The organism is Akkermansia sp. (assembly GCF_020860705.1).
GTDB lineage: Bacteria > Verrucomicrobiota > Verrucomicrobiia > Verrucomicrobiales > Akkermansiaceae > Akkermansia.
This window is the reverse complement of record NZ_JAJBTT010000002.1, coordinates 1-55,107: the sequence shown is the minus strand read 5'-3', so window position 1 is coordinate 55,107 and position 55,107 is coordinate 1. Positions and strand designations below refer to the sequence as shown.

General features: G+C 58.2%; 55 protein-coding genes and 1 tRNA gene (1 of these 56 only partly in view). 32 read left to right on the top strand and 24 right to left on the bottom strand.

Annotation, left to right across the window (positions count from 1 at the left end):
* The 12 genes in view from LIO64_RS01150 to LIO64_RS01095 are tightly spaced (at most 17 nt apart) and all read left to right on the top strand, a layout consistent with a single transcriptional unit that may run on beyond the window.
* Positions 1-138, top strand: partial view of a glycosyltransferase gene (locus LIO64_RS01150; protein ID WP_290547621.1) — the 3' portion only. Its footprint begins 1,011 nt before the window's first position; only the last 138 of its 1,149 coding nucleotides appear in the window; its start codon lies beyond the left edge, outside the window; it ends in the stop codon at positions 136-138.
* Positions 139-144: 6 nt separating this feature from the next.
* On the top strand, positions 145-1,152 hold the full coding sequence (locus LIO64_RS01145) for a glycosyltransferase family 2 protein (protein ID WP_290547620.1): 1,008 nt from the start codon (positions 145-147) through the stop codon (positions 1,150-1,152).
* An 11-nt stretch (positions 1,153-1,163) separates the two neighbouring features.
* Positions 1,164-2,333 carry a polysaccharide pyruvyl transferase family protein gene (locus LIO64_RS01140; RefSeq protein ID WP_290547619.1) on the top strand — a complete coding sequence of 390 codons (1,170 nt, stop codon included), beginning with the start codon at positions 1,164-1,166 and terminating at the stop codon, positions 2,331-2,333.
* Entirely contained in the window at positions 2,330-3,520 is a 1,191-nt protein-coding gene (locus LIO64_RS01135) for a glycoside hydrolase family 88 protein (RefSeq protein WP_290547618.1), read from the top strand. Before LIO64_RS01140 ends, LIO64_RS01135 begins: the two co-directional genes overlap by 4 nt.
* Positions 3,517-5,031: a hypothetical protein gene (locus tag LIO64_RS01130; RefSeq protein ID WP_290547617.1), complete on the top strand. Its 1,515-nt coding sequence runs from the start codon at positions 3,517-3,519 to the stop codon at positions 5,029-5,031. Before LIO64_RS01135 ends, LIO64_RS01130 begins: the two co-directional genes overlap by 4 nt.
* Entirely contained in the window at positions 5,028-6,215 is a 1,188-nt protein-coding gene (locus LIO64_RS01125; protein ID WP_290547616.1) for a glycosyltransferase, read from the top strand. The genes LIO64_RS01130 and LIO64_RS01125 overlap by 4 nt, the downstream gene beginning before the upstream one ends.
* 1 nt (position 6,216) lies before the next feature.
* On the top strand, positions 6,217-7,332 hold the full coding sequence (locus LIO64_RS01120) for a glycosyltransferase family 4 protein (protein ID WP_290547615.1): 1,116 nt from the start codon (positions 6,217-6,219) through the stop codon (positions 7,330-7,332).
* Positions 7,329-8,369 carry a glycosyltransferase family 2 protein gene (locus LIO64_RS01115; RefSeq protein WP_290547614.1) on the top strand — a complete coding sequence of 347 codons (1,041 nt, stop codon included), beginning with the start codon at positions 7,329-7,331 and terminating at the stop codon, positions 8,367-8,369. Before LIO64_RS01120 ends, LIO64_RS01115 begins: the two co-directional genes overlap by 4 nt.
* Entirely contained in the window at positions 8,366-9,484 is a 1,119-nt protein-coding gene (locus LIO64_RS01110) for a glycosyltransferase (RefSeq protein WP_290547613.1), read from the top strand. The genes LIO64_RS01115 and LIO64_RS01110 overlap by 4 nt, the downstream gene beginning before the upstream one ends.
* On the top strand, positions 9,481-10,371 hold the full coding sequence (locus tag LIO64_RS01105; protein WP_290547612.1) for a glycosyltransferase family A protein: 891 nt from the start codon (positions 9,481-9,483) through the stop codon (positions 10,369-10,371). The genes LIO64_RS01110 and LIO64_RS01105 overlap by 4 nt, the downstream gene beginning before the upstream one ends.
* Positions 10,372-10,378: 7 nt before the next feature.
* Positions 10,379-11,539 (top strand): glycosyltransferase family 4 protein, encoded by a 1,161-nt coding sequence (locus LIO64_RS01100; protein WP_290547611.1) that lies wholly within the window; start codon positions 10,379-10,381, stop codon positions 11,537-11,539.
* A 17-nt stretch (positions 11,540-11,556) separates the two neighbouring features.
* Complete coding sequence (locus LIO64_RS01095; RefSeq protein ID WP_290547610.1) at positions 11,557-12,624, top strand: glycosyltransferase; 1,068 nt, start codon at positions 11,557-11,559, stop codon at positions 12,622-12,624.
* Between the two features lie 16 nt (positions 12,625-12,640).
* On the opposite strand, the gene LIO64_RS01090 is transcribed toward LIO64_RS01095, so the two are convergent.
* The 3 genes from LIO64_RS01090 to LIO64_RS01080 all read right to left on the bottom strand — a co-directional run bounded on the left by LIO64_RS01090 (position 12,641) and on the right by LIO64_RS01080 (position 15,257).
* The gene (locus tag LIO64_RS01090; protein WP_290547609.1) at positions 12,641-13,603 is read right to left on the bottom strand and encodes a retropepsin-like aspartic protease; all 963 of its coding nucleotides are present in this window, start codon (positions 13,601-13,603) and stop codon (positions 12,641-12,643) included.
* 468 nt (positions 13,604-14,071) lie between these two features.
* Complete coding sequence (locus tag LIO64_RS01085) at positions 14,072-14,827, bottom strand: tail fiber protein (RefSeq protein WP_290547608.1); 756 nt, start codon at positions 14,825-14,827, stop codon at positions 14,072-14,074.
* Between the two features lie 353 nt (positions 14,828-15,180).
* Positions 15,181-15,257, bottom strand: a tRNA-Pro gene (locus LIO64_RS01080).
* Between the two features lie 102 nt (positions 15,258-15,359).
* On the opposite strand from LIO64_RS01080, the gene argC reads away from it, so the two are divergent.
* The 3 genes from argC to LIO64_RS01065 are packed head-to-tail and all read left to right on the top strand — an operon-like array spanning position 15,360 to position 18,205.
* Entirely contained in the window at positions 15,360-16,403 is a 1,044-nt protein-coding gene (argC, locus tag LIO64_RS01075) for an N-acetyl-gamma-glutamyl-phosphate reductase (protein WP_290547607.1), read from the top strand.
* A 32-nt stretch (positions 16,404-16,435) separates the two neighbouring features.
* Positions 16,436-17,689, top strand: a complete 1,254-nt coding sequence (argJ, locus tag LIO64_RS01070) for a bifunctional glutamate N-acetyltransferase/amino-acid acetyltransferase ArgJ (protein ID WP_290547606.1) — start codon at positions 16,436-16,438, stop codon at positions 17,687-17,689.
* Positions 17,690-17,701: 12 nt separating this feature from the next.
* The gene (locus LIO64_RS01065; protein WP_290547605.1) at positions 17,702-18,205 is read left to right on the top strand and encodes a YkgJ family cysteine cluster protein; all 504 of its coding nucleotides are present in this window, start codon (positions 17,702-17,704) and stop codon (positions 18,203-18,205) included.
* A 588-nt stretch (positions 18,206-18,793) separates the two neighbouring features.
* On the opposite strand, the gene LIO64_RS01060 is transcribed toward LIO64_RS01065, so the two are convergent.
* From LIO64_RS01060 to LIO64_RS01040, 5 genes are all read right to left on the bottom strand, one after another.
* Complete coding sequence (locus LIO64_RS01060) at positions 18,794-19,936, bottom strand: SEL1-like repeat protein (protein WP_290547604.1); 1,143 nt, start codon at positions 19,934-19,936, stop codon at positions 18,794-18,796.
* Between the two features lie 131 nt (positions 19,937-20,067).
* A complete protein-coding gene (locus LIO64_RS01055; RefSeq protein WP_290547603.1) occupies positions 20,068-20,391 on the bottom strand; it encodes a hypothetical protein in 324 nt (107 codons plus the stop codon).
* A 325-nt stretch (positions 20,392-20,716) separates the two neighbouring features.
* A complete protein-coding gene (locus tag LIO64_RS01050; protein ID WP_290547602.1) occupies positions 20,717-23,218 on the bottom strand; it encodes an excinuclease ABC subunit UvrA in 2,502 nt (833 codons plus the stop codon).
* Between the two features lies 1 nt (position 23,219).
* Complete coding sequence (locus LIO64_RS01045) at positions 23,220-23,858, bottom strand: polymer-forming cytoskeletal protein (protein ID WP_290547601.1); 639 nt, start codon at positions 23,856-23,858, stop codon at positions 23,220-23,222.
* A gap of 71 nt (positions 23,859-23,929) precedes the next feature.
* Positions 23,930-24,526: a polymer-forming cytoskeletal protein gene (locus tag LIO64_RS01040; RefSeq protein WP_290547600.1), complete on the bottom strand. Its 597-nt coding sequence runs from the start codon at positions 24,524-24,526 to the stop codon at positions 23,930-23,932.
* Positions 24,527-24,734: 208 nt separating this feature from the next.
* On the opposite strand from LIO64_RS01040, the gene LIO64_RS01035 reads away from it, so the two are divergent.
* Positions 24,735-25,751 (top strand): hypothetical protein, encoded by a 1,017-nt coding sequence (locus LIO64_RS01035; RefSeq protein ID WP_290547599.1) that lies wholly within the window; start codon positions 24,735-24,737, stop codon positions 25,749-25,751.
* A gap of 222 nt (positions 25,752-25,973) precedes the next feature.
* Here LIO64_RS01035 and LIO64_RS01030 read toward each other — a convergent pair whose 3' ends face one another.
* Positions 25,974-26,360, bottom strand: coding sequence for a hypothetical protein (locus LIO64_RS01030; RefSeq protein ID WP_290547598.1), 387 nt, complete (start codon positions 26,358-26,360; stop codon positions 25,974-25,976).
* A gap of 162 nt (positions 26,361-26,522) precedes the next feature.
* The gene (locus LIO64_RS01025; protein ID WP_290547597.1) at positions 26,523-26,972 is read right to left on the bottom strand and encodes a hypothetical protein; all 450 of its coding nucleotides are present in this window, start codon (positions 26,970-26,972) and stop codon (positions 26,523-26,525) included.
* A gap of 144 nt (positions 26,973-27,116) precedes the next feature.
* Between LIO64_RS01025 and hisA the strand changes: the two genes are divergently transcribed.
* The 6 genes from hisA (at position 27,117) to LIO64_RS00995 (ending at position 31,837) form a co-directional block, all read left to right on the top strand.
* On the top strand, positions 27,117-27,902 hold the full coding sequence (gene hisA / locus LIO64_RS01020) for a phosphoribosylformimino-5-aminoimidazole carboxamide ribotide isomerase (protein ID WP_290547596.1): 786 nt from the start codon (positions 27,117-27,119) through the stop codon (positions 27,900-27,902).
* Positions 27,899-28,189 (top strand): DUF167 domain-containing protein, encoded by a 291-nt coding sequence (locus LIO64_RS01015; RefSeq protein WP_290547595.1) that lies wholly within the window; start codon positions 27,899-27,901, stop codon positions 28,187-28,189. Before hisA ends, LIO64_RS01015 begins: the two co-directional genes overlap by 4 nt.
* Before the next feature lie 84 nt (positions 28,190-28,273).
* The gene (locus LIO64_RS01010; RefSeq protein ID WP_290547594.1) at positions 28,274-28,879 is read left to right on the top strand and encodes a nucleotide exchange factor GrpE; all 606 of its coding nucleotides are present in this window, start codon (positions 28,274-28,276) and stop codon (positions 28,877-28,879) included.
* Positions 28,880-28,903: 24 nt separating this feature from the next.
* Positions 28,904-30,061: a molecular chaperone DnaJ gene (gene dnaJ / locus LIO64_RS01005; protein ID WP_290547593.1), complete on the top strand. Its 1,158-nt coding sequence runs from the start codon at positions 28,904-28,906 to the stop codon at positions 30,059-30,061.
* A gap of 23 nt (positions 30,062-30,084) precedes the next feature.
* Positions 30,085-30,822 carry a 16S rRNA (uracil(1498)-N(3))-methyltransferase gene (locus LIO64_RS01000; RefSeq protein ID WP_290547592.1) on the top strand — a complete coding sequence of 246 codons (738 nt, stop codon included), beginning with the start codon at positions 30,085-30,087 and terminating at the stop codon, positions 30,820-30,822.
* Between the two features lie 22 nt (positions 30,823-30,844).
* Positions 30,845-31,837, top strand: a complete 993-nt coding sequence (locus LIO64_RS00995) for an HAD hydrolase-like protein (protein WP_290547591.1) — start codon at positions 30,845-30,847, stop codon at positions 31,835-31,837.
* Between the two features lie 14 nt (positions 31,838-31,851).
* Here LIO64_RS00995 and LIO64_RS00990 read toward each other — a convergent pair whose 3' ends face one another.
* The 5 genes from LIO64_RS00990 to LIO64_RS00970 all read right to left on the bottom strand — a co-directional run bounded on the left by LIO64_RS00990 (position 31,852) and on the right by LIO64_RS00970 (position 38,003).
* Positions 31,852-33,642, bottom strand: coding sequence for a right-handed parallel beta-helix repeat-containing protein (locus LIO64_RS00990; RefSeq protein ID WP_290547590.1), 1,791 nt, complete (start codon positions 33,640-33,642; stop codon positions 31,852-31,854).
* A gap of 97 nt (positions 33,643-33,739) precedes the next feature.
* Entirely contained in the window at positions 33,740-34,660 is a 921-nt protein-coding gene (locus tag LIO64_RS00985) for a phytoene/squalene synthase family protein (protein WP_290547589.1), read from the bottom strand.
* A gap of 39 nt (positions 34,661-34,699) precedes the next feature.
* On the bottom strand, positions 34,700-36,022 hold the full coding sequence (gene lepB, locus LIO64_RS00980) for a signal peptidase I (RefSeq protein WP_290547588.1): 1,323 nt from the start codon (positions 36,020-36,022) through the stop codon (positions 34,700-34,702).
* Between the two features lie 16 nt (positions 36,023-36,038).
* A complete protein-coding gene (locus LIO64_RS00975) occupies positions 36,039-37,415 on the bottom strand; it encodes an FAD-linked oxidase C-terminal domain-containing protein (protein WP_290547587.1) in 1,377 nt (458 codons plus the stop codon).
* 3 nt (positions 37,416-37,418) lie between these two features.
* Complete coding sequence (locus LIO64_RS00970; protein WP_290547586.1) at positions 37,419-38,003, bottom strand: DOMON-like domain-containing protein; 585 nt, start codon at positions 38,001-38,003, stop codon at positions 37,419-37,421.
* Positions 38,004-38,095: 92 nt separating this feature from the next.
* Here LIO64_RS00970 and LIO64_RS00965 point away from each other — a divergent pair, with 92 nt between their 5' ends.
* The gene (locus tag LIO64_RS00965) at positions 38,096-38,749 is read left to right on the top strand and encodes an alpha/beta hydrolase (protein ID WP_290547585.1); all 654 of its coding nucleotides are present in this window, start codon (positions 38,096-38,098) and stop codon (positions 38,747-38,749) included.
* Between the two features lie 21 nt (positions 38,750-38,770).
* Here LIO64_RS00965 and LIO64_RS00960 read toward each other — a convergent pair whose 3' ends face one another.
* Entirely contained in the window at positions 38,771-39,493 is a 723-nt protein-coding gene (locus LIO64_RS00960; protein WP_290547584.1) for an EpsI family protein, read from the bottom strand.
* Between the two features lie 15 nt (positions 39,494-39,508).
* Positions 39,509-40,456 carry an exosortase/archaeosortase family protein gene (locus LIO64_RS00955; RefSeq protein WP_290547583.1) on the bottom strand — a complete coding sequence of 316 codons (948 nt, stop codon included), beginning with the start codon at positions 40,454-40,456 and terminating at the stop codon, positions 39,509-39,511.
* An 85-nt stretch (positions 40,457-40,541) separates the two neighbouring features.
* Here LIO64_RS00955 and LIO64_RS00950 point away from each other — a divergent pair, with 85 nt between their 5' ends.
* The 5 genes from LIO64_RS00950 (at position 40,542) to hisH (ending at position 44,931) form a co-directional block, all read left to right on the top strand.
* A complete protein-coding gene (locus LIO64_RS00950; protein ID WP_290547582.1) occupies positions 40,542-41,471 on the top strand; it encodes a ribose-phosphate pyrophosphokinase in 930 nt (309 codons plus the stop codon).
* A 133-nt stretch (positions 41,472-41,604) separates the two neighbouring features.
* A complete protein-coding gene (locus tag LIO64_RS00945) occupies positions 41,605-42,210 on the top strand; it encodes a 50S ribosomal protein L25 (protein ID WP_290547581.1) in 606 nt (201 codons plus the stop codon).
* A gap of 141 nt (positions 42,211-42,351) precedes the next feature.
* On the top strand, positions 42,352-43,575 hold the full coding sequence (locus tag LIO64_RS00940; protein ID WP_290547580.1) for a hypothetical protein: 1,224 nt from the start codon (positions 42,352-42,354) through the stop codon (positions 43,573-43,575).
* 152 nt (positions 43,576-43,727) lie between these two features.
* Positions 43,728-44,318 carry an imidazoleglycerol-phosphate dehydratase HisB gene (hisB, locus tag LIO64_RS00935; protein WP_290547579.1) on the top strand — a complete coding sequence of 197 codons (591 nt, stop codon included), beginning with the start codon at positions 43,728-43,730 and terminating at the stop codon, positions 44,316-44,318.
* A gap of 4 nt (positions 44,319-44,322) precedes the next feature.
* Positions 44,323-44,931, top strand: a complete 609-nt coding sequence (gene hisH, locus LIO64_RS00930) for an imidazole glycerol phosphate synthase subunit HisH (RefSeq protein WP_290547578.1) — start codon at positions 44,323-44,325, stop codon at positions 44,929-44,931.
* Positions 44,932-45,290: 359 nt separating this feature from the next.
* Here the strand turns inward: hisH and rpsF are convergent, their stop codons facing one another.
* Complete coding sequence (gene rpsF / locus LIO64_RS00925) at positions 45,291-45,575, bottom strand: 30S ribosomal protein S6 (RefSeq protein ID WP_290547577.1); 285 nt, start codon at positions 45,573-45,575, stop codon at positions 45,291-45,293.
* 214 nt (positions 45,576-45,789) lie between these two features.
* Between rpsF and LIO64_RS00920 the strand changes: the two genes are divergently transcribed.
* Both LIO64_RS00920 and LIO64_RS00915 read left to right on the top strand, forming a co-directional pair.
* On the top strand, positions 45,790-46,752 hold the full coding sequence (locus tag LIO64_RS00920; RefSeq protein WP_290547576.1) for a hypothetical protein: 963 nt from the start codon (positions 45,790-45,792) through the stop codon (positions 46,750-46,752).
* A gap of 31 nt (positions 46,753-46,783) precedes the next feature.
* Positions 46,784-47,743 carry a hypothetical protein gene (locus tag LIO64_RS00915; protein ID WP_290547575.1) on the top strand — a complete coding sequence of 320 codons (960 nt, stop codon included), beginning with the start codon at positions 46,784-46,786 and terminating at the stop codon, positions 47,741-47,743.
* Here the strand turns inward: LIO64_RS00915 and LIO64_RS00910 are convergent.
* The 3 genes from LIO64_RS00910 to LIO64_RS00900 form a co-directional block, all read right to left on the bottom strand.
* Entirely contained in the window at positions 47,740-48,609 is an 870-nt protein-coding gene (locus LIO64_RS00910; protein ID WP_290547574.1) for a 4-hydroxythreonine-4-phosphate dehydrogenase PdxA, read from the bottom strand. The genes LIO64_RS00915 and LIO64_RS00910 overlap by 4 nt on opposite strands.
* On the bottom strand, positions 48,606-48,890 hold the full coding sequence (locus LIO64_RS00905; protein WP_290547573.1) for a hypothetical protein: 285 nt from the start codon (positions 48,888-48,890) through the stop codon (positions 48,606-48,608). Before LIO64_RS00905 ends, LIO64_RS00910 begins: the two co-directional genes overlap by 4 nt.
* A 182-nt stretch (positions 48,891-49,072) precedes the next feature.
* Positions 49,073-49,483: a thioredoxin family protein gene (locus LIO64_RS00900; RefSeq protein WP_290547572.1), complete on the bottom strand. Its 411-nt coding sequence runs from the start codon at positions 49,481-49,483 to the stop codon at positions 49,073-49,075.
* Between the two features lie 177 nt (positions 49,484-49,660).
* Between LIO64_RS00900 and LIO64_RS00895 the strand changes: the two genes are divergently transcribed.
* Together LIO64_RS00895 and LIO64_RS00890 are read left to right on the top strand one after the other, a co-directional pair.
* Positions 49,661-50,632, top strand: a complete 972-nt coding sequence (locus tag LIO64_RS00895; RefSeq protein ID WP_290547571.1) for a serine hydrolase — start codon at positions 49,661-49,663, stop codon at positions 50,630-50,632.
* A 44-nt stretch (positions 50,633-50,676) separates the two neighbouring features.
* A complete protein-coding gene (locus LIO64_RS00890) occupies positions 50,677-51,756 on the top strand; it encodes an ATP-dependent 6-phosphofructokinase (protein WP_290547570.1) in 1,080 nt (359 codons plus the stop codon).
* Between the two features lie 69 nt (positions 51,757-51,825).
* Here LIO64_RS00890 and LIO64_RS00885 read toward each other — a convergent pair whose 3' ends face one another.
* The 3 genes from LIO64_RS00885 to LIO64_RS00875 form a co-directional block, all read right to left on the bottom strand.
* Entirely contained in the window at positions 51,826-52,944 is a 1,119-nt protein-coding gene (locus LIO64_RS00885; protein WP_290547569.1) for a DUF805 domain-containing protein, read from the bottom strand.
* Positions 52,945-53,042: 98 nt separating this feature from the next.
* Entirely contained in the window at positions 53,043-53,855 is an 813-nt protein-coding gene (zupT, locus tag LIO64_RS00880; protein ID WP_290547568.1) for a zinc transporter ZupT, read from the bottom strand.
* Positions 53,856-53,899: 44 nt separating this feature from the next.
* Positions 53,900-54,922 (bottom strand): thioredoxin fold domain-containing protein, encoded by a 1,023-nt coding sequence (locus LIO64_RS00875; protein ID WP_290547567.1) that lies wholly within the window; start codon positions 54,920-54,922, stop codon positions 53,900-53,902.
* Positions 54,923-55,107: the final 185 nt, after the last annotated feature.

Here is a 55,107-nt window from a genome sequence, read left to right as displayed (position 1 = left end):
TACCGTGCCCTTGAGGATATTCTGACGGGAAAGGCTGATTATCGGGATTACTGCGGGCGGGCGCTCCGCGGGGGAAGCCGGTTTGACCTGGAGGAGCAGATGAATGCCGTGGAACGGCTTTTTGAAGAAACGTTTTAAATCGCCATGCCCTTTGTCTCCGTCATCATTCCCGTGTTCAACGCCGTGCATTTTCTTGAAAAATGCGTGGCGTCCGTGCTGGAGCAGACCTTTACGGATTTTGACGTGTGCCTGGTGGATGACGGCTCCACGGACGGAAGCGGACAGTTGTGCGACAGGTTGTCTTCCCGGGATGGGCGTGTCCGGGTCATTCATCTGGACAGGAACGGGGGCGTATCCGCCGCGCGGAATCTCGGCATGAGGGAGACGGAGGGGAAATGGCTGTGTTTCATTGACGGGGATGACTGGGTGACACCCACCTACCTTCAGGAGCTGGCCGCCGCCGTGGAGGATGGCGCGTGCGACCTGGTGGTGGGAGGACTGCGTTCCATCCGCGCCGGGAAAAAGGATGAAGTGACGGTGCCACAGCCCGTTGACCTGATGGCCAGGCCCGGAGAGGAAGAGGACTGGATACGGCTTTTCCGCTCCTTCCTGCTTTTTGGCCCCGTGGTGAAGCTGTACCGCCGGACCCTGCTTTCCAGGCATTCCATCCGTTTTCCGGAAGATATTTCCTATGGAGAGGACCTGATGTTCAACATGGCGTATCTGAAGTACATCCGGCGTTTGAGAACGGTGGACGCAGCGGGTTATTTCTACCGCAGGGCGGAGAAAGGAACCTTGTCCACGCGTTTTGTCCCGGAAAAATTCATCTGGATTCTCAGGCAGTTCCGCCTGGAGCGGAAATATTTCCACGCCCGGGGACTGGAAGGGGGGAAGGTGGAGGAGTACCTGGCTTTCCGCTGGTGGGGGCTGGTGTACAACGCCCTCTTTGAAATATACCGTTTCAGGGAACGGTACGGCGCCGCGGGGCGCCTGCGGGCGGTACGGACCATTGTGGAAACGCCGGAAAACAATTTGCTGCGCGCTTATCCCGATGTGTTCCGCTGTCCCAAATGGATGAGTGTCTGTTTGTTCAACCGGCTCCCTTTCTGTCTGTTCCTGCTGATGGAAGGAGCCTGCGCCAGGAAAAAATAAATGGGATAGGCATGCATAAGATTCTTTTATATCCCCATGGGGGCAGCGGCAATCACGGCTGCGAGGCAATCGTCATATCCACGGTGCTGCTGCTCCGTCCTGAACAAGGCGTCCTGTTCTCCTCCGCGTGTGAGGAAGACAGGCGCTATGGCCTGGACGGAGTGGTGCGCGTCCTGCCGGAGCAGAGGGCCATCCGGAGATGTTCCGCGGGGTATGCGGGGGCGTGGCTGCGGCGGCATGTGCTGGGCGTGCAGGACGCCTTTGACCGGCTTGCCTTCGGCTGCATTGCGGAGGAAGGAGGACCTGCCACGGTGGCCCTGTGCAGCGGGGGTGACAATTACTGTTACGGGGAACCCGTGCATATTTATTTGCAGAATGCCCTGCTGCGCCGTGCCGGCGTGCCCACCGTCCTGTGGGGGTGTTCCCTGGAACGGGAGGATATGAAGGGGAGAATGCTGGAAGATCTCCGGGCCTTTGACCTGATTGTGGCGCGCGAATCCCTGACTTGTGACGCCCTGCGGGAATGCGGGTGCTCCCGCACGGTACTGTATCCGGACCCGGCGTTCGCCCTCCCGGTGAAGGAGGCCGCCCTCCCGGAGGGCTGGAAAGAGGGGAATATGGTTGGCGTCAATGTCAGCCCCTTGATTATCGGACATGAGGGGAGGGCCGGAGCCGTGATGGAAAATTATGCCAGGCTGGTGGAATACCTGCTGGAGGCTACGGACATGAACGTAGCCCTCATTCCCCATGTGGTGTGGCCCGGCAATGATGACCGGAAGCCGCTGGGCGAATTGCAGGAGAGGTTTGGGCATACGGGCCGCGTCGTCATGATCGGCGACGCTCCCTGTGAGGAATTGAAAGGGTATATTGCCCGGTGCCGTTTTCTGGTGGCCGCCCGGACGCACGCCTCCATTGCCGCCTATTCCACGGGCGTTCCGACGCTGGTGGTGGGGTATTCCGTGAAGGCCAGGGGGATTGCCCGCGATTTGTTCGGAACGGAAGACGGCTATGTTCTGCCGGTGCAGGCGCTGGACGCGCCTGATGATTTGCGGAAGGCGTTTGTCCGGATGATGGAAAGGGAGGATGCCATGAAATCCGCCTATGCGGAGAAAATTCCCGCATACCGGGAACGCCTGGCCCTGTTGCCGGGAGAACTTTCAGCCCTGTTGAAACGGTCATGACGGCGTATGTTTCCATTCTGTCCGTCCTGCTCCTGCTGGCCCTGGCCGTGGTCTGCGTGGATGCCTGGCGCTTCGTGGGGACATTGGCGGGGCGCTTCCATATCGGACGCTGGGAAGACCGTCACGCGTGGCAGGAGGCCCTGGCCCGGACGGCTGTTTCCTGGACGCGCCGCATGCCCGCCATTCCCAAAAGGGACCAGGGCAGGCGCATCCTGTGGGAGATGGTGCGCGGGGCCTATGCGGACGCCGCCATTCAGGGGTGGCAGGCGGCCGGACTTTTTCTGGGGCTGCATGCCTATGCGGAGGACAGGAATGACGGTGTTTTGAAAGAAAAGCTGTCCCGCGACCTGGAGGAACACGCACTGGTGAAGAGCTTTCTGGCCGTTCCGGTTCCGGAACGGTGGGAGGTGGACCGCCTGCTGCTGGATTACGCCGTTCTGGAAGCCGGAGGCCGCAGGGCGGAGCAGGTGGCGGAGGCTTCCTCCGCACTGCTGGAATCCCTCCGGACGGAGACGGGAACGCTGGCTTACCGGCGCAGGCAGCCCGGCGTGCGTTACGTGGATACGATCGGACTGGCCTGTCCGCTGGCGGCCGCCTGCGCGGCCCGCACGGGGAATGGGGAATACTGGGATCTGGCGGTGAAGCAGGTGGAGGAATATGATGCGGCCCTTTTGCCCCATTCCTCCTTCCCCGCCCATGGATTTGAGATGGAGCGCGGCTATCCGCTGGGCCTGTACGACTGGTCGCGCGGCATCGGCTGGTACGCGCTGGGATTGTGCGAGCTGTACCGCCAGCTGTCACGGCATGGCCGCCCGGAGGCGGACAGGATGGCGCGGCGCATTCTGGCGCTGGCGGAGGAATTGCTGCCTCTCCAGAAGAAAAACGGCGGCTTCGGCTGGATGGTCGCCAGGCCGGAATCCGTGTTTGAATCTTCCGGAACTGTCCTGATGGGGTTGCTGATGCTGACGGCCTTCCGCGTTTCCGGAGAGAAACGTTTTCTGGATGCCGCCTTCCGCGTGGAAAAGGCGCTGATGGGAGTGACGCGCCGCAGCGGCGTGCTGGACATGTGCCAGGGTGATACCAAGGGCATCGGCATGTATTCCGACGTGTGGAACCTGATGCCCTTTGCCCAGGGAATGGCCCTGCGCCTGAGCGTGGAACTGAACGGTGAGGAGGGGAAGGCATGAGGACGCTGAACTCCGGCAAGAATTTCCTGGTGACCGTCAGCCTGATGGTCACGATGACCCTGCTGGGTTTTGTGACGCGCAAGCTGTTCGTCAATGAGATCGGGGTGGAATATCTGGGGCTCAACGGGTTGCTGACGAATATCCTGGCGGCGGTGACGCTGCTGGAATCCGGGTTTGGGACGAGCGTGGTCGTTCATCTTTACAAGCCGCTGGCGGAAAACGACCATCCGCGGGTGCTCGCCCTGCTGCAATTCTACCGCAAGGTGTACCGCATCATTGCTGCCGCCGTATGTTTCCTGTGCGTGTGCCTGTATCCCTTCCTGGGCTATTTCATCAAGGACGAAGGCCATCTGGATTACCTGACGCTGGTGTATTTTATCTTCGTTTTCAACTCCATCCTGCCGTACCTGACGGCCTACAAGAACTCCCTGATTAACGCGGACCAGAAAAATTACAGGCTGGGAACGATCAACTTTGTCTACCAGGTGGGTCTGAACCTGTCCAAGCTGGCCATCCTGTATTACACGGGCAACTACATCCTGTACCTGGTGGTGGAATCCCTGTTTCTGGCAGGGTTCAACGTTGCCATGGTGCGCAAGGTAGACGCCCTGTACCCCTACGTGAAGAGCCGCATGTCCCATGCGCTGGACGCCGTGACGAAAAGCCAGATCGTCGTCAACGTCAAGGCGCTGTTCCTGCACAGCGTGGGCGGCTACTTCATGCATTCCACCAGCAACATCGTCATTTCCAGCTTTGTAGGGCTGACGGCGGTGGGCCTGTATTCCAACTACATGCTGGTGGTGGGCACCATCTCCACCTTCATCATGCAGGTCATCAACAGCATGGCGGAGAGCGTGGGGAACCTGATCGCCTGCGAGGACAGGGGGCATGTGTATGAAATCTTCAAAAGGGTTTTCCTGATCAACTTCCTCATTTCAGGAGTATCCTCCATCGTTCTGCTGAACACGCTGAACCCGTTCATCAGCTGGTGGCTGGGGCCGGACTACATGCTGTCCGGGGCCTGCTCCTTCGTCATCATCCTGAACTTCTTCGTGGTGGGCATGCGGCGCTCCTCCATGGTGTTCAAGACGAAGGCGGGCATTTTCCACCAGGACCGGTACTCCCCTCTTCTCCAGGGCATCATCAACGTGGCTCTGTCCGTCATGCTGGTGCAGTGGTGGGGGATTACGGGCGTGCTGCTGGCGGCGACGCTCAGCCTTCTTTCCATCGGCGTCTGGCAGTTCCCCCGGCTGGTGTACAGGCATGTGTTCCACCAGCCGCTGAAAAGGTATTTCATTACGTACGGATGGTATCTCCTGCTGGCGGCGGGGGGGTATGCGCTGACGTATCCCCTTTGTTCCCGGTCCTATTTCCCGTACCTTCTGGGTGACCTGTTCGTATGGGGCGCCATTTCCGTGGTTGTCCCGCTGGGGCTTTATGTCCTTGTCCTGTTTAAAACGGCTCCCTTCCAAGGTCTGGTGGGCCACATGCGCACGCTGGTATGCAGATGAAACGTATATTCATAGCCATTCAATACATGGAGCTGGGAGGGGCGGAACGGGCGCTCCTCGGCCTGCTGGATGCGCTGGACGCTTCCCGCTTCCAGGTGGATCTGTTTGTCTACCGCCATTCCGGGGAGCTGATGCCGTTGATTCCGGCCAAGGTGAACCTTCTCCCGGAGCTGCCCGCCTACCGCGCCCTGTCCCGCCCGCTGAAAGATGTTCTGCTGGAAGGCCGGCTGGGCATTGTGGCCGCGCGCCTATGGGGCAAGTGGCGTTCCGCGCGTTTCGGAAAACGGCTGGAAGGCTGTGAAAATTACGCCGTTTTTGACGATGCCGCCGCAGCGGTCTCCCCCTTCCTGCCCTCCCTGAAAAAGCTGGGCGTGTATGATCTGGCCATCAGTTTCCTGACGCCCCACCGCATCGTCCGGGACAAGGTGCTGGCCCGCAGGAAAGTTGCCTGGATTCATACGGACTACTCTTCCATCGGGATCAATGCGGCGCGGGAATTGCCGGTGTGGAGCAGTTATGACCATATCATGTCCATTTCCCCGCAGGCCGGAAAGGGCTTCCTGTCCCGTTTTCCTGAACTGGAAGGCAAACTGGTGCAGATGGAAAACATCGTTTCCCCGGAAGCGGTGAGGGAACAGGCCGCGCTGGAAGACGTGTCCGGCGTGATGGAGGGATCCCCCTGCCTGTGCACGGTGGGGAGGTTTTCCCATGCCAAGGGGATGGACCGCGCCGCCCGGCTCGCCGCCCGGCTGGTGGAGCTGGGAATGGACAAGCTGCGGTGGTACCTCATCGGCTACGGGGATGAACAGTCCCTGCGCCGTGAAATAGCCGCCTGCGGCATGGAGGAACACGTCATCATCCTGGGAAAGAAGGCCAACCCCTATCCCTGCATGGCCGCCTGTGATCTGTACGTCCAGCCCTCCCGGTATGAAGGAAAGGCCGTGGCGGTGAGGGAAGCGCAGATACTGGGAAGGCCCGTTGCCATCACGCGCTTTCCGACCTCCTCCGGCCATCTGGAAGACGGCGTGGACGGAGTCATTATACCGAATGAAGAGGAAGCCGCCGCGCTGGCCCTGTTCCGGCTGCTGAATGATGCCGGAAGGCTGGAACGGCTGTCCGCGGCATGCCGGAGCCGGGACTACGGCAACCGTGATGAAATTCTGAAACTGGAGGCATTGATCTGACATGGGAAGAAGGCTCTTGTACATCACCAATGGCATCACCGGAGCGGGAGGGCTGGAACGGGTTCTCTCCGTCCGGACGCGCCTGCTTGCGGAACGGTACGGGGATGAAATTCACATCATGACGCTGAATGAAGAAGGCTTGGAACCTTTTTATGATTTCTTCCCCGGCATCCATGTCCATGACGTGCGCATGCAGGGCCATCCCGCCGCCCGGCTGAAAGCCTGGGCATATGGCGTCCGGAAGACGGTGCGCGCCGTGGAACCGGATGTCATTGCCGTTTGCGACGACGGGTTCAAGGGCTTCTGGATGCCCCTCCTGCTGACGGGCTGCCGCTGTCCCCTGGTGTATGAACGCCATGTTTCCCGGCTGATCCAGGCGGACGGCCTGAAATCTTCCGCCGTCAGGAGCGTGGAATTTGCCATGATGCGCTTTCTGGGAAAACGCTTTTCCCGTTTCGTGGTGCTCACGCCCGGGAACAGGGAGGAATGGCCCATGGACAACGTGGAAGTTATTCCGAATCCCCTGCCGTTTTATCCGCCGGTTCCCTCTTCCGGAGAGGCAAGGCGGGTGATTGCAGTCGGCAAGATTTCCCCCCAGAAAAACTACGGCGCCCTGCTGGAAGCCTGGAAAAAGGTGCATGGAATATTCCCTGACTGGAAGCTGGACTTGTTCGGTGCGGAAGCGGATGGCGGAAAACTGCGGGAAGAAATCCGCAGGGAAGGACTGGAAGGCAGCTTTCTGCTGCATCCTCCCACGCGGGAAATCATGAGGGAGTACCTGGCTTCCTCCATCTGCGCCATGTCTTCCCGGTATGAGGGCTTCGGCATGATGCTGGCGGAGGCCATGGCGTGCGGCGTGCCGTGCGTGGCCTTTGACTGCCCCTGCGGTCCGGGAGACATCATCAGTCATGGGGAGGACGGCCTGCTGGTACCGCCGGGGAACGTGGATGAACTGGCGGCCTCTTTAAAACTTCTGATGGGTGATGAAAAATTGCGCGCCTCCATGGCCGCGAAGGCCCGGGAAAACGTGAAGCGTTACGCGGCTGAAACGGTGACGGCCCGATGGGACGGCCTGTTCCGCCGCATGCTGGAAGAAGGAAGGGAGGGCAGGCCATGATTTCCGTCATCGTTCCCGTTTACAACACGGAGGCCTATCTGCGCCGGTGCATGGAAAGCATCCTGAACCAGACATGCCGGGATCTTCAGGTCATCTGCGTGAATGACGGTTCTACGGACGGCAGCGGGAGGATTCTGGAAGAACTGGGCAGCCGGGATGACCGGGTACAGGTGGTATTCCGGCAGAATTCCGGATTGTCCGCCTCCCGCAATGCCGGGCTGGAACTGGCACAGGGGGAATACGTCATGTTTGTGGACGCGGACGACTGGCTGGACGAACACGCTTGCGCGGACGCCATGGAGGCCATGATGCGCCATGACGCGGACGTCGTCTTCTGGAGCTACTGCCGGGAGTATGAAACGGCGTCCGCTCCGGTGCTGTTCTGGCCAGAGGAACGGGTATTTGAAGGGGAATCCCTGGAATGGCTGAGGAACCGGCTTCTGGGTCCGTCCGGGTCCGAGCTTGGGCGGCCGGAACGGCTGGATTCCTACGGTACCGCCTGGGGAAAGCTCTACAGGCGCAGCCTCTTCCGGGAAGGGGAAGCCTCTTTTGTGGATACGGCCCTCATCGGTTCCGCGGAAGACGTACTCTGCAATCTCTCCCTGTTTGGAACCGCCCGCAGGGCGGTGTATATCCCCTCCACCTTCTACCATTACAGGAAGACGGCGGCGGGAGCCCTGACCAAGCGGTACAAGCCGGAATTGGTGGCCCAGTGGGAGGAACTCTTCCGCCGCATGGAACGGCACGTGCGGGAAGCCGGAGCTTCCGCGGAGGCGGAACAGGCCCTGCGGAACCGCATGGCTCTTTCCGTCATCTTCCTGGGCCTGAACATTTGCGACGCTCCGGTTTCCTCCGTCCGGAAATGCCGTGCTCTTCATGAACTGCTGGAAAGGGACTGGTGCAGGGCGGCCGTGAAGGAACTGCCCGTGGCGCCTCTCCCCTCCCATTGGAAAGTGTTTTTCCTGACCGTGAAGCTGGGGTTTGTTCCCGGCTTGTACCTGCTTCTTCTGACCATTAAAAGAATTCTGGCAAAATGACCCCTCAACGAGTGCTCATGGTATTCACCATCATGAACCGCGGCGGCGCGGAAACGATGGTGATGAATTACTACCGCCACATTGACCGCGGCAGGCTCCAGTTTGATTTTCTGGTGCACCGGGAGACGCCCGGCATTTATGAAGAGGAAATCCGGGAACTGGGAGGGCGGATTTACAGGCTGCCGCCCATCACCCTGTCCGGGCTGGCGGGATATAGGGAAAAAATAGCGGCGTTCTTTGACGAGCACCCGGAATACAGGCTGGTTCACGGCCACTGCTCCGAGCTGGGCTACTGGGTGTACCGGGAGGCGGCGGCGCGGAACATTCCCTTTATTGCGGCGCATGCCCACAGTTCTCCGCTGGGGATTGATAAAAACTCCCTGTCCCGCTTCGTGCTGAAGCACCTCATGAGGCCGTACCTGACGCACCGATTTACGTGCAATGAGTTGTGCGGACGCTGGCTTTTCGGCCGCAAAGGGGTGCGTGACGCCATCGTCGTCCGGAACGCCATTGATGCAGACAAATTCCGCTACTCTCCGGAAGTCCGGGAGCGGGTAAGGAAGGAAATGGGCTGGGAAGGCAAACTGGTGGTGGGCCACATCGGCAACTTTTCCTGGCCCAAGAATCATGAATTCCTGCTGCGCGTGTTTCATGCCCTGCTGGCGGTCAGGCCGGACGCCCTGCTGGCGCTGGCGGGAAGCGGCGGGGAAGGGGAGGAAAAGATACGGAAAGAAGCGCAGCGCCCGGAATGGGGCGGAAAAATCCGCCTGCTGGGCGGCAGGGATGACGTGGCCGCTTTAGTGCAGGGCATGGACGTTTTTGTTTTTCCCTCCTGGTTTGAAGGCTTCGGGATAGCGATGCTGGAAGCGCAGGCGGCGGGGCTGCCCGTGGTGGCGTCCGACCGGGTGCCGGAGGACGGCGCGGTGGTTCCGGGACATGTGAACTTCCTGTCCCTGAAGGAAGCTCCCTCCGCATGGGCGCGGAAGATCGCGGAATTGGCGGATGGCTGGCAGCGGACGGATACTTCCGCCGTCATTCGGAGGGCCGGGCTGGACATCGTCCAAAATGCAAAAAAACTTCAGGAACTGTATCTGTCACAGGGAGGCGAATCATGAAACCGCTGCTGACCGTTTTTACGCCTGCATTCAACAGGGCGGACTGCCTGCGCCGTTGTTATGAAAGCCTGCGGGGGCAGACCTGCCGCGAGTTTATCTGGCTGGTGGTGGACGACGGCTCTTCCGACGGCACCGGGGAGCTGGTGCGGGGCTGGATGCAGGAGGGGGAACTGGAAATACGCTACCATTATCAGGAAAACGGCGGCATGCATACGGCCCATAATGCGGCCTATGAGCTGGTGGAGACGGAATTGAATGTCTGCCTGGATTCCGACGACCGGATGCCGGAAGACGCCGTGGCCTCTATTCTGGAATTCTGGGAACGCCACGGGAACGACCGTGTAGCCGGGCTGGCTGGGCTGGATGCGGACGTGGAGACGGGGGAACTGATCGGCACTGCATTTGAAGCGGATGCACGGGAAACGACATTGACCGGGTTTTACGCGGCGGGAGGCCGGGGGGACAAGAAACTGGTGTACCGGACGGCCCTGATGAAACAGCTGCCGCCGTATCCCGTCTTTCCCGGTGAAAAATACGTGGGGCTGGGTTACAAATACATGCTGGCGGACCGCATTGCCCCGTTGCTGACTATGAACAAGGTGCTTTGCCTGGTGGAATACCGGGAGGACGGTTCCTCCAGAAACATGTTCCGTCAATATGTGCTCAATCCCAGGGGATTCGCCTTCCTGCGGAAGGAGGGCATGCAATACCAGCCTTCAAGGCTCCGCCGCTTTCTGGAAGCGGCGCATTACGTATCCGCCTCCCTGCTGGCCCGCAATCCGCGTTTTCTGCAGGAATCTCCGCGGCCGTGGCTGACACTGGCAGCGGTGCCCCTGGGCGCGGCTTTAATGGTCCTCATCATCGTCAAAAATAAGAGAAAGGGATAACCGGAGGATGAAGATTGCCTATGTACTGGATGATCTGGACGCGGCAGGCGGCATTCAGGCCGTGACGCGCGCCAAGGCCGCCGCGCTGGCCGCCGTTCCAGGCAATGAAGTGATGTTGGTGACGGCCAACGATTCCCGCCGGACCGCTTCCTCCCTGCCTTCCGGCGTGAAGGTGGTCCATCTGGGGATCAACTACTATGAAGACGATTGGAAGGGCTTCCTGTATGTGCTGAAAGGCATTCTCATTCGGCGCAGGAGGCATGCAAAAGCGCTGCGGAAGGCTCTTGACGAACTGTGCCCGGACATCGTCGTGTCCGTAGGGCAGTCGGAAAAATTCATGATTCCGCGCCTGTCACGCGGCAAGCCGTGGAAAACCGTGCGCGAATTCCATTACTCCGGAACGTACCGGAAGGATTACGCCCGTCTCCAGGGTGGATGGAGGGCGTGCGCGGTGGCCGCCATTTCCGACTTCTATGAATTCGGCTTCGGGAGGGGAACCTATGACGCCACGGTGGTGCTTACCCGGCAGGATCGGGAAGAAAACTGGAAAGGAAGGAAAGGGGTACATGTCATTCCCAATCCATGCGTGTGGAGTCCGGAAAAGGCTTCTTCTCTCGATCAGCCGTGTGCGGTGGCCATAGGGCGGCTGGTTCCGGTGAAGGGATTCGACCTTCTGATACGCGCCTGGGAAAAGGTGGCTGCCGTCCATCCGGACTGGGAACTGGAAATCTGGGGAGACGGGCCGGAACGTGAACCGCTGGGGCGCTTGATACGGGAAAAAGAGCTGGAAGGAAAAGTTTTGTTGCGCGGAGCCACGGTGGATGTGCAGGAAAAACTGCTGCAATCCTCCATGCTTGTCTTCTCCTCCCTCTTTGAAGGATTCGGCATGGTGCTGGTGGAGGCCATGGCGTGCGGCGTTCCGTGCGTGGCCTTTGAATGCCCGTGCGGGCCGCGGGATGTCATTTCCCCGGAAAAGGACGGCTTGCTGGTGCCCCCCGGAAACACGGAGGAACTGGCGCGCGCCATCATCCGGCTGGTGGAGCATCCGGAAGAGAGAAGCCGCATGGGGGAAGCCGCGCGGCGGAAAGCGGCCCGTTATGCGCTGGATTCCGTCTGCGCCGCCTGGATGGACCTCTTCCATGAATTAAATGCCTCTGCAACACACTAACCTTTATATTCAAGACTATGCCTCTCGTTTCCATCATCATTCCCTGCTACAACGTAGCCCCCTTCATGAAAAAATGCCTGGATGCCGTCTGCGCGCAGACGCTCCGGGACATTGAAATCATCTGCATCAATGACGGATCCAGGGACGGAACATTGGACATCTTGCGGGAATACGAAGCCGGAGATGAACGGTTCATCGTCATTGACCAGCCCAACGCGGGCGTAGCGGCGGCGCGGAATGCCGGGCTGGATGCCGCTTCCGGGGAATACATCGGCTTTGTGGATCCGGACGACTGCATTTCCCCCGTCATGTTCCAGCGCCTTCATCTGGCGGCGGAGGAATACCGGGCGGATATTGTTTGCATGGGTGCCACGATTGCAGGGGACATGCCCCTTTCCGTCCGCTGGAGCATGCTCAACGGGCTGCAATGCCCGGAATGGCATTGCGACCATTACGACTTTGCGACGATGGGGCCGTTCAGCGAACTGTGCTGGGACAAGCTGTATCGGGCGGAATTCCTGAAGAAAACGGGCCTCCGTTTCCGGGCGGGAATGCGGCAGGGCAGTGACGCCCTCTTCAACAACCTGCTCCAGCCCTATGTGAAGAGGATCGCGAAAATACCGGACTGCCTGTACATCTACCGTCCTACGCGGCCGGACTCCCTGGTGAATGTGTACAAGGCCCCGGACAAGAAAGGCTCCGGCTTTTACCCGGCTCTGGAACGCATTGACCTGATTGCGGAGGCCTACCGGGAACAGGGTGTTCTGGAAAAAGCCAGGATCACGGTGCTGAACTGGCTGAACGGCAGCATCCAGCTCTTTTCTTCCAACCTGCTGAACCAGACGGCAGGGGAAAAAAAGGAAGCTCTGGACGCTGTGAGGGCGCTGCTGGACAAGTATGGATGGCGTGAATTTGCCCGGTCCCCGGAATCGCCCTTCCGCCTGCTGAAACACATTGCGAAGGGAAACGACTTCCGCGTGCGGTGCGCACTGTTCGGCATCTACCGCGTCCTGCATTCCCGCATGGGAACAAAGTTGGTGGACCTATGCACCCGCATCATCAACCTGCGCGGAAGCTCCCGGTGAAGAAGCCGGGAGGGGCTTATTTACCGGAGGAAAGGTTCGCTTCCGGTTTGGGTTTGAGCAGGCAGTCGTAAAACGGGGTATAAAGCAGGTTGTTGGGAATCAGGTAGATATATCCTTCCTTGGCATTATAGACCATATTGAACCGTTTCAGCAGGTTATTGCCCATGACTCCGTCCATTTCCGCACTGCTTTGGGTGCCTCCTGTGACGGTGGAAAAAGCGCCGGGGATGAGGGGAAGCTTGCAGTCGCCCAGTTGAATGCTGTCGAAAAGGACGTTTTCCAGAACTCCGGTATTGGGGTCCGAGCTGGAAATGCGGGAAATGGAAAACGGAGTCTGGCTTCCCAGCAAATGATGTTTTTTCACGAAGGGAGTGTTCAGGTCCAGAACACGGTCGGAGCCGGTATCCACCGATAAGCGGAGCTGGTGGGTTTTCCCGTTGACCGTCACCTGTCCGGGGACGACGGGAATTCCCATCACGTATTCAATCTTCAGGCGGATGGCGTGGGGCGGGGGAGTATAGGAACCGTGCGGGTACAGGTAAATCTTCCGGTCCGTGTAATTCACTTCCGTGACTTGCTGTTGAATAAACCACAGCCCCAGCACGCCGTCCCACTGGTCCGGCGAGTAGGGAATGGCAATAAAGGGGACATGCTCCATGGATTGCCCGCCGATGGAAAATTTGTTTTCCGTGCTTTTGTGGACTTCACCGGACCCCGTTGCTCCGTGGTTGACGACGGTTTCATTGAACTCCATGGAAATTCCCTTCAGGGAATTGGTGCTGATGACCATGGCGGTAGCCCCCGTATCGAAAAGGAAACGCAGGGGGCGGCTGCCGTTGACGCTCCCTTTCACGTAAATGCGGCTGGCAGTGCCCAGTTCAAAAGGGATGCTTGCACTCGGAACATTGGCTTCCTGTGCAGAAGAGAAAAAACTCAGAAGGATGAAAAAAAAGGGTATGAACTTACCTAGGCGTGTCATCTGGTATGGGATGGTAAATAATCATTTTCCTATTCAGAAGGAAGCGACAAGGAAAGAATTCTTCTGATTCAGGGGATGCGATATCGTTATCGCTTATAGCAAATGAAACATGGCCCAACAATGAAAAAGATTGATTTTCAGGAAAATAAAAATATGTTCGGATAGAAAGATTCTTTTCGCCATACCGTTTGATTATTTTAACGTTTATTTGTTTGAGTTGAAAGATTGCGCGTGCAGCGTACAAATGAAAAGCTGATGTAAGTTGTTGATCTTACATCAGCTAAAATTGAATTGTAGGGAATTTATTTTCTTTTTATCGGAATAGAATAACACATGTTTTCCTTATTCTGATAGAAAATATATAATTTTTATTACATTATCATTTTATTACATTTAAATTGTTGTTTATTTTATATACTTTTCCGATTGTTTTCTCTGTAATTGAATCTGATTGACTCTTCTTATACTTCAATATTTAATGAGTGGTAACATGGAAATGTTGACAGGACGATTTTCTTCCGCTGTAGGGACGACTTCAGATGCTTCAAAAATGATATTGGTTATCCTGTGACTCTTATAAGAATTCATTCCACACCAGTCATCAGCAACTGCTGTTGTTTGTTTAAACGCCCCTGTTCCGGGTGCAGTGCCTCCGGATGTTACTGGAGTTGTAGGTATCTTTCCTGAAATATTGCGAATTGCATCTCCCTGAACACTCCCCACTTTTCTGTTCGGTGAGGCTCCTCGGATAAATAGTCCATTGTCTCTTATCAGATTGGGAAGAGTGAAGTTGGTTACACCATCACCGCCGTAAGTGGTCCCGATTGCTGCATATAATTCTTGGTATTGGTTGATTTGTAGTATTGCTCCATTGCATTCCAGCCAGCCGGTCGGCGCTACGCTGCCGCAAAACCACATGAAACAGCCCGGAGCCACACTGGAACCGCACGGACCTTCCGGGCCTGTTTCTCCTTTGTCTCCCTTATCCCCTTTGGGGCCTTGTGGACCAGGAGGCCCCTGAATGCCAGGTTCACCCTTGGGGCCTTGGGGGCCTTCCGTTCCCGGCATCCCCGGATCGCCCTTGTCTCCTTTAGGGCCTTGGGTGCCTGAGTTCCATTTTTCCTTTTCCTGCACCGTGACGTGGATGTTTGAATTTCCTGCATGAGAGGAAAGTTCATTCTGCGTGGCCATCAGGATTCCGTTAATCGTGATATTCTCATTCATGATTGTTGTCTAATTGGTTCGGGATAATCCCGGCTGGTGTACATCCTGTTTTTCCTGGGGAAAATCTCCTGATGATTCAGGAATCTGTTTCAGGATGTACACCTTGCAGAAGGAATTTGCATGTATTTTAAAAAAGGTCATCCCGCATGCAACGTCAGGCGAAAACGATACGTGGACAAAATACAACGATTTCATGTGCTTTTTTCTTTTTCCTAATTTTTCCTCATTGACGCAGGCACCTGTAGAGAAAAAGCCACATCTCCATGATATGGAAAGGTGGGAGAATAGAAATTATTTCAATATGCCGGAAAACAAAAAACCGCCGTAAGCTTTTCAACTTATGGCGGTTAAAATGGTCGGGTTGACAGGATTCGAACCTGCGACCCCCTGCACCCCATGCAGGTGCGCTACCAGACTGCGCTACAACCCGATAAAATCGGACCGACCGGGACCGTGTCTTGCGACGGCGAGGTGTATATAGGAAAACTTTAGTGTTGGCAAGAGTCTTTTTTCATTGCATACCTTTTTCGTCATGAAGCAAGTTCAAGTTGCAGTCGTCGGAGCCAGTGGCTACACCGGGCAGGAGTTATTGCGCATCCTGTTGAATCACCGCGGGGTGAAGCTGGTGTGCGCCACGTCCCGCCAGTATGCGGGACAGCCGCTGTGGGAGGTGTTTCCGCGTTTCCGGCAGGTTCCGGGCTCCGATTTAAAATTTACGGACTCCGATGTGGATTCCATTGCCGCCACGGGAGCGGAGGTGGCCTTTCTGGCGCTTCCCCATGGCGTGGCCGCTTCCTATGCCCGCGGCCTGGTAGACCGCGGCGTGCGCGTGATCGATTTGAGCGCGGATTTCCGCCTGGACAGTCCGGAGGTGTATGAGGAGTATTACGGGAATGCCCATCCGGACACCCCTCTCATGCAGGAGGCCGTGTACGGATTGCCGGAGTGGCGGGCGGCGGAGATCGCCCCGGCCCGCATTGTGGCTTCCCCCGGCTGTTATCCCACCAGCATTCTTCTTCCCCTGATTCCCCTGTTCAAGGCCGGACTTCTGGAACCGGAAGATGTGGTGGTCTGCTCCGGCAGCGGCGTGAGCGGCGCGGGGCGCAAGGCTTCCATTCCACTCCTCTTCTGCGAGTGCAATGAGAGTTTCCACGCCTACGGCGTGCCGAAGCACCGCCATTTGAGCGAGATTGAGCAGGAATTGTCTTGGGCAGCCGGGGAGACGGTAGTGATGTCCTTCACCCCGCATCTGATTCCCGTGAATACGGGCATTTGCTCCACCATTACGGCCAAGGTGAAGAAGGGAGCCGATCCCGAATCCGTCGGGCGGCTGCTGGAAGAGGCTTATGCCGCGGCTCCGTTCGTGCGCCTTCTGGGCCGTAACCAGCCTGCGGATACCAAGAATGTGACGCGCACGAATTGCGTGGACATCGGCTGGGCTTATGATCCCCGCACGAACCGCGTGATTTTAATGAGTGCGGAGGATAACGTGGTGAAGGGAGCGGGCGGCCAGGCCGTCCAGTCCTTCAATATCATGTGCGGGTTTGATGAAACGGAAGGCTTGTGGGTCCTGTAGTTTTTTGATACGCTGAAAGGCACTTCAAGACGATGAATGATTCATCCTATATTCCGGTTGACGGGGGTGTTTGCGCGCCCCGGGGCTTTTTAGGCAGCGCCGTGAGCTGCGGCATCAAGAAGCCCACGGCCACGCGTCTGGACCTGGCCCTGATTTATTCCACGGAACCCTGCGTTTCCGCAGGGACGTTCACGACCAACCGCGTGCAGGCCGCCTGCGTGAAGGTGAGTCGTGAGCACCTCCGGAAGGGGAATATCCGCGCCATTGTGGCGAACAGCGGGAACGCGAACGCCTGCACCGGAGTTAAGGGAGAGGAAGACGCCCGTGGAGAGTGCAGAAGTGTTGGGGAACTTCTGGGGCTGAAGCCGGAGGAAGTGGCCGTGTGCTCCACCGGGGTGATCGGCCTGCCGATGCCCATGATGCGCATTTACCCGAAGTTTCCGGAATTGGCGGAAGGCCTTTCCCGCGACAAGGGGCACGAAGTGGCCCAGGCCGTCATGACCAGCGATACGAAGGAGAAGATCATTGCCATTGAGTTCATGGTGCAGGGTAAACCCGTGCGCATCGGCGCGTGTTGCAAGGGGGCTGGGATGATCAATCCCTGCATGGCTACCATGCTGTGCTTCATTACCACGGATGCCGGCATTTCCCGCGACGTGCTGGAGCTGTGCGTGCAGTCCGGTGTGAAGAGTTCCTTTAATTGCATCACGATTGACGGCGACATGAGCACGAACGATACGGTGCTAGTGATGGCGAACGGCGCTTCCGGCGTGAAACTGGAGTCTCCGGAAGACATTTACATGTTCCAGCAGGCTCTGGCCCATGTGATGCTGGAACTTGCCAAGCACATCGTGCAGGACGGCGAGCGCGTGACCAAGTTTGTGACCGTGCATGTGACCGGAGGCCGCACGGAGGAGGAAGCGAAGAAGGCGGCGGAAGCCGTGGCCAAGTCTTCCCTGGTGAAGAGTTCCTGGAATGGCAATGATCCCAACTGGGGGCGCATCATTCATGCCGTGGGTTACTGCGGCGCGAAGGTGGATGAAGAGAAGATCGACATCGACATCGCCGGTCTGGCCGCCTGCCGCGACGGCATGCAGGCGGAGACTCCTTCCGATGATCTGCGCCAGGCCGTGCAGGTTCCCGCGTTCCAGGTGGATATCAATCTGAACCGCGGCGAGTTTTCTCATACCGTTTATACCACGGATTTATCTCCGGAGTACGTGGATTTCAACCGTTCTGAATACGCGTATTGGAATCAGGCGAAGGCCGATGGCCTGACGCTGTAAGGTGCCGTTGTCATGGCGTCGGGCAAGTGCCGTCATGGAAAGGCGGAGGGGTGCGTCCCCTCCGCTGAAACGTTAGCAGAGGTGCGGCTTCTGCTGGACGAAGGTTCCGGCCGTGCCTCCGGTGCGGCGCGTTTCTGCACGGGAACGGCGGATTGCTGCCGGTTCCGCCTGACTGGGGAGACGCCCCACGTGACCTTGGGAGAGGCTTGGGTGGCCTGGAAGGCATGGCGCGCCGCGGGACGTACGCGCGTGGATTTGCCGCCGGACGGAAGCTGCCCTTTTCTGAACGCGCAGGGAAGGTGCATGATTTATGAGGGGAGGCCTCTGGCGTGCCGCACCCATTTCTGCATATCTGCCGGAGGCGCGCTACCCCGGAGGGAGGTGATTGACCTGATCCGTGCGCTGGAAGATATTGACGTGAAGCTGGGCGGCGATGGTGCGGTCCGGCTGCCGGAGGCGGTGGAACGGCTGTCCAGAAAAGGACCGTCCGGAGGAGGACGGAAGGGGCGGAGATGATGGCGCGCTGGGATTTTTGATGAAGCCCGGGTGGACGGAAAGCTCAAGCTTGAAGCCCGCAGGGTGAGTGAATCTGAAAGAGGAACGAATCAAACCTTCATTTATGGATGGTTCAATGATGAAGGCCAGGAGGCCTTCATTCCCAGGACAGCCTTTTCTCCAAACCGTATGAAGCTGCCTGTTCCCCGCGTTTTCTGTTGGCCGCCCCTTGGGAACAAGGGCCTCCCGGCCCTTGCCGTCTATCGGAGTTTTTCTCGTGGAGTCTCTGATTTTGTATTTCGTTCAATTCCTTTTCCCTCCTTTATCAAGAATTGAGTTACGTCAGCCCGGGCGGGGAATGATGCCGGGAGAAAGAGGAGAGACTGTCCGTGATCCGCAGCCATGAGGGGCGCGAGCCCCTCATTCCCAGGCGTCGTCGGTGCATTTCCGGGGCGTGGGGCATGAAGTGGTATTTCTTTTCCATCAGCCTCCTGGGAACAAGGGCCTCCCGGCCCTTGTAAGAAATTCCATCCCTTTCTCCATGAAGCTGTTTCAGTGAAAAAAACAGGAAATCTTCCTTCCCGGACAGACTCCATCCCTTACAGGCGTTTAGTCCTGTACGTCCGGATTTTTCTCTTTTTCCTGCTTGGCAGCCAGATGGCGCAGGGCGCTGGCCGCTTTTTTATTGCCGTGTTGGATGGCTTTCTGGTACCACTCCGCCGCTTGTTCGTCATCCTGCTCAATGCCGTAGCCGTGGGCGTAGCAGTTGCCCACGTTGAACATGGCGGTGGGGTTGCCCTGTTCCGCCGCCTGAAGATACCATTTCAGGGCTTCCTCCCGGTTAACGGGCGTTCCTTTGCCGTTGAGATGGCACCATCCCAGGTTGAGCTGGGCCGTGGTGTGGCCTTGTTCGGCCGCTTTGGTGTACCAGTAAACGGCCTTGACCATGTCCACTTCCATACCCCGGCCGTTGCCGTAGCACCAGCCCAGCGTGTATTGGGCCGTGATCTGGCCCTGGAGGGCTGATTTATGGTACCAGATGAGTGCCTTCTCCAAATCCGGCTGAACGCCGAAGCCGTTTTCATAACACCAGCCCAGGTTATACTGGGCCGTGGCGTGATTCTGCATGGCAGCCTCCTCATACCAGTAGGCGGCTTTTTGCGGATTCCTGGGAGTGCCGCTTCCGTTGCCGTAGCACCAGGCCAGGTTGTACTGGGCGCGGGCGTCCCCTTGTTCCGCCGCCTGCTGGTACCAGTACACGGCCTGTTCCCAGTTTTTCTGGCTGGCGCTGTTGGCGTAAATCCAGCCAAGGTTGAGCTGTGCCACCGCATGGCCCTGTTCCGCCGCTTTTTTATACCAGCTGATAGCCTGGTGCTCGTCTTTTTCCACGCCCAGGCCGTTGATATAGCAGAACCCGAGGTCGAATTGAGCGGTAGGGTGGCCCTGGAGAGCCGCCTTTTCATACCAGTAAAAGGCCTTGTCGTTATCCTGCGGTGCGCCTATGCCGTTGGAGTAGGCCCACCCCAGGTTGAGTTGGGCCGTGACGTGACCCATCTCTGCCGCCTGCTGGTAGCAGTAGAAGGCTTCCTGCTGGTTTTCCGCCACCCCTCGTCCCTGTTCATAGCTGATTGCCAGTTGGAACAATGCCTGGGGATCGCCTTTCAGGGCTGTTTGCTGAAGGGTTTCTATGTCGACGGAATAAGTCGAGACTGTGTTTTCCAGCTCGCCGTGGTTGGTAGAGGCGTCATTCATTTCACAGGTAACCGCACTGGGGAACATTGGAACAATTCATGCTCTCCTGAATTGTGCGTTTGCCAATTCTGCACATTTCCCCTGTAAGAATCAAGACCCGTTTTTAAAAGAGGAGGGGAGTTGGAGGGAGCTTACGGCGTGCTGTGCCTGCGGCGGAAGACAATAAGGCATACGCCGCAGAGGGAGAGAATTCCAGTGGATGGTTCCGATATTCTAAGGTCGCCCAAAGGGGCGGTGAAGCTCTGGATTTCTCCCAGCATGATGCCGGTCAGGCCCGCTTCATCGTAAAGATAGTTGTATACGTCTTCTTCTCCCAGGCTGGTCAGATAGATATCGCAGTGGTGGAATTCATACTCATCATCGTAATCGATGACGATGACCTTTTGACGGAACATTCCCAATTTGTAATCGTCGGAGCCCGTCAGATAGACAATCAGGTTGCCGTCCTCATCCATATCGTATCCCTATATGGTGATGGCATGGCCTCTTCCGTATTCTCCGACCGTCAGCGTAGTTCCCCAGTTATTGTTGATGCTGTCCGTCAGTTTCTGGTAGACAAAGTCCCTGGTGCCTCCGTCCCAAAAGGCGTATCCCGTACAGAGGGTTATTCACAGATCCTCCAGTTGTTGATGTAGGAACCGTTAGGCCCGGCTCTTTCCAGTATCTTCCCGGTGCCGACGTTGTGGAGCCGGTCGGGTAAGCGGTGATGGAAAGCATTCCTCCATTGAACCACCAGTTGTAGGCCTGTTCCACGGAACCGTAAAGATAATAATTCTTTTTCTAATGGGAGAGAAGCCACGGAGAAGTGGGGGATTTTTTCATGGCAGCCACGGCTGCGGGAGATCCTTCCGCCATGATGTTTCCTCCATGCCTGCCGGCTCCGGGACCCATGTCCACCAGATAGTCCGCCGCGTTCAGCAGGTCCTTGTGGTGTTCCACGCAGAGAATGGTGTGCCCGGCGTCCCTCAGGCGGAAAAGAGCCGTCAGAAGAAGGGCCACTTCATTGAAGTGAAGGCCGCCGGTAGGTTCGTCCAGAATGAACAGGGCACGCTTGCCGTCTTCCGCCAGCTTCCAGGCCGGAGCCTTGGCAAGCTCCGCCGCTATTTTGATGCGCTGGGATTCGCCGCCGGAGAGGGTGTCTGCCCTGCGGTTGAGGTTGAGGTACCCCAGGCCCACATCCTGCATGCTTTTCAGGATAGCCGCGGCTTTGGGCAGGGAGGAAAAGAATTCCGCCGCTTCATCCACGGTCAGCGCTAGCGCCTGGGCAATGGATTTGCCTTTCCAGGTGACTTCCAGCGTTTCCCGGTTGTAGCATTGGCCGTGGCAGGCGTCGCAGGGCATGGTGACATTGCCCAGAAAGTTCATATCCACTTCTATCATGCCGGTGCCCAGGCACCGTTCACAGCGGCCTCCGCGGATGTTGGGGGAGAAGCGTGCCGCCGTGTACCCCCGCTGTTTGGAGAGAGGGAGCTGGGCGTAAAGAGGGCGCAGCACCTGGAGCAGCCCTGTGGCTGTAGCTGGCGTGGAGCGCGGCGTTTTGCCGATGGGGGATTGGTCGATCACAACGAGGCGGTTGAAGTGTTCCGAGCCCTGCACGCGGGTAGGAACGCCTCTTTTCCCGGCAATATCCTGTTTGACGGCGGGAATAAGGCAGTCCCGGACAAGGGTGGATTTTCCGGAACCTGAAGGGCCGGAGATGCAGGTCAGCGTGCCTATGGGAACGTTCAGGGTGACGTTGTTCAGATTGTGTTTATTGGCCCCGGTCAGGATCAGACGGCCGGAGGGCGCAGTGCTGCGTCCGGAGGCGGGCATGCTCCGCCTGCCGGAGAGCCACTCTCCTGTAGGGCTAGCGGCAGTTTCCAGAATTTCCGGCAGGGTCCCTTGCGCCAGAATGCGGCCGCCGTTGGCTCCGGAACCGGGGCCCATGTCCACCAGGTAGTCTGCCGCATTCAGAATTTGTTCGTCGTGCTCCACCACCAGGACCGTATTGCCCTGGTCCCGAAGCGTCCGGAGCGCCCGAAGCAGCCTGTCCGTATCGGAAGGGTGCAGTCCGGCGGTAGGCTCGTCCAGAATATAAAGGACTCCGGAAAGGCCGCCTCCCAGCTGGGAGGCCAGGCGCGCCCTTTGCAGTTCCCCCCCGGAAAGGGTGTTTGCCTGGCGGTCCAGGGAGAGGTAGGAAAGGCCCAGTTCATTCAGGAAGCGCACGCGCTTGTTAATTTCCTCCATGAGCGGACTCAGCGCCGCCGCCAGGGAGGCGGGCGTTTCCAGCCGTTCCAGTTCCCCCGCCATGTCTTCCAGCGGGAGGGCGGTCAGTTCCGCCAGGTTATAACCCCGTGCCGGCGTGTGCATGGTAACGGCCAGCGCCAGGGGGGAAAGCCGCAGGCCTCCGCAGGCGGGGCAAGGGGCGTTTTCCTGGTCATTGAGTCCGGACCCCTGGCAGGAAGGGCAGGCGCCCAGGGGGGAATTGAAGGAGAAATGGCGGGGCGTAAGCTGGGGAAGCAGGAAGCCCGTTTCCGGATTGCGGTAGCGGGTATGGAAGGCCTGGATGACGGCTTCTTCCCCGGGACGGGTGATGATGGCCCGCACTTCGTCCGGATTGATCCGTAGGGCCGTTTGCAGGGAGTCTGCCACGCGGGAGGCCGTGTTTTCTCCCCGGACGATGATGCGGTCAATGACCAGGGCGGCGTCCGGAGGGGGCGGGACTGGGGTGCCTATTTCCTCCAGATCCCTTACTTCCCCGTTCCAGTAAACCCGCAGGAATCCCTGGCGCTGGAAGTCGCCCAGCGTCGCCGCGGGATCCTGGGCCAGCAGAGCTTCCGCCGGAGTGGCCAGGACCAGACGCGTCTGGTCCGGCAGGGAGACGAGTTCCTCCGTAATGCGGTCAGGGCTTTTACGCACCAGTTCCTTGCCCGTTTCCGGATCATGAGGGGTGCCTGCCGCCGCATACAGGATGCGCAGGTAATCCAGGATTTCCGTAATGCTTCCCAGCAGGGTGCGGGAACTCTGTTGTCTGGCGGATTGTTCCAGGCAAAGGGCGGGGGGCAGTCCGGTGATGCTGTCCACGTCCGGCTTTTCCGGCTGTTCCATACCCTGTCTGGCACGGGCTGAAAGACAATCCAGAAAGCGCCTGCGGGACTCGGAAAAAAGCGTGTCGAACGCCAGGGAGGATTTCCCGGAGCCGGAAGGGCCGCTGAAGACGATCAGCTTGTTGGACGGAAGGTCCAGGTCCAGGTTCCGGAGGTTGTGCTGGCGTGCGCCGCGGATGGAGATGGGAAGGTTCATGTCACGTAAGCCGGGTAAAGGAACCCTGGTGCGTGCCTCCTTCCTCAATGATGAGGCGGCGCGCCGTAATGTCTCCCAGGAATTTGGCGTGCCGGTGGATGGTAACGGTTTCATCCGCCATGAGCGTTCCTTCCAGGGAACCCTGTATCCAGATGTTTTCCACGTGAATGGTTCCTGTGACCAGCACCGTCGTCTTTTTCTCCACTACGATCCTGCGGGCGGAAATGGAGCCGGAGATATGCTGGTCCGTTTTGATCTTGCAGATGCCGCGGCACAAAAAGTTGCCGGACGCCTTGCCATATAAGACCAGGTCCCGGCACTCGATGTTCAGTCCCTTCAGGTCTGCATTGGCTTGTACGGTGACGCTTCCGCAGGTCTGCACCTTCGTCCGATGCGTTCTGCTGTGCAGAATGACGTCATCCAGCTTGATATAGGAAGAGCAGTGCCCGCATCTGGCGGAAACGGCCGTGACGGGGACGGAAGTGCTTTTACGGCAGGAGAAGCATTCCACCTCCCTTGTGGGCGCAGGGCTGTTTTCCGCGGCTGCCGGCAGCGTCCAGGGCGGGGGCGGAGCCGGGCGGCTGATTTTTCCGGAGGGAACGCTGCTGATTCGCGGAACGGGATGGAAGGAAGGAGGCATGGAATAAAGAGGGCGGCAAAAGAACGATCCGTTCCTTTGACGCCCCTGAAAATGGCTGGTGGAAAGTTTTTTTATTCTTCGTCAATGTCCAGCGTGCTCTGGCTGGCCGGGGCGGGAGCTTCCGGTTCCGGAGCGAACGTGTGGACGGGGGCCGGCTTTTTGGCGATGGAAGTTCCCGTGTTACCCACCGTGGGGGCGCCTACGGTGGAGTGGCCGATGAAGATGGCGCCGCCTTCAATAGCCAGGGAGGCCGCCTGAATGTCGCCTACGAGTTCCGCGGTGCTTTTCAGCTCCACGCGGTCCGTGACCGTCACATTGCCAATGACCTTGCCGTGAATGATGACGGACTTGGTGTTGATTTCCGCACGGATGACGGCATTCTGGCCTACGGAAAGCACCCCTTCGGAAGAGATGTCGCCTTCAACGGTGCCGTCAATCAGCAGGTCGTCGGAAAAACGCAGGGAACCGATCACCTCTACATCGGAGTTCAGCACGTTGCGGGTCAGTTGCTGAACACGGGTGGTGGGGGCATAGGAGGCGGGGGAGGGAACGGCTTCCGCAACCGGTTCGGGAGTATCCTGGCTCTTGGCTACGTCCATCCAGCTGGGGGTGGATTCAGGATTCTTGTTGCCCTTGGGGGCGGGAACGGTAGTAAATGATCCAAACATGGCGTTAAAAAGAGGGGGTGAAAGGTAAGAAGGGAGCTCTTGAAACTCGTCCGGTTTAATGTACATCACCAGCTGGTGGATGTGAAACAATTTTCTCCGGAAGGGATAAAAAAATGTGTCTGTTTTTTATCGTTGCGTTGCCTCTGGCGTTCCGGTAGTGTTTGATCATCTTTCCGCAGTTGTTTTCTGTGGATATTTCCGATTTAAAATGAGCGATTTATCTGAAAACAGGCCTCCCTTTTCTTCCAGCCTGCGCGAGAGCAGTAAAAAAACGGGTGGCGCTTTGGGCCGCATTCTTTCCGTCATTTTCTTTATCATGGCGCTGGGCCTCTTTTTCGGCGGTCTTTTTTTCTGGCTTCAGAAGCGCCAGGCGTCTCTGGATTCAGGAACGGCCGCGCGGATTTGCGCCACTCCGGATATGCTGTCCGGAGAGTTGCAGGCCACTCTGAAAGACAAGGTGGACTATAGCTTCTGGCCCCCCTCTTACATTCCTCCCATGGAACGGCAGGACCTGTTGCGCAAATGCCTGGTAGAGGCGCAGAAATACTTGAGTGCCAGTGATGTGGTCCAGAAGTCCTCCTTCGTATGGAATTCCCTGAAATCGCTCCCCCTGATGGTCAGGCATTACGCCGTGTCGCCTCCTGAAGTGATTGCGAGCAAGCCGACCGGGCCTAAGAGTTTTGCCGTGCTGGAGGTGGAGGGGCATCCCTGCGCCCAGCTGCTGATCGGATTTGAAAAGACGCCCGATATGGAGTTTTGCTTTTTCAAGGATGAGCAGGATGGCTCCTGGAAGCTGGACTGGCAGCAGTTCGCCCGCTACCAGCCGATGAACTGGGAGGATTTTGTCCGCGGGAAGGGAGAGGACATCGCAGAGTTCCGCGTGTGGATGATCCGGGACCGCACGTCGGAGAACAAGGATGATTATGCGTTCAAGCTGATAGCTCCCGGAGCAAACGGTTCGGATGATCGCAGCATTGCGCGTCCCATGGTTTATGTTCCCAGAAAATCGGAGATGGGCAAGCGCCTGTTTATGCTGTTTAAGATTAATGAGGAAATGGAACATTCCCCGTACCGGGTGCTGAACGCCAATGACGAGCTTGACATGCTCCGCGTACGCGTCCTGCTTTCCCGCAGCAAGGAGCCGAACCGCAAGGGGGAATATTCCTTCACGCTGGTGAAGCTGCTGGGTGAAGGGTGGTACGGCCTTTCCTTTCAGCAGGAGTAAGGATGGTGGGAGCGGAAAATGTGGTTTTCTTTCCAGGAGCGCTCCCTTAAAAATCCGGATTCGGCTGTGCAGTCCTGGCATGCAGTGTTTATGGAGCAGGGACAAGCTGAAAAGATTTCAATGATATTGTATAACATATTGCAGAGGAAGGGGGCCGGTAAAACCGGACCCTTTCCTGTAATAACTGCTTTAAATGGTATTAGATTGGGGAAAAGCTTGTTATCAAGGAACCAATTTTAATTGGATTGAATCCGATCTGCTTTCTTTTGTCCCATCCTTAAAGTATAAAGTTACTATACAGATGACATGTCCATTCGGCCAAATGTCATAATTATCCTCCATGTATTCTGGATTAGCCATTGTTACACTAGCTATTGGGTTGTCCTTGGCTATTTTCTTATCAGCTATAGCCTTACCGACGATAACCCAATGATAATCAACTTTTTCTAATTCTTTGTCCTTGTTGACTCTATCCAACGTATAGGTAACTTTATAATCATATTTTTCCCCTTTAACAGGGTTTTCCGGACCATGAATGGTGACAGTCCAAGCAAAAAGATTGGTGCTTCCAAGAATGGCCAAAGTGATTAAAATAGATAAAAATCTCATGATTAATGTTTTCTATTAAATTTTAAAACAGCTGATTTTTTATGAGTTGTGCCACTTTGAATTATTTTTATAAATCAGTTTATGCTTTTCATTCTCAGACGGCAATTTCTTTTTTAGAAAAATTAATAGTTAATCCTTTCAATTCAAACGTTTAGGCGCAGATCAGCGGTGGAAATGGGGCGGAGGTCCGCCGTAGGGCGCCCTGGGACGGTAGGGACGGAAGTGGGGCCGGGGAGACGGACACGGAATCGGGCGGGGCGGATGCGCTGCATGATGGCTGCGGCAGACTCCCGCAGGCCAGAAAGGCCCGCGATAATACGGCCTGGGGTTCCACGCGGGAACGCAGCAGCCATGGTAGATGCCCCTGATGACGTAGATGGGCATGCCTGCGGGGGAATAGGCGTAAATGGGGCGGCCACATGGGGAGTAACCCCAGATAGGGAAGCCGGCGGAGTCATACAGGAGGTTGATTTGTCCTGCTGCGGGCATGTGGATTTCTCCGTGCAGATAAATGCCTCCTTCCGCAAGGGAAGAGGAGAAAGCCAGGAGGGCGAACAAGGCGCTTCCGGCGCAGTAGGAAAGGATGTGGTTTTTGATGGGATTGTTTTTCATCGTTTTTTGAACAGGGTTCAAGGGCAGTTATCCGTAGAGCGGACGCCTGGGCTTGTTTTGTGTAAATTTCCGCAGCGGTTTTTCAGGAGCAAGGGAGGGGAATCCCTTCTTGACCTGGTGCGGCAGGCCGGGCAAAGTGGCCGCGTGACGAGATTCAGACCATGCATTGATTTACATGACGGGCGCGTGAAGCAGATTGTGGGCGGTTCCCTGACGCAGGATGGAGCTTCCCTTCGCACCAATTTCGTCTCCGACCGTGGCGCGGCATGGTATGCGGATTTGTACCGCAGGGACGGATTGCGCGGCGGCCACGTGATCAAGCTGGGGCCCGGCAATGATAGGGCTGCAAGAGAGGCCCTGGCGGCGTGGCCGGGCGGCCTCCAGGTGGGCGGCGGCATTGTGCCGGAGAATGCGGAGGAATGGATTTCCGCCGGCGCCAGCCATGTGATTGTCACCTCCTGCCTGTTTGATGCGGATGGAAGATTTTTGCAGGGGAGGTTGAAAGACCTTGTTTCCGCCGTGGGAGCGGAGCGCCTGGTGCTGGATTTGAGCTGCCGCAGGGTTCGTGACGGCTGGGCCGTAGCCATGAACCGGTGGCAGACGCTGACGGAGCTGCGGGTAACGGCGGATACGCTGGACATGCTGGCGGAATATTGCGCGGAGTTTCTTATTCATGCGGCGGATGTGGAGGGCCTCTGCACCGGCATTGACCGGGAACTGGTGGAGATGCTGGGAAGGTGGCGCCGCCTTCCCATGACTTACGCCGGAGGTATCAGCCATATCCGGGATTTTGACGAGATAGACGCTCTGAGCGGCGGCGCCATGGACGCCACGGTAGGGAGCGCCCTGGACCTGTTTGGAGGCGGCTTGATCAGGTACGGGGATCTGGTGGCCCGGGAGCGCGCGGGATCCGGAACGGAAACGGTATGAAACTGGCCCTGAAAGTTATTCCCAACGCAAAAAAGAGCGAGGCCGTAGGCTGGGAGAAAGACCCCCGCACCGGCCGCACGCTGAGGCTGCGCATTGCCGCGCCTCCCGTGGAAGGGAAGGCGAACAGGGCCGTGATCCTTTTCTTGTCCTCATGGCTGGGTGTTCCACGTTCCGCCGTCAGCCTGCTGCGCGGAGATGCCGCACGGCTGAAAGTGGTGGAGCTGCCGGATGAGTGCGGGGAAAAGCTTGCACGGCTGCTGCCTGCGGCGGACGCTCAGGAAGCTTAGGGAGGCTGGCCGGAAGGCCGCCATTCCCTTTTCTGCATAGAGGAGTTGCATCATGTCCAGGCCATCACGCGTCAAACGTCATCCATGTCTTATCAGGCCGTTGACGCATCCGGTAAAAATATTTACATTGTCCGCATGAGCAAGGAAGAGCAAGAGAAGAACGTGGAGACTGAAGAGAAGGAAGTCCTGGAACAGGCTCAAGAAACCCCTGCCGAGGAGAAGGAAACGGAAGTTTCCCTGGAAGAGGAATTGATGAAATGGAGGGATACCGCCATGCGCACCGCAGCGGAGTATGACAATTACCGCAAGCGCATGGTGAAGGAGAAGGAAGAGTGCGCCAAGTTTGCCAACCAGCGTTTGCTGGAAGAGCTGCTTCCGGTGATTGACAATTTTGAAATGGGCATGGCGGCCGCCAGCGCGGATACCTCATCCATGATTTACATCGGCATGAGCATGGTGAAGAAGCAGCTGGACGAATTTCTCGCCAGCAACGGCGTGAGTGCCGTGGACCCCGTGGTGGGCAGCATGTTTGACCATTCCACGGAAGAGGCCCTCCAGCGCGAACCATCCGACCAGCCGGAAGGCACCGTGCTACGCGTCATCCGCAAGGGATACACGCTGAAGGACAGGCTTCTGCGCCCGGCGAACGTTGTGGTGGCCCATGCTCCGGAACCCGAACCGCAAGTCTGACCGTTTTTTTAACATTCACGCCACATGGCTAAGAAAGATTATTACGAGATCCTGGGCGTTTCCAAAAACGCTACCGATGATGAGATCAAGAAGGCCTACCGCAAGCTGGCCTTGAAGTACCACCCGGACCGCAATCCGGACGACCCTTCCGCGGAAGAGAAGTTCAAGGAATTGGGAGAAGCCTACGAGGTGCTTTCCGATGCGGACAAAAGGGCTGCCTATGACCGATTCGGCCATGCCGCCTTTGAACAGGGCGGTCCGGCGGCCGGTGGCGGTTACTCCGGCGGAGGGTTCCAGGATCCGATGGATATTTTTGCCCAGATGTTTTCCGGAATGGGCGGTTTTGCGGACATGTTCGGTGGAGGCGGCCACGGCGGGCAGAAGAGGTCTTCCAAGAGGCCCGGCTCCGATCTGCGCTATGATCTGGACATTACGTTGGAAGAAGCTGCGAAAGGTTGCACCAAGAAGCTGGAAATTGAACGCCTGGTGACCTGCAAGGCCTGCCATGGCACCGGAGCCCGGGATGGAAAGGAAGCGTTCAAGACCTGCCCTACCTGCCAGGGGCGCGGCATTATCACCCAGCAGAGCGGCTTTTTCGTCCAGCAGTCCACCTGTCCCACCTGCCACGGCACCGGGGAGATCATCTCCGATCCGTGTCCCGCCTGCCGCGGAGAAGGGCGTGTGAGGGAGGATTCCCATATCACCATCCGCATTCCCGCGGGCGTTGCCACAGGCAGCCAGCTCCGCATTGCCGGGGAAGGGGACGCCGGGGTGCACGGGGGACCCACCGGGGACCTGCACGTGTTTATTGACGTCAAACCGCACGATATTTTCCAGCGTGAGGGCAATGACCTGAGCTGCACGGTTCCGGTCCCGCTTTCCCTGGCCGTATCCGGAGGCAAGCTGAAAGTTCCCACGCTGGAAGGCGCGGCCACCATCAAGCTGCCGGAAGGCACGCAGAACGGCATGATCTTCCGCCTGCGCGGCAAGGGGATGAAAGCCCTCCGCAGTTCGGACGTGGGGGACATGCTGGTGGAAGTGGAGGTGGAGATTCCCTCCCAGCTCACCAGGGACCAGATGGACAAGCTGAGCGCCTTTGCATCCACCGTGGATGAAAAGCGCAACCAGCCGGCCTGCGTGGCGTTCGCCGAAAAGGCGGCGCGCTACCTGAAGAGCAAGTAAGGTTCTGTTTTTCCGCTTCAAACATGGCTCGTTTCTATCTCCCTGCATCGGAATGGTCCGCTCCCTCCTGGGAGCTGCGCGGGGATGAAGCGCACCATGCAGCCAAGGTCCTGCGCCTGAAACAGGGGGATGCCTGCGTCGTCTTTGACGGCTGCGGCCGTGCCGCCCATGCCGTGGTGGCGGAACCTCCGCGCAGTTCCGGCGTGTTGCTTGTTCCGGGGGAGGAATGCCCTCCTTCTCCGTCCGTAGCGCATCTGACGCTGTGCCAGGCGGTTCCCAAGGGAGCCAACATGGACCTCATTATTCAGAAAGCCGTGGAACTGGGCGTTTCCGCCATTGTACCTCTCCTGACGGACCGCACGATTGTGCGCCTGAATACCCGGGAAGCTGAAGCTAAAAGGCAGAAATGGCAGCGCATCGCTCTGGAAGCCTGCAAGCAGTGCGGCCAGAACACCCTGCCGGAGGTGGCTTCCCCCGTTCCCTTTGCGGAATGGCTGCGCCGCGGCGTGCCGGAAGGGCTGAACGTGATCGCCTCTCTCGTGCCCGGCGTGCGTCCGGTCAGGGACGTGCTGGAGGAAGCCCGTACCCGCTCCGTACGGAGCGCTTCCCTGCTGGTGGGGCCGGAAGGAGATTTTACGGACCAGGAGACGGCCATGGCCCTGGAGGCGGGCTTTGTCCCCGTTACGCTTGGTCCTATTGTCCTCCGCGTGGAGACGGCTGCCTTTTTCGGGCTGGCCGCCATGCGGTATGCTCTGGACTGAATTTTTACCCACACGCATTTCCATGTTCAAGAATTTGATTTTCGACTGGTCCGGCACGCTGGTGGACGACCTGGCCCTGACGCTGGACGCCTCCAATTACGTTTTTTCCCAATATGGAAAACCCTGCATGAACAGGGATGAATTCCGTGCGGAGTTCCAGCTTCCCTACCCGGATTATTATGCCCGCGTGCTGCCCCAGGCGGATCTGGATGAGCTGGAAGACCATTTCCGGTACGCTTTCCGCGTTTCCACCGCTCCGGTGGAAGTGCTGCCCAACGCGCGGGAATTCCTGGAATTCTGCCGCGCGCGCGGCGTGCGCTGCTTCATCCTCACCAGCGTGGATGCCAAGGAGTTTGACATTCAGTGCCGTGATCTGGGCATGATGGAATATTTTGAAGCCATTCACGCAGGCATCCGCCACAAAGACGCCCATATCCATACCCTGTTGGCCCAGCATGGCCTGCATGCGCACGAAACCGCGTTCATCGGGGATATGCAGCATGATGTGGAGACGGCCCACCATGCGGGCATCACGTCCATCGCCGTGCTGACCGGGTACAATGACGCCGCGCAGCTTTCCAAGGCCAGGCCGGACATCATCGTGCCGGACCTGCTTGTCCTGCGCACGCTGATGCGCCGCTATGCGCTGCCTTCCGATACGCAGGATTCCATCAACATCAACGGTCTGGAGCTGGATACCTTCATCGGGGTGCCGGAGGAGGAACGCGCCTCCATGCAGACCTTGAAGGCGGATATTACCTTTTATCCGGAGGAAGCGTTGTCCGGATTGAAAGACGATTTTTCAAGGACCGTCTGTTATGACTCCATCGCCACGGCCCTGAGGGCGGAAGCCATGGCGCGGCCCCGCAAGCTGGTGGAGACGCTGGCGGAAGACATGGGCCGGGTCTGCCTGCAGCAATTCGGCGCACGGCACGTGATCGTCACCCTGCACAAGTTCATCCTGCCGCGCACGGACAGCGTTTCCGTGACCGTGCCTGTTTCCCGGCACCGTTAGAGGGGGAAAGGTTCTTACCGGATATCCACCGCCTTGTCCTCCGGGACGGTTTTTCCGTCTTTGGTGAAGGTGTTTTTTTCCGCTTTCACGTTTCCTGTATGGCGTGTACGGATGGCGGTGCCGTTTTTGAGGTCAAACGCATTGCCTGTAATGGTAATGTTCTGGTGCACGTTTCCATCCGGACTGGGGGCGTGCGGGGCAATCTGGATGACCGCTTCTCCACATTGGATAAAGGTGTTTTGGGAGATGGTCATGTTCCTGACAACGCCGGATTCGTACCAGCCGGAAGCGTCATCCTCCACCAGAATGGCCGGCATGCCCGTTTTTTCAAAACGGCACCGTTCGATCAGCACCGGCTGCCTCGTGGTCAGCAGAAATCCCCTGGTGGGGATGTGGCGGCACACCGTGTTGCTGACGTGGACGGAGGGAGTCCAGGTGATGTTTTCCACGACGTCGTTGGGCTGGATGTTCCGGGGATTGGGTTGCCGCAGTGTGAGTTCAATTTCCCGGTCATTAAGCTGCCTGATACCGGAAACGGTATTGGTGGCGTAGGGAATCAGGGTATTGTAAGAAACGTAGTCAATCTTGTCCCCCACGGCAAAGGCGTCAAAGCCGAAAGTCTGTCCGTGCATGAAGCGGACGGTGATTTTGTTGGCGGCAGGCTGGCCGACGATGCGCAGGTGGGTGCCGTGCACGTTGATGGCGTCATCATGGGAGGAGCCCAGCACGGAATTTTTGACGATGATTTTACCTTTGCACCCGGAAAAGTGCAGATTGTCCGCCCAGGAGGAAGTGGTGCGCAGGGAGCGGGGCCGGGGAGCTACCTTTAAATGGTCAAATATGATGTTTTCGCTGAACTGGGAGACTACTCCCATGCCATGCATGTAATAGATCTGGCAGTTGTTCCACACGAGGTTCTTGCTCCTGTACTGGAAAAATCCGCAACAGTCCCTTCGCGTGTTGCGGTTCTGGTAGGACTGGCCCGGCTGCATGGTCGGGGAACCTTCCTTGAAGGTGATGCTGATTTTTCCCGGAGATAGTTCTTCTATGGTTGTTTTGCTTGGATTAAAGTCGCCTCGGAAGGTTCCGGAGGCGGAATCGAAAACCTTGGCATAGCCTCCTATTCGGAATTCCCAGCCGGGGCCGTGCCAGGTCAGCGCGCCATCCTTCACCGTATACAGGATTCCGTCCGGAATGGTCGCTTTCATGGTGTTCCCTTCGACTTCCGTAACCAGGAATTCACCCATGGTTGGGTGCAGGTAGTCAAAGCCCAGGCCGTTCAGGGAAATATTTTCCGCATGTTCCATGCAGACAAAGATGGCCTTTCCCTCCAGCATGATGTCTGTGGCTCCCGGTTTGCCTTCCAGGCGGACGTTTTTGGCCTCAACCAGGCGGATAGCCATGGCCTTCGGCTCCTTGGGGGCGTCATTGGTATTGGAAATCTGGGGCGTTCCGGTGACCAGCCCTCCGTGTTTAAAAATATGCCGGCCAGGCATGAACCGGATGGTGACCGGGGCCTGTCTGGACCCTTCCCCCATCACCACGAGGGATTCCGTATGTTCTCCGGGCTGAATGATGAGCGTGTCTCCCGGGGACATGAGGAGACGGTTGGCCGGGGCCATGCTCTTCCACGCCATGGCGGGGGAAGATCCGGAGTTGGCGTCATTTCCCTTGTCCGGGTCTATATGCCAGGTGTGGTTCCCCCCGGAGCGCGTGCGTTCCCCGCGTTCCGGGTAGCTCCCTGCCGTGCATAGCCCGGCAAGTGTTGTAAGGGCAAGGAGGAAAATGGCTCCGGGAAATTGCATCCTGTACTCTTACAGAAATGCAGGGTGCAGGGCAAGCTTCGTGTTGCACGTGCGCCGACAGGCATGTAAATGCTCCGGCCTTTCCGGGAGGCGTCCCTTATTTTTCATCCTTTTTCATCGGCCTGGAAAGGAAGCCGACGAGCTTGTCATAGTACGCCTTGGACTTGTCGTAATAGGATTGCGGGTCAATGTCCAGCTTCGTGCGGAACAGAAGCCAGAGCTTGTGGAAGGTATTGACGCGGTAGCGGATGTCGAAAATGCGGAATCCTCCCGCCTTCATTTTGTCCAGAATGGTGTGGTAAATGAGCGCCATGGCCTGGGCCGGAATGAGCGCGGCCTTGTCTTCCGGACTGAGGCGGTTGTATTCCGCCTCCGCATCCGCGAAAAATTTTTCCGCCAGGTCCGCCTCATATTGCAGCAGTTCCCGCAGCTGGGGAGAGTACACCCTGCCGCGCAGGTCTTCCAGCGAGTAGCCGAAGCGGTCCATGTCCTCCCTGGGCAGGTAGATGCGGTTGGATTTGTCACAGTCTTCCGCCACATCCCGGATGATGTTCACCATCTGCAGGGCGTGCCCCAGGGCGATCGCGTACGGGTAGGAGTCTTCCCCTGCGCCCATGATGCGGGCGGAGGTAAGACCCACGCAGCAGGCCACGCAGTAGGTGTAGTCCAGCAGTTCGTCGCGGTTGAGGGGCTGCTGCTGGCAGATATCGGAGCGGCAGCCTTCAATCAGGTGCAGCATGGGAGTAGTATCCAGATCCAGATCCTGGATGAGGGCTACGATGTCCTCTTCCAGCTCCGTCAGCTCCAGGTCGTTTCCGCCGTTGATGACTTCTATCCAGCGGTTCAGGGCGTCATGGCGTTCGCGGGGCGTCATGCCCGGTTCGTCCACGATGTCGTCCACGGTGCGGCAAAAGGCGTAAAATTCCGCCATGTGGCGGCGTTCTTCTTCAGGAAGGTCAATGAGAGCGAAGGCCAGGTTGGATTTGGCCTTGCTGGTGATAGTCTGGGCTTGGGTCATGTCTTGACAGGGAAAGCGTGCCTGTGGAAGGGCGGTAGATCAGGGGATAAGCCCCCAGTGGGAGGTAAAGGGCCACAGGCAGAAACTGGCGGGGCCTACGATGTTGTATTGGTGGACGGGTCCCCAGTACCGGGAGTCAAAGGAGTTTTCACGGGTGGAGTTGTCGCCGAGGGCCACGTATTCACGCAGGTAGGGGCGTTTTTTGTCGTTGGAGAGGTGTACGGTGCTGCCTTCCGTAATGTAGGCCCTGCCGTCCAGCAGGCTCAGCGGGGCGGGAAGGGCCACATAGCCGCAGGGCTGGTAGGGGGGCTTGCCGGAGGCAACCCGCTGGATGGTCCATTCCGTGGCTGGCTCTCCGTTGACGATCAGCCGGGAATCCTTGATGGACAGGGAATCCCCCGGCACGCCGCAGAGGCGTTTGACGTAATGGGTTCCTCCTTCCTGCCCGGTGTTGCCGCCCTTGTTGGCAATGCCTTCAATGCCGCGCGTGTCAAAGACGAAGACTTCCCCGCGTTCCGGCTTGCGGAAGTGGTAGGCCATCTTGTTCACCACGATCAGGTCACCGGCATCAAAACGCGCATTGACGATCGTATCCCCCGGCATGTAGCTTCTGAACGGCGTATGCCGTTCGGATTCGAAGCGCGGTTCCTGGTTAAGGAAGTAGCGGCGCGTCTCCGCTTCCGCCGCCGGAATTTCCAGCTTGGAGCCGTCGTCGAAAATCACGTTGGTAACGGTGAGGAGAAGATATTTGGTGCCGGGCTCAAAGCGGACGATTTTCTTTTCCTTGGCGGCAGTTTCATGAACATAGGAGCCGCCGTAAACGATCATGTCCCCGATTTTCTGCATCAGGGTGGGGTCTCCCTCCTGCGGGACGGCGCGGATGCCGTTCAGGGAGGGCTGCATGGAGCCGGTGGGGATGCGGAAGGGCTGGACCACGTAGGCGCGCAGACCCAGGAAAATGGCCAGGATCACAAACAGAACTTCCACGTTTTCCGCCAGACCGGAAGGGAGTGCGCCGGGAATGGATTCCAGTGTGGATTCCATTTTGGCCGTGATGGTTTCCACCTGCTGCCTGTCTCCCTGGCGCAACGCCGTTTTCAGCAGATTGCGGCTTTCCTCAAACTCCGCCAGGCGTTCGGGCGGCAGAATGTCCCGGTTGTAATTGATGTAGCGGCGCACCGCTTTCAGCGCCATGCGGCCTTTCCTGCGCCATTTGGGGGTAAACCAGGCCAGGGGATGGTCCAGAATGAACACCAGAATGGCGTTTGCGGCCGGAAAACGGTCGTAAAGGCGGGCTAGGATGGACTTGTGCGGGCTGTTCATGAGGTGCTGTTCCCATGATGCCCCGTCCGGAGGCATCATGGAAGTCTATTTTACGTTACGGCAGCCCCATTTTGCCCGGATTCAGCAAATTCCTGGGATCCAGGGCGGATTTGACCAGCTCGTGCAGATGAAAGGCCCCTTCTCCCACGGCTTCCCGGAACCATTTGGCCTTGGCCAGGCCGATGCCGTGTTCTCCGGTGATGGTGCCGCCGTGTTCCAGCACCCAGTGGAACAGCCTGTCCACGCAGGCGTCCGCCAGGGCTTTCTTTTCCGGGTCTGTGTAGTCGTCCACCATGATGTTGGTGTGGATGTTGCCATCCCCGGAATGGCCGAAACACGCGATGTCCAGCCCCGTTTCCCGGTTCATGGCTTCACAGAATTCCACCAGCTCCACCAGGCGGGACCTGGGGATGACGATGTCTTCATTAAGCTTGGTCATGCCTGTGGCTTTCAGGCTGTAGGAAAATTCCCTCCGGAGCTGCCAGATGGCTTCCGCCTCCGCCTCCGTGTCTGCGCGCAGCACGTTGGCGGCTCCGCATTCCTCCAGCAGGGCGCACAGGGAGTCCAGCTCCTCGCGCACGGCGGCCTGCCTGCCGTCCACTTCCACAATCAGGTGGCCGCGGCTGCCGGAGGGCAGGGCGCTGTCCCCCAGGTAGGCGCGTGCGGCGCGGAGGGTGAAGCTGTCTGTTATTTCCAGGGCGGAGGGAAGGTGCCCGCTGTTCAGGATGCGCTGCACGGCCGCGGGAGCCATGGGGAATTGCGGGAAACTGGCGCTGAGCGCTCCGAACGCTTCCGGATGGGGGATGAGGCGCAGAATGGCCCGGGTGATGACGCCCAGCATCCCTTCCGATCCGATGAAGAGGTCTCCGAGGTCGAAGCCCGTTTTGTTCTTGTGGGTGCGTCCACCGCATTCCACGATTTCTCCGCTGGCAAGCACCACGGTAAGCCCCAGCACATAGGCCTTCGTGACTCCGTATTTCAGGCACCGGGGGCCGCCGGCGTTCGTGGCGATGTTGCCTCCGATGCTGCATTCCTTCCGGGATGCCGGGTCCGGAGGGTAGAACCAGCCCAGAGCGCGGGCTTCCCGCTGGAGGTCCGCCGTGATGACGCCGGGTTCCACCACGGCTACGCCGTCTTCCGGAGAGATTTCCAGAATACGGTTCATCCGTTCCAGGGAAAGGCTGATGCCGCCGCGCACGGGAACGCAGCCCCCTACGTATCCCACGCCGCCGCCGCGGGCCGTGACAGGAATGTTCATGGAGGAGGCGTAGCGCAGCAGCAGGGAGACGTCCTCCGTGCTTTCCGGGAAAACGACCGCCTCCGGAAGTACGGAGGCATACCATTTGTCCCCGGCATGGGCAGCCAGCACTTCCGGAGCCCCGGAAACCTTTTCAGGCCCCAGGATGCGGGAAATGTCTTCTTCCAAAGACATGGGTCATTTGAGAATGGGGGTGCTGAAGCAGTCCGGGCGGTGGAAATCCGGCTGTCCGGAAAGGTCGTCCGCGGTGGTCAGGAAAATCTGGTCCGGAGTGTCCAGGATGAATGTGGCGGCCAGCTTGCAGTCACGGACGTCCACGCCGCGCAGTTCGTTCAGCGGAATCCGGGCCATGGCGCACCATCCCTCGTCCGTCAGGATGCTCTTGGTATCTACCGCCAGCGGGGCGGGAATGTCTTCATTGGCGCGGCGGGTGTCGGAAAAGGCGCAGGCCCACCAGGCGCCGTTGGGCGCAAGGTTGAATTCCCAGTAATTGGTGCCGTCTCCGGCCGCCAGGAACCATTCGGCCAGGTCATACTTCCACAGTTCCTGCTGGAACTGGCCGGGCCGGGCGTCCGGGTGGACCGTGGCTTCCTTGCTGCGGGCGGCCAGGAACCAGAGGTATTGTCCGTCCGTGGCAAAGGCGAATTCCGCGCTTGGCTCCACGTCGTAGCCGAACCAGTCGTTGACGAGTTCCTGCCGCGGCAGGGAGGCAAGCTGGTCAAAGCTTCCATCAAAGGCCCATTGGTGAATGATTACTTGCATACCATCACATTTGGACAGTTTGCAGGTTTTATCAAGCCAGAACGTCTTATGGGCTTGGATATTGACGTGATTTCTCCATCATGGGCTCTGTCATGCATTTTCAAAGGACGCTGAACCTGCTGTCCCGCGGAAGCGATCCCGGTTACCTGGCCGTGTTCATCGGCGGTTTCGGGGACGTGGTGGCGGGCTGCCTGAGCCGGGTGGAAAAAAGGTTTCCCGGTTTTTTGCCGGGAGTGGCGCATGCCACGGCTTATTACCACTGGGACGGAGGCGGCTGCGGAGTGTTTCTGGACAGGTGCGGGAAGATTGCGGAGGAACTGGAAGAGGTGCGCCGGGAATATCCCTGGCTGCCCGTCGTGCTGGTAGGCCACAGCTATGGCGGTTCCTGCGTGGTGGAAGTGGCCAGGAGGCAGAAGGTGGAAGCCGTTCCGCTCTGCCTCCTGACAATAGATGCCGTGGCCAGGCGGCAGAAGGACGCGCGCCCGGCATGCGTGGAATGGTGGGGAAACGCTTACCTCCGGGAAGGGGGCGGTTTCATGGACGTGGTGCCCAGAATAGGAGGGCGCTGGGGACACTGCACCGGGGCGGACGCCAACCTTGCCTTTTCCGGCTTCCAGAGAGACCTGGAGGGGCGTCTCTATTCCCATCGCCGCCCCGCACCCATGCTGTATGAATCGCCCGCAGAAGAAACATGCAGCCTTTTCCAGGCGGCTGCCGCATGGCTGGAAGGCAGGCTTCCGGACTGACCTTCGCAGGCCGGGGCGGTGCTACCGGTCCAGTTCATCCCACTTGACCAGCCGGGAGAGCAGCTGGCTGATCAGGCGCTCCGTCTGTTTCCGGGCTTTCTCTTCCGGCACTTTGATTTTATCCCCATACGCGGTGGATATTTGAAAATAGCACCAGCGCTGGTCCACTCCGTACAAAACCCTGTCCTTCATATCCATCAGGGTGCGGGACAGATGGTCTTCCGTCATGTGGTGGTGGCCGATGAACACGTAATAGTGCATGCTGTCCAGAATGGTGGGATGCGGCTGGCCCGGAGTAATGTTCTGCTGGGATTTCAGCTTGGTCATCGTGATGGTTCCGTGCCCTTCCACGGGGACTTTCACGGTGGTTCCGGTCAGGTTGAAGTGCCCCTGGGCCGGGAGGCAGCGTTCCGGGCGGTGGATGGAATTGTTCAGGTCATGGCCGGATTTGACGATGGAGACCCGGCACAGCACGGGAGCCGTTTCCGGCTCGTTCACGCTGATGGGAAGTTCCTGCATGTAATCCGCCTTGGAAAATTCCGTATCCGCAGCCAGGATGCTGCGTTCCTCTTCAGACTCCTGCCGGCGCGTGCCATGCCAGCCGTCCGGGTTTATGCCGATGGGAAGGTCCATGCTGATGGAGGAGTCCTGAACCTTTCCATGGCGGGGCATCAGGTAGATGCCGCCGAGCGTGACGGCCAGAAGAAAGGGCAGCAGAAGAATCTTGAGCGTTTTAATGTTCATGTTACCGGAAAACGCCTATTGGGATTTGTTTATTTTAACGACCAGCTTTTTGCGCCGTGACGGCTTCCAGATCATTTCCCCGGCCAGCAGGGAGTGGGTGACGGCCAGACCAACCAGGCAGATGGGGAAGAAAAACAACAGGCCGGACCAGTCGTGCCAGGTTTTCGCCGCAAACTGGGCGTCCCCGTATTCTGCCAGCACCACGATGCTGGTGATGCGGACGCCGTTGCCGATGACGGCCAGGGGAATGGCGCTGAGGAAGAGCACGCATTTCTTCCAGAACTTCAGGTCGGACAGGTAGGCCCAGGCGGCGGACAGCATGAGCAGGGCCATCAGGGAGCGCATGCCGCTGCACCCCCCTGCAATGTTAAAGGCGTCCCAGTGTCCTCCGGTGGAGCGGATATTGGTGCCCTGCAGGTAGGTGTCCACCCCGAAGAGGGTTGCTCCCAGGTACCCCAGATTCGTGGCGATGATTTGCAATCCCACCGTGGCCTGCTGAAAGGAGGGCAGAGGAATGCACAGCCAGAAAAAGAGCAGGGGAAAAGCGCACAGCCTGGCGACCTGCGGGCCGGCCATGTACCAGGAGCCGCCCAGCAGAATCAGGGGAAGTGCGGCCACGGTCACCCGGGGCTGGCCCACGCGGAAGGAAAGGGCCAGCAGCAGGCACGCCGGAATGAACAGGATCAGTCCGCGCCAGTCCGTGCGCTTCTGCGCCTGGGCGATCTTTTTCCTGGCATGGTACAGCATGAAGGCGACGATAGGGACCACCAGCCAGCCGTGCTCGTAATCCGTCTGCTTATTCCAGGAGGAAATAAGCCACTGGATGCTGTTGTCATTTCCAAAGGAGCCGAATTCCAGGAACGCCAGGTAGGGCCACGCCAGCAAAATGGCGGAGACGGCCAGGGTGACGATCACGGGGACGGTTAGAAATCTCTCTTTTGCGTCTGGAAGGGGGGAACCCATGATGGAGAAAAATCAAATTGTGAGAATTAAGTATTGCGATTATGTGGACCTGTGTTCAGAATGCGTCCGCTTTTCAGTTTCCGGTATGAAGATTATCAGCGGTACAGCACACAGAGAACTTGCGGAGCGCATTGCGCAAAGCATAGGCATTCAGTTGACGGACGTCACGGTGAACACTTTCCCCGATGGAGAAAGTTTTGTAAAGATAAATGAAAACATCCGCGGCAAGGATGTGTTTCTTATTCAGCCCACCTGTCCGCCTACCAACCATAATATCATGGAATTATGCGTGATGGTGGACGCCGCCCGCCGCGCCAGCGCCGGACGCATCACGGCGGTGGTTCCCTTCTTCGGATATGCGCGCCAGGACCGCAAGGACCAGCCCCGCGTTCCCATCACCGCCAAGCTGGTGGCCAACCTGCTGACCGCCGCCGGCGTGGACCGTGTGCTGACCATGGACCTGCACGCCGCCCAGATCCAGGGCTTCTTTGATATTCCGGTGGACCACATGTATGCCGCTCCCGTTTTAATCCGCCACCTGCGCGAGCATTATGTAAAAGACCTTCAGAAACTGGTCGTCGTTTCCCCGGACGTGGGCGGCGTCAAGATGGCTCGCGCCTATTCCGACGCCCTGGGTGCGGAACTCGCTATTGTGGCCAAGCACCGCGTCAACGCCACGCATGTGGAAGCCATGAACGTGATCGGTGACGTGGAAGGGCGTGACGCCGTCCTGATTGACGACATGACGGAAACGGCCGGCACCCTGTGCGCCGCCGCCAATATCCTGAAGGAACGCGGCGCCCAGCGCGTGTTTGCCTGCGTGTCCCACGGGGTGCTGGGAGACATGGCCCGCGAGCGTATTGCAGGCTCCTGCATTGAACGCGTGCTTACCTCAGACACCGTTCCGATGGCCCACGGCCCCAAGGTGGACTGCATCAGCGTGGGCGACCTGCTGGGCCATGCCGTGCAGCGCATACATGACGGAGAATCCGTATCATCATTGTTTGACATTTAGCCAATTTTAGTGCAGAGTCCTGCGCCCTGACCTGAGTATCGGTTTACGCGGGTTCAGAAATCCCGGCGGGGCCTCTGCCTGAACCCGATTAGGAAACATTATCAATCAACACTCAATATTGCCTCTATAAAACATGGCTACATCCCATTCCCTCAAGGCCGAAACGAGAGCGTGCGGCTCCGGTAATCTGAAGCAACTCCGCAGCCAGGGCCTGGTCCCCGGCGTGGTTTACGGTCCCGGTTTTGACAACGTCAACATCCAGGTTGACGCACGCGAATTTGCTCGCATGCTGGCTTCCGCCGTTTCCGAACACATTCTGGTGGCCCTGGACATTAACGGCAAGATCGTGAAGGCTCTTCTCAAGGAAGTGCAGCACAACCCCATCACCAATTCCTGCCTGCATGTGGACTTCCAGGCCGTTACCGATACCACGGTCATCCACTCCGTCGTTCCCGTTATCCTGGAAGGTGAAGCCGCCGGCGTGGCCCTGGGCGGCGTGCTGGACCAGACCATTCATGAATTGGCGATCATCTGCCAGGTGAAGAATCTGCCGGAATCCATCACGGCTGACATTTCCGGCCTGAAGCTGGGCGAAACTCTGCGCATTGCCGATCTCAAGCTGCCTTCAGGCGTAACCACGGAACTGGCCGGCGACGTGATCGTGGCCATCGTGGAAGCTCCCCGTGTTTCCACTGAGGAAGCTGCTCCGGCCGCTGAAGAAGCCGCTGCCGAGAAGTAAGCCGATACCGCCTGTTTTTATCTTTCCGGGCCCGGAACCGTTTTTACGGCTCCGGGCTTTTTTTTGTCGCCAAGAAAGCATCTTTTGGTAGAGTACAGAATACGTATTCGTCAGATCAATTTGGAAAAAAGCCTTAGATTTATGAACAAGTCCCTCATATTGGCGTTGACCGCGCTCGCTCCGCTTGCTGTGGCGGATGAAGTAAAACTCAAGGATGGAACCGTTTACAAGGATTGTACCGTAGAAGTGGAGACCCCGGAAAGCGTGAGCCTTCTGGTTCCCGTAGCCGGAGGGATCAAGGATTCCGTGACCGTCAAAAGGGAATTGATCGAGTCCATCAAGAAATCGACTCCGGATGAACTGGAAGCCGCCAAGATCAGCAAGACGTACGCCAAGCCGGAAGCCATGAACGCCAAGGAGCTGGAAAGCGCTGTGGCCGATCTGGACAAGACCATTAAAAAGAACCCCCAGGGGCTCGCTCATGACGCCGCCGTCAAGGCCAGGGCCAGAGTAGTGGTTCTGCTGGAGGAGAAAAAGCTGGTGGAGGGCGCCCAGGCCGCACAGGAAGCCAAGGAGGATGAGGAGGTAACCGTACGCACCAAATACGACCATGAAGCCAACAAGCTGTTGAAACGTTTCAAGGTGCTGGCTGCGCGCAATCCCTACCAGGCCATGGCCGTATACGACCGCATGCGCGACGGTTATCCCGGTTCCGCCGCCCTGGCGGATGCCTATCCGGACGCTTCCAGAATCGCGGGACAGCTCAACCGCAAGCTGGAAGTCATGATCGCCGCCAAGGAAAAAGCCCTGGAAAAGGAACGTGAAGTCTTGAGAAAAGAGGAGGAAAAGCGCCGTGGAGACCCCAAGCTGACGAAAGAGCAGCGCCAGGCTCTGATGGAAGCTTTCCAGAAGAAGCAAACCTCCATCCGGGAGCGTGAAAACCAGCTCACGGAAGTGTACCGGGCCTTCCGCAAGAAGGTCAAGGAACGCGGAGACCGGTGGTACGAGCCTACGGCCGGTTCTCTGGAAGCCATGAGGGATCTCAAGCTGGTGGCCGCCACGGATGCGGAACGCCTGAAAAATCAGGAGCCGGAAAAAGGGGCCGGGTCCGCCGCTCTGGAAAAGGCGTGGAACCTGTGTGACGAGAAAAAATTTGACGAGGCCATGGAAGCCCTGACGGAGGTCCGCACGGCTCAGGTGCCCAAGGAATACTATGAGGAACTGACGGAGACGGTGCGCGTGGGCCTTCAGGAACAGCGTGCCCGTGAACGGGCGGAGCGCGCGGAGGCCGCCCGCAAGGCCCGCGAAGACCGGGACAAAAAGCGCCAGGAGGAAAGAGCCGCTGCCAAGGCCAAGAAAAAGTGACCCCGCCGTTTTTCTGTTCCTGTGAATGAACAGCCTGCTGCATGGCTTCCTTCCCGGAGCCATGCAGTTTTTTGTCGGGAAAAGGGGATAAATCTTTCCCCATGCGGTATTTCCTGCTTTCTTCCGCCGTGGCTTCGGTATAGAAGAGTCCCATGAGGAACGCTTCTTGCAAACGGGTCACGGGTGAAACGGACATCAGCATGGAACTGAACCTGGACGGCACAGGATGCGCCGCCGTCGCCACGGGCCATGCCTTTTTTGACCACATGCTGGATTTGCTGGCGCGTCATTCGCTGATGGACCTGAGCCTTCAGGCGCGCGGCGACCTGGAAGTGGATGCCCACCACACCGTGGAGGATGTGGGAATTGTTTTGGGGGAATGCATTAAGAACGCGCTGGGGGACAAGAAGGGAATCGTACGCTATGGCTGTTCCTATCTTCCCATGGATGAAACCCTGACGCGCGTCGTGATGGACCTGAGCAACCGCCCGTACGTCGTTTTCCACATTCCGGAAGGCGGCCTTCCGGACGCCCCCAATTTCCCGCTGACTCTTTGCGAGGAGTTCTGCCGTGCGCTGGCCAGCAACCTGCGCTGCAACCTGCATGTGGAAGTGCTCTACGGCAGGGACGGTCACCATATTGCGGAATCCATCTTCAAGGGCATTGCCCATGCGCTGCGGCAGGCCGCCGCTATTGATCCCAGGGCCGCCGGGATGCTGCCTTCAACCAAGGGAATGCTGTAAGCCCATGAAACTCGGCGTGATTGATTACGGCGCGGGCAACCTCCGCAGCGTGCTGAATACCTTTGGGGCCGCCGGTGTAAACGGCCATCTGGTTCGTACGCCGGAAGACGCCGCAGGCGTGACCCATCTGGTTCTCCCCGGTGTGGGCGCCTTCGGGGATTGCGCGGAAAAACTGCGCCGCCAGGAACTGGTGCCGCTGATCCGGACGTGGATAGAGCAGGACAGGCCTTTCCTGGGCATCTGCGTAGGTTACCAGGTTCTTTTTGAGAGCGGGCAGGAAGACGAACAGGTGCCCGGACTGGGCATCTTCAAGGGGCGCGTGGTCCGTTTTGAGGAATCGGAACTCAAGGTGCCCCACATGGGGTGGAACCGGCTCACTCTTTCCAATCCTGCCGATCCCATCTGGAAAGGCATGGGGGAGGAGCCGTACTTTTACTTTGTGCATTCCTATTATCCCCGTCCGGAGGATGAATCCCTGGCGGCCGCTTTTTGCACCTACGGCGTGTGTTTTGCCGCCGCAATCAGGCTCGGCAATCTGGTAGCCACCCAGTTCCATCCGGAAAAGAGCCAGAAACTGGGTGTAAAGCTGCTGGAAAACTTCGTTTCCCTGTAGACCTGCTGCAATGCGGGCAAGCGCGTCTGCGCTTCTCGTCCTGGAAGGGAGGGAGGAAAAAGCCCCTTTATGGAAAAATCGTTCCGGCCATGGCCGGGTGGCAATTTTCTCACCACCAGGGACTGATGGATATGAAAGGCGGCATTCCCGGCTTTTTCTTCCTGCCTTGATCGGTTTACGATCCCGTCCCTCAGCTACTGGGGAGCTGGCCTTCAGGGCAGCGAACGTTTGCTGGATAAATCCGCCTGCTTCCGGGTACGAAGAGGGAGCAGTACATAAGAAAAGAACCGCCTCCGTAAAGAGGCGGTTCTTTGTGATGAAAAAGCAAGGAGCGGATGCTTCGTCCGCATGGGCCGGATTTAGCCGATCACCTTGTAGTACTGAAGGTGGATCTGGGGATTCAGGCGAAGGCGTTCGCGGATGGTCCTGATGGCGGAAGGTTCTGCGGAGAACGTGTAGGTCACGTACTGGCCGGCGGAAAGGTGGTTGGATTCGTAAGCGAATTCGCGGCGGCCGGCGTTTTCCGTGGCGGTGATGTCGGCGCCTTCTTCCTTCATCGTGGCGGCTACGGTATTGATCAACTCCTCAACGGGGGTTTCCGTACCCTTCATGTTGAATACGATAAGAGCTTCGTAATTTCTCATGGTCTTGTGATAATTAGAAATGTGTCGTGCGAACGGTGCGCACCTTGCGGGCAAGTAAGGTGCAATGATTGTCTCCGGAAAGCAAGCCTATTTTTTACCTTGTTTCCGGGAACGGGCCGTTTTCTGCAATTTATTCCCAATGGGGGAGGGGAGAAAGAGAAACAGCGGCGAGGAAGAGGTTGACTTTCCCTGTACGGCTGGCAATGATCCGTTCATGATAAAATGGTTTTGCATGGCGCTTGTGGTGGGGAGCCTCTGTTGCGGGAGCGTCCGTTCCGGCGTCCGCATGGTGGATGCGGGGAGGGAAGACGCGGATATTGCGGCGCTGGACCTGATCGCTTCACAGGTAAGGGATTCCGCTTCCTGTAAAAAAGTCGCGGAACAATTGAACCGGGAGGCTGACCGGCAGGAGAAATTATGGAAACAGGCATTCCTGTCCGGTATGCCGACCCTGAGGGAGCGTGTTCAAATAGCCGAATTGGAGGCGCGGCATTGGAAAAAGGCGGGGGGCTTGAAGCTCCGGTTTTTATGGGATTTGGAGGAGGCCGGCGGGATTTCCCATGAAGATGCCGGGGAAGTGAGGGAGGCTCTGGGCAAGGTGATTCTTGCTAGCGGGACTGCCCTGGATTCCCTGAACGGCTTCATCACTGGAGCGGAACTGCCCCTGCCTTCGTCCCCGGACGGCGATTCCTATGAAAAGCTGCTGGCCTGGAAATGGGATCCTGAACATTCTCTGGTTTATTGGATGGACCATGACCCGGTGGTCAACGGTGCGCTGGGAAAGGCGATGGCCCGTTGCTGGAATGGCGGGGTCTTGGCGTTGCTGGAGAGCATACTATACCGGCTGGAGCGGGAAAGGGCCGCTCAATTGATCCGCCGCCATGCGGACCGGAAGGTGGAGGCGGAGCGAAGGCTTTCCCGCCTCCCTGCCTTGACGCCCGGGCAATGGTGCTGGTTTCAGAAACAGGAACGGGAACATTGGGGGGATGCCGACCTGGATGCCGCCCTGGTGATGAGTCTGTGCGGGACGTCTTTGGATGACTGGTTCCGGGACGATCCTTTTTCCGATCGTGGGAAGGAGGAGAAAGACCCCGCCATGGAATCTGCGTGGCTGTATTGGCGCGCTGTTCCGGACAGAATCGTGCAGGTATGGAAGGAATTGGAGGAAAAGGATTGAAACAGATTGCCATTCAACTATATTGCATCGAATGAACGTATGGCGTGCTGTTTTACTGTGCTGGGCGGTCTGCGTGATTCCGTCGGTGGCGGAGGTCCGGTTATCGGATGTGATGAAGGATGATGCATTTACCAAAGCTCTGGAGACGGTCGGCAGACGGGTGAAGGATTCTGCCTCCTGCAAAGAAGTGGCGGAACAATTGAACCGGGAGGCTGATCGGTTGGAACAGTTGTGGCGGGAGGCATTCCTGTCCGGTTTTCCTTCCACGCAGGAATGGTGCCGGATGGCTGATGTAGAAGCCCGGTTGTTCAGAAAAGTAGCGGAGAGCAGGGAACAGGAGAAGAAGGAGGAAATAGTTTTCTTATCGGAGTTGGAGGATGACGGGGTCGTTACCCATGAAGAGGCGGAAGAGGTATTTGCCGCGTTGCGCAGGATCATGTGGGTGTCCAAGACGGCGATTGACTCGCTGGACAGCTTTATCGCCGGGGCGGAACAGCCTTTGCCGTCGTCCCCGGACGGAGATTCCTATGAAAAGCTGCTGGCCTGGAAATTGAATCCGGAGTCTTCCCTGTCTTATGTGATGGACCATGACCCGCTGGCCAATGGCGGTCCGGAAGAAATGCTGCAATGCTGCTGGAATGACGGGGTTGTGGGACTGCTGGAGAATACGGTTTCCCGGATTTCCCGGGAGAGGCGGTTTTTACTGATCCGGCATTATGCTGACCGGAAGGTGGAGGAGGCGGAAAGGCTTTCCAGGCTTCCTTCCCTGACGCCTGAACAATGGTGCTGGTACTTGAAGCAGGAACATGACAGGGAGGCCCTGGAGCGTTCCGCAGGGGATATCTTAACCGTGATATTGCTCCTCTGGAAGGAGGGAGACGAAAAGGAGGATGATCCCTTGATGGAGGAAACCTTCCGGTACTGGGTGTCCGCCCCGGAACGTGCCGCGCAGGTGTGGCACGAAAAACTACGGAAGGAAGAAGGGCGTTAACGCGTTTGCGCCATCCTCACGGCCAGCTGGAAGGCGTGGATGGTGCTGGACGGATTGGCCTTTCCGGTTCCTGCCAGGTTGAAGGCGGTTCCGTGGTCCGGGCTCAGGCGGGGGCGAGGAAGGCCCAGGGTAACGTTGACGGCAGTATGGAAGTCCACCAGTTTCAAGGGAATCAGCCCCTGGTCATGGTAAGGGGCCAGCACTGCATCATAGAGGCCTTCCACCGCGTCACGGTACACGCAGTCCGGAACGGCGGGACCGTCAAATACGGCGTCCGGGCATGAACTCTCCAGCTGCTTTACGGCCGGGGCGATGACGGCTCCGTCTTCATCTCCAAAGGCGCCGTGTTCCCCTGCATGGGGGTTCAGGGCCGCCAGGGCGATGCGCGGGCGGAGGATCCCCCTGCGGAGGCAGAAATTTTTCAACAGGATCCCGATGCGGACCAGCTCCTCCGTGTTCAGCAGGGACGGCACGCTTTGAAGGGATGTGTGGATGGTAGCCAGCCCCACCGTCAGCCGTTTGCCGGTCAGGCACATGGCGTAGTTGTCCGTTTCCAGGCGCTCCGCAAAGAATTCCGTTTGGCCCGGCCAGCGGAAGCCCGCTTCATGCAGGGTCTCCTTGCACACGGGAGAAGTGACGACGGCGTCAACCGTCCCTTCCCGGAGAGCTTGCGCCGCCTGTTCCAGATGTTCAAAGGCGTACCGGGCGGATTCACAGTTCGGTCTTCCGGCGGGAACGTTCACCCTGCTGCCGATAAGGCGGTATTCCGCTTCATTCGGGAGCTCTCCGGAAGCCAGAGCGGCGGAGATGATTTCCGGCCCTATGCCCGACTGGTCCCCCAACGTGTATCCGATGACCGGTTTCATGGCGTGGAGAACAGAGAGGATGATGATTCCGTGGCTGATGATGTTTCGCCGGCAGAGGGCGGAATTTCTTCTGCCGGGAGAGCGGGGGATTCCGCCGCAGGGGTGGGTTGGAGAGCGGTGGCCCGTTTTTTCATGTTGATGACCTGGGTGGTCTTCTCCGGTTCGTCAGGGTTGCGAAGCTCGAATTCCAGATGGGAGTTGGTGGACCAGTGGTAGTAAATGGTGGCGCCGAGGGCGGCCAGCACCAGGATCAGGAGAATGGAACCGAAGAAGGAGCGCATGCCGCTACTGTGTCCTGTGGAAAAGGGGAATTCAAGAAATTATCAAGCCCTCCCTATATGGGGAAGAGGCGTGCGCCTGCCGCATAAAACGTCTTTGCCGGAAGGAGAGGCAAAAGCGTGTCTGCATGTTCCGGCTTTTTCTGCATGGCCGGGCGTGGCGGCCAGGAAGGAGGGCGGCGCTGTCAGGCCAGGATTTTAACCGCCGTGAACAGGATGATGAGAAGAATGACAAAGCCGATGATCCTGGCCACCATGCTGCTGGCTTCTCCGTTCTTCCCGCACCTGGTGCAGTTTTCCGTACAATTCATGCCGCCGCATTCCACGCCGCACTCGCCGCAGGAGAAATCTTCCTGCCGTTCCTGCACATGATCTGCAAAGAGGAGTTCCAGCTCGTGCACGGAAGGCTCCAGGCCGGAGACGACAATCTCCCCGTCAATGGCGAGGGCGGGGAGAGGACTGCCGATCTGGTCCGGAGCGGTTTCCGTTTCCTGCATTTCCTGGTTCATGCCCAGATTTTCCAGTGCCTGGCGGGCGTTGGCGCGCAGGGCGGTTCCCGGGAAATCCGGGCTGTAAAAGAATTGAATGCTGGTCATGGCGTTGAGTACGTGTCCGGAATGCTCCCGTTGGCGGAAAACGGTTTCCTCCAACAAATAGGATAGGAGGCGAAAGGTCAATGCGTTTTTCCGTGTCATGACATATAAGTGTTGTACGGAAAGCATTTTAGACTTTTCAAACGTGGGGGGAAGGGGCACTATCCCGCCGGTCCCTCCATGAAAAAGCTATCTCTATTCCTCCTGACCCTGGCCTGCGTATTCCAGTTTTCCGCCCAGGCGCAGGAAAAGCCCAGTTACATTGCCATTGAGGCCAATTCCGGCAAACTCCTTTTCAGCTCCAATGCGGAAGCCAGAAGGCCCGTCGCCAGTCTCTCCCAGGTGGCCACCGCCATGGTGACGCTGGACTGGGTAACCCGCACGCGCCTGCCGCTGGATACCTTCATCACCGTTCCCCAGGAGGCGTTCGGCCTCCGTGCGGGCAATCCCATGGACCTTCAGCCCGGAGACCGCCTGACGCTCCGTGATGCCTTGTATTCCACCCTGCTGGGGTCAGACAACGTTTCCGCCCTGACCATCGCCTCTTTTGTGGGCCGTGACCTGGTGTCCCGCCGGGGCGGCGGTTCCCCCATTGCCGCCTTCGTGACGGAAATGAACAATCTGGCCCGCTCCCTGAGGATGGCCAAAACGCGTTTCACCGCTCCCCACGGGCTGGATACGGGCAGCTCCGTTTCCACCTCCTGCGCGCTGGATATGGCCCTGCTGGGCGTTTACAGCATGCAGAATCCGGCCTTCTGCTACATTGTTTCCCAGGCGAGCCGCCGCATCGGCGTGCAATCCCAGACCAAGGGCATGACGATGTACGATATTTCCAACAATAACAAGCTCATGAGCTCTCCCGGCGTGGACGGCATCAAGGCGGGTACCTCCCGCGCCGCCGGCCCCTGCCTGCTGCTCAGCGTGACGCGCAACGCAATCTCCCGCCGCAGTCCCCAGACGGGAACGGAGGTGATTTATCCCCAGCGCATGATTATTGTGGTTCTCGGTTCTGCGCAGCGTTACCCCCTTGCCAAGCAGATGATGAGCACCGGCTGGCGGGTGTGGGAAAACTGGCAGGCTTCCGGCATGGACATGAAGGACCCCAAGGAGTTCGTCCAGCTTCCTGTGAAAACTGGGACAGAAAAGAGATAGGAAGTAGACGGCGCCGGAAATTTCTGCTATAAGAAGCACCGAATATGAACATTGGTGTTTTGAATAGCGGGGGAGACTGCCCCGGGCTGAATGCAGTTATTGAAGGTGTTGTAGGCGCGGCCTCCCGCCGCGGCTGGAACGTTGTCGGTTTTTACGATGGCTTTGAGGGTCTTTTGTCTGAAGAGGGTGATGACCGGTTTGAATGGCTGACTCCCGCCGGCTGCCGGGGATTGCGCGCCAAGGGAGGCACCATTCTTGGGACCGTGAACAAGGGGAATTTCGCCATCAAGGTGGGGGTGGGCCAGAAGGGGGCGATTGAACCCTCCGTACTGGAAAAGACAAAGGCCACCGTGCGGCGCCTGGGATTGGACGCCCTGATCGTCGTGGGCGGGGACGGGTCCCAGTCCACGGCTCTTTTGCTTTCTGAAATAGGCCTTCCTGTGGTGGGTGTGCCCAAGACCATTGACAATGATCTGGGCGCAACGGACGTTACCTTCGGGTTTTACAGTGCCGTGTCCATCGTTTCCGAATCCCTGGACCGCCTGCAAACTACCGCCAACGCCCACCAGCGCATGATGGTGGTGGAAGTGATGGGGCGGCATGCCGGCTGGATTGCCCTGGAAGGCGGCCTTGCCGGAAGCGCGGATGTGATTCTGCTGCCGGAAATACCATTCTCCCTTGAAAATGTGGTGGAATGCATCAAGGCACGGAAGGAAGCCGGACAGAGGGAAATCCTGGTAGTAGTTTCCGAAGGAGCCCGGCTGGCGGATGAATTGGTGCTGCTGGATGAAAAGACCCAGGGGGAAGTGCGCCTGGGAGGCATCGGCAAGGTGATTTCCAAGAAATTGGAGGAGGCTACGGGGATTGAAACCCGCGCCTGCGTGCTTGGCCATATCCAGCGCGGTGGTTCTCCCTGCGCCTATGACCGCATTCTGGGGGTGCGGTTCGGCAGTTATGCCGTGGAGCTGGTGGAAAAGCGCCAGTTCAGCTGCATGGTCGCCCTCCGGGGGACGCAGATGACGGCCGTACCCATTGAGGAAGCCGTGAAAACCTTGAAACTGGTGGATCCTGACTGTCAGCTGGTGCGCACGGCGCGCGATCTGGGCGTCTGCTTTGGGGATTGACGCTCTTCTCCTCTGCAAACAGGAGCCGCTGTTCTGTGCGGCTGTGATTTTTCCAACCGTATCCTGAATTCAGGGTACGGTTATTTTTTCAGGAAGAGCGCCGTATTCATTGGGGCCGGAAGAGCTTTTAAGCAGCATCATGGACAGGAAGAGGATGGAAAACAGGTCCATCAGGTTGGAAATCATCGCCAGGTAGCTCAGGTAGGGCGCCATGTCCTCCGGAACCAGGCGCAGCAGGAAAATCAGCAGGAAGGAAACGATAAAAATAAAGATGGGGATCAGGATGAATTTCCCGCTCAGGTTGCTGTCATGCAGGCGGCGCACCGCAACGGGCATGTTGAACAGGATGTTGAGGCCCGCCACGGCCGCCAGAAGTTCCAGGGACAGCATGCTCAATTCCCCGGACTGGTAAAAAAAGTAAAAGGTGGGGTTGAAGCAGGCGTGGGCCAGCAGGATAAGGGTATCCTGAGGATGGGTGGCGTACGTCAGGATTTGCAGGGACGGGGAGAGGTAGAGGCCCCGCGGGCTGCTGTCAACGTCGATCATGCTGTATCCCAGCGGCAGGAACAGAAGCGCGGAAAGGAGGAAGAAGGACCAGAATTCCGCACGGGAAGCGCGTCCCGCCATCGTGCCCAGCTTCCGCAGGCTGATGAGCCAGTAAAGGTAAAACGGCGTGAAGGGCTGCCTTTCCTGTTCTTCGGAAGGGCCGGCGGCGTCTGCCGGCTGTGCGGCCGGCCGGCGGCAGTACTTGTTGCCGCCCGTTTTGCTTTCTCCCAGCGTCAGGTAGAAAAAGATCAGGCGCCCCAGGCCGAAGGGAAGCAGCAGAAAAAGAATCCAGAAACCGCTTCTTCCCGTATCATGCAGGCGTCTGAATGCCGCTGCCGTGCAGGGGATGATCAGGGCTGCCCACAGAAGAATGGTCAGGGCGTCACCGTAAATGCTCAGCCTTCTGTCCGGAATGTGCAGCCAGTCCGTCAGGATGTAGCCTGCCAGGGCCGGAATCAGGGACAGGAGGGGAAGCGCCATGAACCACCAGAATTCCGCGCGGGAAGCGCATCCGCGGAAATCCGCATAATGGCGGAAGCCTTTTTTCCAGCAGAAAAGGGGAGAAGGGGAGGAAGGCGCGTGAGGGGAGATTGCCGGAGCGGCGGGAGCAGGGGTAGCAGGGGTAGCAGGGGAGTCCGGCATGATGGAAAGGGGTTTCCGTTTAGACCCCTGAAGGCCGGGAAATGCTCAATGCTCCGCCTTTCCAGGACACGGAAAGTTTTTTGCCGCACAGGGCTGTTTCAGATCAGGACCACTGCCATCAGCAGCATCCCGGCAATGATGCCCATGATGGAAATGTGATGGTGGCCCCAGCGTTCCGCCATCGGCAGCAGTTCGTCAAAGGAAATGAAGACCATGATGCCGGCCACGGAGGCGAAGAGGATGGCCAGCACCGTGGGGGTGAGGAAGTGGAACAGGAAGAACATGGCGATGGCCGCTCCCACCGGTTCCGCCAGGCCGGAGAGGAAGGAATAAAAGAGGGCCTTTTTACGGCTGCCCGTGCCGTAGTAAAGGGGGACCGCCACGGCGATTCCTTCCGGAATGTTGTGGACGGCTACGGCCAGGGCGATGGAGGTGCCCAGTGTCAGGGAATCCAGCCCGGCGGCAAAGGTGGCGATCCCTTCCGGAAAGTTGTGGATGCCGATAGCCAGGGCGAACAGGATGCCGGATCTTTTAATCTTGGAGGAGGAAAATTCACCGTTGCCCTGCCCGTGGATATCCTCCGGGCCGCGCGCCTCGTGCGGGTTTTCGTCTTCCGGCACTAGGTAGTCAATCAGGGCTGCCACGGCGATGCCTCCGAAAAAAGATGCAATGGCAATCCATGCGCCCGCCGTGTGGCCTTCAAACTCCATCAGACGGTGCTGGGCTTCTCCGAGCAGTTCCACCAGGGAGATGTACACCATCACGCCTCCGGAAAATCCCAGGGAGAAGGTGAGTGTCTTCGTATCCGTCCTCTTCATGAAGAAGGCGATGAAGCCCCCTATGCCGGTGGCGAGGCCGGCCAGCGTAGTGAGCAGGAAGACGGTGAGGATATGGCTGGTGGAAAGATCCATGTGTGGAACCGCAGAATAAAAAAGCTCCGGCGGGAATGGATGTCTTATTTCGCGGCAGCAGGAGGGTTGGGCTGCATTCTGATGGCGGGAATGGCTCCCGGGGGGAGGGGCGGTTGTTCTCCCGGCTTCAGGTGTCCCCGTTCCTTTTTGAGTTCGGGCAGATTTTTCAGAAGACTGCTGCAAACCTGGCCGTCGGAACTGTCCGGAAGAAGGGCCACGGCTTCTTTCAGGGGCTGCTCCACTTCATTCACCCTGTTTTGCTGGATGAGCAGGTTCGCCTTGGTAAGAAGAATGGTTTGCTTGATTTCCGGGAGCAGGCCGTCCTTGCTCATGTAGCCGTCCAGCATGGAGAGGGCTTCATCAGGCTTTTGTTCCATCAGGGTGAAGAGATCGTTTTGACGGAACATCTTGAACAACGCTTCACGCTGAGACTTCAGCAGCTCTTTCCGTTCCAATCCAGCCCGGATGCCGGAAGCAGCTTCCGGGTCCAGTTTTGCCAGTTCTTCCAGAGCCGGCTTGTAGAAGGTGTTGATGCTGGACTGGGGAACCGTTTTCAGGAGTTGGACCAGGGTGTCCCGGCGCTGCTGGTCCGTGAGCTGCCCCGCCAGTTTGGCCATCAGGGACTGTTGCGTTTTGAGGGTTTCCGCCGCCTTTTCCGCATCCTGCATGACCTGGTCCGGGTTGTTGTATCCTATGACGGTGTGTACGGGGCGTCCCTGGGCGTCCGCAAACACCAGCGTGGGGAACCCGGTAATATCATAAGATTTCTTGTAGATTTCCAGAGAAGCTTTCGTTTGTTCATCCTGCTGCTTTTTACGCGGGAAATCCAGTTCCACGGGAATGAAGGAGCGGGCGATGCCTTCCTGAACCCTGGGGAGGGAGAGGGCCTGCTTTTTCTGCATGATGCAGGCTCCGCACCAGTCAGAACCGGTGAATTCCAGCATCACGCCTTTTTTTTGGGAAGCGGCCTGCTGCATGGCTTCCGCAGGATTGGTGCTCCAGGCTTCGGAAGCTCCGGCAATCCCGGCAAGGAGTGCGGCTGCGATGGGCAATAGGATGATGTTCATGATGGAGCGGTAAGGTTACATGGGAGGCAGCGGAGAATGGGCCGGAGGCACCCACATGCCCCCGGAGGGAGATGCGTCTGAATCTCCCGTATGGGTGGGAGTTTCAATTTGCGGCTTGCCGGAGGGAGGATCCAGGTCTTTTACCACCACTTTCTTCTTGCCCGGCTGGGGAACGGGGACGGGGG

Excerpts from the sequence above, each read along its gene's own strand:
- LIO64_RS01145 (WP_290547620.1), top strand. The coding sequence starts at position 145 with ATGCCCTTTGTCTCCGTCATCATTCCCGTGTTCAACGCCGTGCATTTT.
- LIO64_RS01140 (WP_290547619.1), top strand. The coding sequence starts at position 1,164 with ATGCATAAGATTCTTTTATATCCCCATGGGGGCAGCGGCAATCACGGC.
- LIO64_RS01135 (WP_290547618.1), top strand. The coding sequence starts at position 2,330 with ATGACGGCGTATGTTTCCATTCTGTCCGTCCTGCTCCTGCTGGCCCTG.
- LIO64_RS01130 (WP_290547617.1), top strand. The coding sequence starts at position 3,517 with ATGAGGACGCTGAACTCCGGCAAGAATTTCCTGGTGACCGTCAGCCTG.
- LIO64_RS01125 (WP_290547616.1), top strand. The coding sequence starts at position 5,028 with ATGAAACGTATATTCATAGCCATTCAATACATGGAGCTGGGAGGGGCG.
- LIO64_RS01120 (WP_290547615.1), top strand. The coding sequence starts at position 6,217 with ATGGGAAGAAGGCTCTTGTACATCACCAATGGCATCACCGGAGCGGGA.
- LIO64_RS01115 (WP_290547614.1), top strand. The coding sequence starts at position 7,329 with ATGATTTCCGTCATCGTTCCCGTTTACAACACGGAGGCCTATCTGCGC.
- LIO64_RS01110 (WP_290547613.1), top strand. The coding sequence starts at position 8,366 with ATGACCCCTCAACGAGTGCTCATGGTATTCACCATCATGAACCGCGGC.
- LIO64_RS01105 (WP_290547612.1), top strand. The coding sequence starts at position 9,481 with ATGAAACCGCTGCTGACCGTTTTTACGCCTGCATTCAACAGGGCGGAC.
- LIO64_RS01100 (WP_290547611.1), top strand. The coding sequence starts at position 10,379 with ATGAAGATTGCCTATGTACTGGATGATCTGGACGCGGCAGGCGGCATT.
- LIO64_RS01095 (WP_290547610.1), top strand. The coding sequence starts at position 11,557 with ATGCCTCTCGTTTCCATCATCATTCCCTGCTACAACGTAGCCCCCTTC.
- LIO64_RS01090 (WP_290547609.1), bottom strand. The coding sequence starts at position 13,603 with ATGACACGCCTAGGTAAGTTCATACCCTTTTTTTTCATCCTTCTGAGT.
- LIO64_RS01085 (WP_290547608.1), bottom strand. The coding sequence starts at position 14,827 with ATGAATGAGAATATCACGATTAACGGAATCCTGATGGCCACGCAGAAT.
- argC (WP_290547607.1), top strand. The coding sequence starts at position 15,360 with ATGAAGCAAGTTCAAGTTGCAGTCGTCGGAGCCAGTGGCTACACCGGG.
- argJ (WP_290547606.1), top strand. The coding sequence starts at position 16,436 with ATGAATGATTCATCCTATATTCCGGTTGACGGGGGTGTTTGCGCGCCC.
- LIO64_RS01065 (WP_290547605.1), top strand. The coding sequence starts at position 17,702 with ATGGCGTCGGGCAAGTGCCGTCATGGAAAGGCGGAGGGGTGCGTCCCC.
- LIO64_RS01060 (WP_290547604.1), bottom strand. The coding sequence starts at position 19,936 with ATGAATGACGCCTCTACCAACCACGGCGAGCTGGAAAACACAGTCTCG.
- LIO64_RS01055 (WP_290547603.1), bottom strand. The coding sequence starts at position 20,391 with ATGGATGAGGACGGCAACCTGATTGTCTATCTGACGGGCTCCGACGAT.
- LIO64_RS01050 (WP_290547602.1), bottom strand. The coding sequence starts at position 23,218 with ATGAACCTTCCCATCTCCATCCGCGGCGCACGCCAGCACAACCTCCGG.
- LIO64_RS01045 (WP_290547601.1), bottom strand. The coding sequence starts at position 23,858 with ATGCCTCCTTCCTTCCATCCCGTTCCGCGAATCAGCAGCGTTCCCTCC.
- LIO64_RS01040 (WP_290547600.1), bottom strand. The coding sequence starts at position 24,526 with ATGTTTGGATCATTTACTACCGTTCCCGCCCCCAAGGGCAACAAGAAT.
- LIO64_RS01035 (WP_290547599.1), top strand. The coding sequence starts at position 24,735 with ATGAGCGATTTATCTGAAAACAGGCCTCCCTTTTCTTCCAGCCTGCGC.
- LIO64_RS01030 (WP_290547598.1), bottom strand. The coding sequence starts at position 26,360 with ATGAGATTTTTATCTATTTTAATCACTTTGGCCATTCTTGGAAGCACC.
- LIO64_RS01025 (WP_290547597.1), bottom strand. The coding sequence starts at position 26,972 with ATGAAAAACAATCCCATCAAAAACCACATCCTTTCCTACTGCGCCGGA.
- LIO64_RS01015 (WP_290547595.1), top strand. The coding sequence starts at position 27,899 with ATGAAACTGGCCCTGAAAGTTATTCCCAACGCAAAAAAGAGCGAGGCC.
- LIO64_RS01010 (WP_290547594.1), top strand. The coding sequence starts at position 28,274 with ATGTCTTATCAGGCCGTTGACGCATCCGGTAAAAATATTTACATTGTC.
- dnaJ (WP_290547593.1), top strand. The coding sequence starts at position 28,904 with ATGGCTAAGAAAGATTATTACGAGATCCTGGGCGTTTCCAAAAACGCT.
- LIO64_RS01000 (WP_290547592.1), top strand. The coding sequence starts at position 30,085 with ATGGCTCGTTTCTATCTCCCTGCATCGGAATGGTCCGCTCCCTCCTGG.
- LIO64_RS00995 (WP_290547591.1), top strand. The coding sequence starts at position 30,845 with ATGTTCAAGAATTTGATTTTCGACTGGTCCGGCACGCTGGTGGACGAC.
- LIO64_RS00990 (WP_290547590.1), bottom strand. The coding sequence starts at position 33,642 with ATGCAATTTCCCGGAGCCATTTTCCTCCTTGCCCTTACAACACTTGCC.
- LIO64_RS00985 (WP_290547589.1), bottom strand. The coding sequence starts at position 34,660 with ATGACCCAAGCCCAGACTATCACCAGCAAGGCCAAATCCAACCTGGCC.
- lepB (WP_290547588.1), bottom strand. The coding sequence starts at position 36,022 with ATGATGCCTCCGGACGGGGCATCATGGGAACAGCACCTCATGAACAGC.
- LIO64_RS00975 (WP_290547587.1), bottom strand. The coding sequence starts at position 37,415 with ATGTCTTTGGAAGAAGACATTTCCCGCATCCTGGGGCCTGAAAAGGTT.
- LIO64_RS00970 (WP_290547586.1), bottom strand. The coding sequence starts at position 38,003 with ATGCAAGTAATCATTCACCAATGGGCCTTTGATGGAAGCTTTGACCAG.
- LIO64_RS00965 (WP_290547585.1), top strand. The coding sequence starts at position 38,096 with ATGCATTTTCAAAGGACGCTGAACCTGCTGTCCCGCGGAAGCGATCCC.
- LIO64_RS00960 (WP_290547584.1), bottom strand. The coding sequence starts at position 39,493 with ATGAACATTAAAACGCTCAAGATTCTTCTGCTGCCCTTTCTTCTGGCC.
- LIO64_RS00955 (WP_290547583.1), bottom strand. The coding sequence starts at position 40,456 with ATGGGTTCCCCCCTTCCAGACGCAAAAGAGAGATTTCTAACCGTCCCC.
- LIO64_RS00950 (WP_290547582.1), top strand. The coding sequence starts at position 40,542 with ATGAAGATTATCAGCGGTACAGCACACAGAGAACTTGCGGAGCGCATT.
- LIO64_RS00945 (WP_290547581.1), top strand. The coding sequence starts at position 41,605 with ATGGCTACATCCCATTCCCTCAAGGCCGAAACGAGAGCGTGCGGCTCC.
- LIO64_RS00940 (WP_290547580.1), top strand. The coding sequence starts at position 42,352 with ATGAACAAGTCCCTCATATTGGCGTTGACCGCGCTCGCTCCGCTTGCT.
- hisB (WP_290547579.1), top strand. The coding sequence starts at position 43,728 with ATGAGGAACGCTTCTTGCAAACGGGTCACGGGTGAAACGGACATCAGC.
- hisH (WP_290547578.1), top strand. The coding sequence starts at position 44,323 with ATGAAACTCGGCGTGATTGATTACGGCGCGGGCAACCTCCGCAGCGTG.
- rpsF (WP_290547577.1), bottom strand. The coding sequence starts at position 45,575 with ATGAGAAATTACGAAGCTCTTATCGTATTCAACATGAAGGGTACGGAA.
- LIO64_RS00920 (WP_290547576.1), top strand. The coding sequence starts at position 45,790 with ATGATAAAATGGTTTTGCATGGCGCTTGTGGTGGGGAGCCTCTGTTGC.
- LIO64_RS00915 (WP_290547575.1), top strand. The coding sequence starts at position 46,784 with ATGAACGTATGGCGTGCTGTTTTACTGTGCTGGGCGGTCTGCGTGATT.
- LIO64_RS00910 (WP_290547574.1), bottom strand. The coding sequence starts at position 48,609 with ATGAAACCGGTCATCGGATACACGTTGGGGGACCAGTCGGGCATAGGG.
- LIO64_RS00905 (WP_290547573.1), bottom strand. The coding sequence starts at position 48,890 with ATGCGCTCCTTCTTCGGTTCCATTCTCCTGATCCTGGTGCTGGCCGCC.
- LIO64_RS00900 (WP_290547572.1), bottom strand. The coding sequence starts at position 49,483 with ATGACCAGCATTCAATTCTTTTACAGCCCGGATTTCCCGGGAACCGCC.
- LIO64_RS00895 (WP_290547571.1), top strand. The coding sequence starts at position 49,661 with ATGAAAAAGCTATCTCTATTCCTCCTGACCCTGGCCTGCGTATTCCAG.
- LIO64_RS00890 (WP_290547570.1), top strand. The coding sequence starts at position 50,677 with ATGAACATTGGTGTTTTGAATAGCGGGGGAGACTGCCCCGGGCTGAAT.
- LIO64_RS00885 (WP_290547569.1), bottom strand. The coding sequence starts at position 52,944 with ATGCCGGACTCCCCTGCTACCCCTGCTACCCCTGCTCCCGCCGCTCCG.
- zupT (WP_290547568.1), bottom strand. The coding sequence starts at position 53,855 with ATGGATCTTTCCACCAGCCATATCCTCACCGTCTTCCTGCTCACTACG.
- LIO64_RS00875 (WP_290547567.1), bottom strand. The coding sequence starts at position 54,922 with ATGAACATCATCCTATTGCCCATCGCAGCCGCACTCCTTGCCGGGATT.